The organism is Streptomyces sioyaensis, assembly GCF_004122735.1.
Taxonomy (GTDB): domain Bacteria; phylum Actinomycetota; class Actinomycetes; order Streptomycetales; family Streptomycetaceae; genus Streptomyces; species Streptomyces sioyaensis.
On sequence record NZ_SDIF01000038.1, the window covers coordinates 1 to 57,653 of the forward strand.

At 71.7% G+C, this 57,653-nt stretch carries 49 protein-coding genes and 1 pseudogene; 29 read left to right on the top strand and 21 right to left on the bottom strand.

The window, feature by feature from the left end; translation table 11 throughout:
• Positions 1-5 precede the first annotated feature (5 nt).
• Positions 6-2,477, top strand: a complete 2,472-nt coding sequence (gene glgB, locus EST54_RS15590) for a 1,4-alpha-glucan branching enzyme (protein ID WP_307825418.1) — start codon at positions 6-8, stop codon at positions 2,475-2,477.
• Positions 2,478-2,793: 316 nt separating this feature from the next.
• Here the strand turns inward: glgB and EST54_RS15595 are convergent, their stop codons facing one another.
• Complete coding sequence (locus tag EST54_RS15595; RefSeq protein ID WP_129248228.1) at positions 2,794-4,200, bottom strand: cation:dicarboxylate symporter family transporter; 1,407 nt, start codon at positions 4,198-4,200, stop codon at positions 2,794-2,796.
• A 167-nt stretch (positions 4,201-4,367) separates the two neighbouring features.
• On the opposite strand from EST54_RS15595, the gene EST54_RS15600 reads away from it, so the two are divergent.
• The 8 genes from EST54_RS15600 to EST54_RS15635 all read left to right on the top strand — a co-directional run bounded on the left by EST54_RS15600 (position 4,368) and on the right by EST54_RS15635 (position 14,618).
• Complete coding sequence (locus EST54_RS15600) at positions 4,368-6,140, top strand: sensor histidine kinase (RefSeq protein ID WP_239012723.1); 1,773 nt, start codon at positions 4,368-4,370, stop codon at positions 6,138-6,140.
• A complete protein-coding gene (locus tag EST54_RS15605) occupies positions 6,137-6,817 on the top strand; it encodes a response regulator (protein WP_129248229.1) in 681 nt (226 codons plus the stop codon). Before EST54_RS15600 ends, EST54_RS15605 begins: the two co-directional genes overlap by 4 nt.
• A 63-nt stretch (positions 6,818-6,880) precedes the next feature.
• Positions 6,881-8,245, top strand: a complete 1,365-nt coding sequence (locus EST54_RS15610) for an extracellular solute-binding protein (RefSeq protein ID WP_129248230.1) — start codon at positions 6,881-6,883, stop codon at positions 8,243-8,245.
• Entirely contained in the window at positions 8,242-9,192 is a 951-nt protein-coding gene (locus tag EST54_RS15615) for a carbohydrate ABC transporter permease (RefSeq protein ID WP_372448186.1), read from the top strand. Before EST54_RS15610 ends, EST54_RS15615 begins: the two co-directional genes overlap by 4 nt.
• Before the next feature lie 3 nt (positions 9,193-9,195).
• Positions 9,196-10,059, top strand: a complete 864-nt coding sequence (locus EST54_RS15620) for a carbohydrate ABC transporter permease (protein WP_129248231.1) — start codon at positions 9,196-9,198, stop codon at positions 10,057-10,059.
• 216 nt (positions 10,060-10,275) lie between these two features.
• On the top strand, positions 10,276-10,986 hold the full coding sequence (locus EST54_RS15625) for a helix-turn-helix transcriptional regulator (RefSeq protein ID WP_129248232.1): 711 nt from the start codon (positions 10,276-10,278) through the stop codon (positions 10,984-10,986).
• Between the two features lie 206 nt (positions 10,987-11,192).
• Positions 11,193-11,990 (top strand): ABC transporter ATP-binding protein, encoded by a 798-nt coding sequence (locus EST54_RS15630; RefSeq protein WP_129248233.1) that lies wholly within the window; start codon positions 11,193-11,195, stop codon positions 11,988-11,990.
• A gap of 81 nt (positions 11,991-12,071) precedes the next feature.
• On the top strand, positions 12,072-14,618 hold the full coding sequence (locus EST54_RS15635) for an ABC transporter permease (RefSeq protein WP_129248234.1): 2,547 nt from the start codon (positions 12,072-12,074) through the stop codon (positions 14,616-14,618).
• 92 nt (positions 14,619-14,710) lie between these two features.
• On the opposite strand, the gene EST54_RS15640 is transcribed toward EST54_RS15635, so the two are convergent.
• Complete coding sequence (locus tag EST54_RS15640) at positions 14,711-15,736, bottom strand: ATP-dependent 6-phosphofructokinase (RefSeq protein ID WP_129248235.1); 1,026 nt, start codon at positions 15,734-15,736, stop codon at positions 14,711-14,713.
• 233 nt (positions 15,737-15,969) lie between these two features.
• Between EST54_RS15640 and pta the strand changes: the two genes are divergently transcribed.
• The 3 genes from pta to pyk all read left to right on the top strand — a co-directional run bounded on the left by pta (position 15,970) and on the right by pyk (position 20,823).
• Positions 15,970-18,066: a phosphate acetyltransferase gene (pta, locus tag EST54_RS15645; RefSeq protein WP_129248236.1), complete on the top strand. Its 2,097-nt coding sequence runs from the start codon at positions 15,970-15,972 to the stop codon at positions 18,064-18,066.
• Positions 18,067-18,113: 47 nt separating this feature from the next.
• Entirely contained in the window at positions 18,114-19,334 is a 1,221-nt protein-coding gene (locus tag EST54_RS15650) for an acetate kinase (protein WP_129248237.1), read from the top strand.
• Between the two features lie 61 nt (positions 19,335-19,395).
• Complete coding sequence (pyk, locus tag EST54_RS15655) at positions 19,396-20,823, top strand: pyruvate kinase (RefSeq protein ID WP_129248238.1); 1,428 nt, start codon at positions 19,396-19,398, stop codon at positions 20,821-20,823.
• A gap of 101 nt (positions 20,824-20,924) precedes the next feature.
• Here pyk and EST54_RS15660 read toward each other — a convergent pair whose 3' ends face one another.
• From EST54_RS15660 to EST54_RS15680, 4 genes are all read right to left on the bottom strand, one after another.
• Positions 20,925-22,130: a hypothetical protein gene (locus tag EST54_RS15660; RefSeq protein WP_244942528.1), complete on the bottom strand. Its 1,206-nt coding sequence runs from the start codon at positions 22,128-22,130 to the stop codon at positions 20,925-20,927.
• A gap of 88 nt (positions 22,131-22,218) precedes the next feature.
• Complete coding sequence (locus EST54_RS15665; RefSeq protein WP_129248240.1) at positions 22,219-22,782, bottom strand: DUF6114 domain-containing protein; 564 nt, start codon at positions 22,780-22,782, stop codon at positions 22,219-22,221.
• 121 nt (positions 22,783-22,903) lie between these two features.
• A complete protein-coding gene (locus EST54_RS15670; protein ID WP_093485228.1) occupies positions 22,904-23,521 on the bottom strand; it encodes a DUF6230 family protein in 618 nt (205 codons plus the stop codon).
• Positions 23,522-24,132: 611 nt separating this feature from the next.
• Positions 24,133-25,104: a tetratricopeptide repeat protein gene (locus EST54_RS15680; protein WP_129248241.1), complete on the bottom strand. Its 972-nt coding sequence runs from the start codon at positions 25,102-25,104 to the stop codon at positions 24,133-24,135.
• A gap of 359 nt (positions 25,105-25,463) precedes the next feature.
• Between EST54_RS15680 and EST54_RS15685 the strand changes: the two genes are divergently transcribed.
• The gene (locus EST54_RS15685; protein ID WP_239012725.1) at positions 25,464-26,117 is read left to right on the top strand and encodes a TetR/AcrR family transcriptional regulator; all 654 of its coding nucleotides are present in this window, start codon (positions 25,464-25,466) and stop codon (positions 26,115-26,117) included.
• A gap of 56 nt (positions 26,118-26,173) precedes the next feature.
• Here EST54_RS15685 and EST54_RS15690 read toward each other — a convergent pair whose 3' ends face one another.
• Both EST54_RS15690 and EST54_RS15695 read right to left on the bottom strand, forming a co-directional pair.
• Complete coding sequence (locus EST54_RS15690) at positions 26,174-27,181, bottom strand: SDR family NAD(P)-dependent oxidoreductase (protein ID WP_129248243.1); 1,008 nt, start codon at positions 27,179-27,181, stop codon at positions 26,174-26,176.
• Positions 27,178-28,356 carry a UDP-N-acetylglucosamine--N-acetylmuramyl-(pentapeptide) pyrophosphoryl-undecaprenol N-acetylglucosamine transferase gene (locus EST54_RS15695; protein ID WP_129248244.1) on the bottom strand — a complete coding sequence of 393 codons (1,179 nt, stop codon included), beginning with the start codon at positions 28,354-28,356 and terminating at the stop codon, positions 27,178-27,180. The genes EST54_RS15690 and EST54_RS15695 overlap by 4 nt, the downstream gene beginning before the upstream one ends.
• A gap of 57 nt (positions 28,357-28,413) precedes the next feature.
• Here EST54_RS15695 and EST54_RS15700 point away from each other — a divergent pair, with 57 nt between their 5' ends.
• Together EST54_RS15700 and EST54_RS15705 are read left to right on the top strand one after the other, a co-directional pair.
• Positions 28,414-29,136 (top strand): response regulator transcription factor, encoded by a 723-nt coding sequence (locus EST54_RS15700; RefSeq protein WP_129248245.1) that lies wholly within the window; start codon positions 28,414-28,416, stop codon positions 29,134-29,136.
• Complete coding sequence (locus EST54_RS15705) at positions 29,133-30,536, top strand: sensor histidine kinase (RefSeq protein WP_129248246.1); 1,404 nt, start codon at positions 29,133-29,135, stop codon at positions 30,534-30,536. Before EST54_RS15700 ends, EST54_RS15705 begins: the two co-directional genes overlap by 4 nt.
• 11 nt (positions 30,537-30,547) lie before the next feature.
• Here EST54_RS15705 and EST54_RS15710 read toward each other — a convergent pair whose 3' ends face one another.
• From EST54_RS15710 to EST54_RS15720, 3 genes are all read right to left on the bottom strand, one after another.
• Positions 30,548-30,913 carry a hypothetical protein gene (locus tag EST54_RS15710; protein ID WP_129248247.1) on the bottom strand — a complete coding sequence of 122 codons (366 nt, stop codon included), beginning with the start codon at positions 30,911-30,913 and terminating at the stop codon, positions 30,548-30,550.
• A gap of 35 nt (positions 30,914-30,948) precedes the next feature.
• Complete coding sequence (locus EST54_RS15715) at positions 30,949-32,130, bottom strand: WXG100-like domain-containing protein (RefSeq protein WP_129248248.1); 1,182 nt, start codon at positions 32,128-32,130, stop codon at positions 30,949-30,951.
• 91 nt (positions 32,131-32,221) lie between these two features.
• On the bottom strand, positions 32,222-32,560 hold the full coding sequence (locus EST54_RS15720) for a WXG100 family type VII secretion target (RefSeq protein WP_129248249.1): 339 nt from the start codon (positions 32,558-32,560) through the stop codon (positions 32,222-32,224).
• Between the two features lie 132 nt (positions 32,561-32,692).
• On the opposite strand from EST54_RS15720, the gene EST54_RS15725 reads away from it, so the two are divergent.
• The gene (locus EST54_RS15725) at positions 32,693-33,301 is read left to right on the top strand and encodes a hypothetical protein (RefSeq protein ID WP_129248250.1); all 609 of its coding nucleotides are present in this window, start codon (positions 32,693-32,695) and stop codon (positions 33,299-33,301) included.
• Positions 33,302-33,367: 66 nt separating this feature from the next.
• Here the strand turns inward: EST54_RS15725 and EST54_RS15730 are convergent, their stop codons facing one another.
• From EST54_RS15730 to EST54_RS15745, 4 genes are all read right to left on the bottom strand, one after another.
• Entirely contained in the window at positions 33,368-35,068 is a 1,701-nt protein-coding gene (locus EST54_RS15730) for an acyl-CoA mutase large subunit family protein (protein WP_129248251.1), read from the bottom strand.
• Positions 35,069-35,263: 195 nt separating this feature from the next.
• Positions 35,264-35,596: a DUF3817 domain-containing protein gene (locus tag EST54_RS15735; RefSeq protein WP_129248252.1), complete on the bottom strand. Its 333-nt coding sequence runs from the start codon at positions 35,594-35,596 to the stop codon at positions 35,264-35,266.
• A 63-nt stretch (positions 35,597-35,659) separates the two neighbouring features.
• Entirely contained in the window at positions 35,660-36,169 is a 510-nt protein-coding gene (locus tag EST54_RS15740; protein ID WP_129248253.1) for a MarR family winged helix-turn-helix transcriptional regulator, read from the bottom strand.
• A gap of 32 nt (positions 36,170-36,201) precedes the next feature.
• Positions 36,202-37,569, bottom strand: coding sequence for an MFS transporter (locus EST54_RS15745; protein ID WP_129248254.1), 1,368 nt, complete (start codon positions 37,567-37,569; stop codon positions 36,202-36,204).
• 86 nt (positions 37,570-37,655) lie between these two features.
• On the opposite strand from EST54_RS15745, the gene EST54_RS15750 reads away from it, so the two are divergent.
• Positions 37,656-38,642 (top strand): ArsR/SmtB family transcription factor, encoded by a 987-nt coding sequence (locus tag EST54_RS15750; RefSeq protein ID WP_129248255.1) that lies wholly within the window; start codon positions 37,656-37,658, stop codon positions 38,640-38,642.
• A 7-nt stretch (positions 38,643-38,649) separates the two neighbouring features.
• Here EST54_RS15750 and EST54_RS15755 read toward each other — a convergent pair whose 3' ends face one another.
• On the bottom strand, positions 38,650-38,955 hold the full coding sequence (locus tag EST54_RS15755) for an MTH1187 family thiamine-binding protein (RefSeq protein WP_129248256.1): 306 nt from the start codon (positions 38,953-38,955) through the stop codon (positions 38,650-38,652).
• Positions 38,952-39,302, bottom strand: a complete 351-nt coding sequence (locus EST54_RS15760) for a DUF3817 domain-containing protein (protein ID WP_129248257.1) — start codon at positions 39,300-39,302, stop codon at positions 38,952-38,954. The genes EST54_RS15755 and EST54_RS15760 overlap by 4 nt, the downstream gene beginning before the upstream one ends.
• 255 nt (positions 39,303-39,557) lie before the next feature.
• On the opposite strand from EST54_RS15760, the gene EST54_RS15765 reads away from it, so the two are divergent.
• The 4 genes from EST54_RS15765 to EST54_RS15780 all read left to right on the top strand — a co-directional run bounded on the left by EST54_RS15765 (position 39,558) and on the right by EST54_RS15780 (position 42,210).
• Positions 39,558-40,196 (top strand): AIM24 family protein, encoded by a 639-nt coding sequence (locus tag EST54_RS15765; protein WP_129248258.1) that lies wholly within the window; start codon positions 39,558-39,560, stop codon positions 40,194-40,196.
• Positions 40,196-40,846, top strand: a complete 651-nt coding sequence (locus tag EST54_RS15770; RefSeq protein ID WP_129248259.1) for an AIM24 family protein — start codon at positions 40,196-40,198, stop codon at positions 40,844-40,846. Before EST54_RS15765 ends, EST54_RS15770 begins: the two co-directional genes overlap by 1 nt.
• The gene (locus tag EST54_RS15775) at positions 40,843-41,616 is read left to right on the top strand and encodes an AIM24 family protein (RefSeq protein ID WP_129248260.1); all 774 of its coding nucleotides are present in this window, start codon (positions 40,843-40,845) and stop codon (positions 41,614-41,616) included. The genes EST54_RS15770 and EST54_RS15775 overlap by 4 nt, the downstream gene beginning before the upstream one ends.
• A 117-nt stretch (positions 41,617-41,733) precedes the next feature.
• On the top strand, positions 41,734-42,210 hold the full coding sequence (locus tag EST54_RS15780; RefSeq protein WP_006603059.1) for a MarR family winged helix-turn-helix transcriptional regulator: 477 nt from the start codon (positions 41,734-41,736) through the stop codon (positions 42,208-42,210).
• 94 nt (positions 42,211-42,304) lie between these two features.
• Here the strand turns inward: EST54_RS15780 and EST54_RS15785 are convergent, their stop codons facing one another.
• Positions 42,305-43,711, bottom strand: coding sequence for a sensor histidine kinase (locus EST54_RS15785; RefSeq protein ID WP_129248270.1), 1,407 nt, complete (start codon positions 43,709-43,711; stop codon positions 42,305-42,307).
• A 4-nt stretch (positions 43,712-43,715) separates the two neighbouring features.
• Positions 43,716-44,429 carry a response regulator transcription factor gene (locus tag EST54_RS15790; RefSeq protein WP_129248261.1) on the bottom strand — a complete coding sequence of 238 codons (714 nt, stop codon included), beginning with the start codon at positions 44,427-44,429 and terminating at the stop codon, positions 43,716-43,718.
• Positions 44,430-44,539: 110 nt separating this feature from the next.
• Here EST54_RS15790 and EST54_RS15795 point away from each other — a divergent pair, with 110 nt between their 5' ends.
• Positions 44,540-45,232: a PepSY domain-containing protein gene (locus tag EST54_RS15795; RefSeq protein ID WP_129248262.1), complete on the top strand. Its 693-nt coding sequence runs from the start codon at positions 44,540-44,542 to the stop codon at positions 45,230-45,232.
• Positions 45,233-45,313: 81 nt separating this feature from the next.
• Here EST54_RS15795 and meaB read toward each other — a convergent pair whose 3' ends face one another.
• Together meaB and EST54_RS15805 are read right to left on the bottom strand one after the other, a co-directional pair.
• The gene (gene meaB / locus EST54_RS15800) at positions 45,314-46,282 is read right to left on the bottom strand and encodes a methylmalonyl Co-A mutase-associated GTPase MeaB (RefSeq protein WP_129248263.1); all 969 of its coding nucleotides are present in this window, start codon (positions 46,280-46,282) and stop codon (positions 45,314-45,316) included.
• Between the two features lie 73 nt (positions 46,283-46,355).
• Positions 46,356-47,531 carry an acetyl-CoA C-acetyltransferase gene (locus EST54_RS15805; protein ID WP_129248271.1) on the bottom strand — a complete coding sequence of 392 codons (1,176 nt, stop codon included), beginning with the start codon at positions 47,529-47,531 and terminating at the stop codon, positions 46,356-46,358.
• Between the two features lie 173 nt (positions 47,532-47,704).
• Between EST54_RS15805 and mce the strand changes: the two genes are divergently transcribed.
• From mce to EST54_RS15840, 7 genes and pseudogenes are all read left to right on the top strand, one after another.
• Positions 47,705-48,145: a methylmalonyl-CoA epimerase gene (gene mce / locus EST54_RS15810; protein ID WP_006603065.1), complete on the top strand. Its 441-nt coding sequence runs from the start codon at positions 47,705-47,707 to the stop codon at positions 48,143-48,145.
• Between the two features lie 208 nt (positions 48,146-48,353).
• Positions 48,354-52,604 (top strand): polarized growth protein Scy, encoded by a 4,251-nt coding sequence (gene scy / locus EST54_RS15815; protein ID WP_129248264.1) that lies wholly within the window; start codon positions 48,354-48,356, stop codon positions 52,602-52,604.
• 113 nt (positions 52,605-52,717) lie between these two features.
• Complete coding sequence (locus EST54_RS15820; RefSeq protein ID WP_093485204.1) at positions 52,718-53,656, top strand: coiled-coil domain-containing protein; 939 nt, start codon at positions 52,718-52,720, stop codon at positions 53,654-53,656.
• A gap of 141 nt (positions 53,657-53,797) precedes the next feature.
• On the top strand, positions 53,798-54,835 hold the full coding sequence (locus tag EST54_RS15825) for an ABC transporter ATP-binding protein (RefSeq protein WP_129248265.1): 1,038 nt from the start codon (positions 53,798-53,800) through the stop codon (positions 54,833-54,835).
• A 3-nt stretch (positions 54,836-54,838) separates the two neighbouring features.
• Positions 54,839-55,612: an ABC transporter permease gene (locus EST54_RS15830; protein WP_129248266.1), complete on the top strand. Its 774-nt coding sequence runs from the start codon at positions 54,839-54,841 to the stop codon at positions 55,610-55,612.
• A gap of 163 nt (positions 55,613-55,775) precedes the next feature.
• The gene (locus EST54_RS15835) at positions 55,776-57,059 is read left to right on the top strand and encodes an ABC transporter ATP-binding protein (protein WP_129248267.1); all 1,284 of its coding nucleotides are present in this window, start codon (positions 55,776-55,778) and stop codon (positions 57,057-57,059) included.
• Positions 57,056-57,653 (top strand): annotated as a pseudogene (locus EST54_RS15840) (hypothetical protein); the annotation flags it as partial. The gene EST54_RS15835 and the pseudogene EST54_RS15840, both read left to right, overlap by 4 nt.

Consider the following 57,653-nt stretch of genomic DNA (forward strand, 5'->3'; position numbering starts at 1 on the left):
CTCCCGTGACCGCCCGCCCGCCGTCCCGTCCGCACCCGCCCCACACCGCGCCCGCCCGGGCCGCGGCCGACGACGGCGCGGCGGGGCGGCCCTTCCACCCGGCGCCGCCCCGGCCGCCGGCCGCCGAGAACCTGACGAGCACTCAGGGTGGTGCCGCCGGCGGTGCCCCCGCACCCCGGCCGTCCCTGACCCCTCACGCGCCCGCGGCGCCCGGCCGGACGGAGGGGCTCCCGAGCACCTTCCGTGCGGCCCGTCCGGCGCGGCCGGCGGCCGGCGGGCACGGGGTCCGGGCCGCCGCCCCGCTGTCCGACGAGGACCGCGGCCGGCTGCTGGACGGTGCCCATCACGACCCGCACGGGCTGCTGGGCGCCCACCCCGTACGCGGCGGGCTGCTCATCCGGGTCCTGCGGCCGTGCGCCCAGCGCGTCACCGTCCTGGCGAAGGGGCTGCGCGCCGACCTGCTGCCCGAGGACGACGGGCTGTTCGCGGGGGTGCTGCCGCTGCGGACCGTCCCGGACTACGAGCTGCTGGTCGACTACGGCGACCACACGCCGACCGTGCACGACCCCTACCGCTTCCTGCCCGCGCTCGGCGAGCTGGATCTGCATCTGTTCGGCGAGGGGCGGCACGAGGAGCTGTGGCAGGCCCTCGGCGCGCGGATCATGGACCACCAGGGGGTGACCGGCACCCGCTTCACCCTCTGGGCGCCCAATGCCCGGGGCGTCCGGGTCGTCGGCGACTTCAACTACTGGGACGGCACCGGCCATCCGATGCGGTCGCTGGGCTCCTCGGGCGTCTGGGAGCTCTTCCTTCCGGGCATCGGCGCGGGCGAGCTGTACAAGTTCGAGATCACCCGGCCGGACGGCACGAAGACCGTGCGGGCCGACCCGATGGCCCGGCGGACCGAGTGCCCGCCGGCCACCGCCTCGGTCGTGGAGGCCTCGCAGTACCGCTGGACGGACGGGGACTGGATGACCCGGCGCGGCGAGCGCCCCGTGCACCAGGCACCGTTCTCCGTCTACGAGGTGCATCTCCCGTCCTGGCGACCAGGGTTGACGTACCGTCAGCTGGCCGAGCAGCTCCCCGCGTACGTCAAGGACCTGGGCTTCACCCACGTCGAGCTCATGCCGGTCTGTGAGCATCCGTTCGGCGGTTCCTGGGGCTATCAGGTGACCGGGTTCTACGCGCCGACCGCCCGGATGGGCACCCCGGACGACTTCCGGCAGCTGATCGACGCGCTGCACCGGGCCGGCATCGGAGTCCTGATGGACTGGGTGCCGGCGCACTTCCCCCGGGACGACTGGGCGCTGGCCGCATTCGACGGCCGGCCGCTCTACGAGCACCAGGATCCGGCCCGGGCCGCGCACCCGGACTGGGGCACCCTGGAGTTCGACTACGGCCGCACCGAGGTCCGCAACTTCCTGGTCGCCAACGCGGTGTACTGGTGCGAGGAGTTCCACATCGACGGCCTGCGGGTCGATGCCGTCGCCTCGATGCTCTATCTCGACTACTCGCGCGAGGACGGCGCCTGGACGCCGAACGTCCACGGCGGCCGGGAGGACCTCGACGCGGTCGCCTTCCTCCAGGAGATGAACGCGACGGTCTACCGCCGCTGCCCCGGTGTCGTCACCATCGCCGAGGAGTCCACGGCCTGGGACGGCGTCACCCGCGCCACGCACCACGCCGGGCCCGGCGGCTTCGGCGGGCTGGGCTTCGGCCTGAAGTGGAACATGGGCTGGATGCACGACTCCCTCGGCTATGTCGCCAAGGAGCCGGTGCACCGCAAGTACCACCACGGCGAGATGACCTTCTCCATGATCTACGCCTACTCCGAGAACTATGTGCTGCCGATCTCCCATGACGAGGTGGTGCACGGCAAGCGCGCACTGGTGTCGAAGATGCCCGGTGACTGGTGGCAGCAGCGCGCCAATCACCGGGCCTACCTCGGATTCATGTGGGCCCACCCCGGCAAGCAACTCCTCTTCATGGGGCAGGAGTTCGCCCAGGGCGCGGAGTGGGCGGAGAGCCACGGTCCGGACTGGTGGCTGCTCGACCCCTCCTACGAGGCCGAGGCGGACCACCGGGGCGTCCGCGACCTGGTCCGCGACCTGAACCGCCATTACGCCGCCGCGCCCGCGCTGTGGGAACGCGACACGGACCCGGCCGGCTTCTCCTGGATCGACGGCGAGGCGAGCGAGGACAACGTCTTCTCCTTCCTGCGCTTCGCCGCCGACGGATCCCCCCTGATCTCGGTCACCAACTTCTCCCCCGTCGTACGCCACGCCTACCGGCTCGGCGTCCCCGATCACGTCCCCGCCTGGCGCGAGGTCCTCAACACCGACGACCCGCGCTACGGCGGCAGCGGTGTCACCCATCCCGACCCCCTGAGGGCGGAACCCGTCCCCTGGAACGGCCGCGCCGCGTCCGTCACAGCGGTGCTGCCCCCCTTGGCCACCGTCTGGCTACGACCCCTCTGAGCGCTCATGGGCGGTGCTTGTCCGACCCGTCTCCCGCCGCCGCGGCGCCCCCACCGATCAGATCCGTCCCCCAAGTCGTTATGTCCCATTCCTCCTTGTTCGAGCCCCCACGCCACCGGCCTTCACCGGCCGCGTTTTCCCTGTCCTCCGTATGGTGTCAGGGGGCACTGACAATCGACCGCTACGGATAAAACCGCAGGTCATAGCGGTGCTGGTGGGGACGCGGCGGCGGGCGGCGCGGCCGTGGGACGGCGGCCGCGCACAAGGGGCGGGTGCCGCAGCCGGCACCCGCCCTTCTCCCCTCCTGCGCCCGGAATCAGACCGGGGCGGACGCCTTCTCCGCCCCGCCGTCGCGCGGCCCGACGACGTCCGCGGGACCCGGCCCGGCGGCCGCCTCGTCGGCCAGCGACTTCTCGTCGAACGGCAGCGCTCCGGCCAGCACCTCCGCCACCCGGCCCTGGTCGATCTCCTTGGTCCAGGTGCCGATCAGCACGGTGGCGACCGCGTTCCCCGCGAAGTTGGTCAGGGCGCGCGCCTCGCTCATGAAGCGGTCGATGCCGACGATCAGGCCGACGCCGTCGACCAGTTCGGGGCGGTGCGACTGCAGGCCGCCGGCCAGCGTCGCCAGGCCCGCGCCGGTGACGCCCGCCGCCCCCTTCGAGGCGATGACCATGAACACCAGCAACGAGATCTGCTGGCCCAGCGGCAGCGGCTTGCCCATCGCCTCGGCCACGAACAGCGAGGACATCGTCAGGTAGATGGCGGTGCCGTCGAGGTTGAAGCTGTAGCCGGTGGGGACGGTGATGCCGACCACCGGCTTGCTGACGCCCAGGTGCTCCATCTTCGCGATCAGCCGGGGCAGCGCCGACTCCGAGGAGGAGGTGGACAGGATCAGCAGGAACTCCCGGGCGAGGTACTTCAGCAGCAGGAAGATGTTGATCCCGGCACAGAGCCGGAGCAGCGTGCCGAGCACCACGAGCACGAACAGCAGACAGGTGACGTAGAAGCCGACCATGATGACGGCGAGCGACTTCAGCGCGTCCAGGCCGGTCTCGCCGACCACCGCGGCGATGGCACCGAAGGCACCCACCGGCGCCGCCCACATGATCATGGCCAGCACCCGGAAGACCAGCTTCTGGAGGTGCCCGACCCCGCGCAGCACCGGCTCGCCCGCCGAACCCAGCGCCTGCAGTCCGAAGCCCACCAGCAGCGCCACCAGCAGCGTCTGGAGCACCTCGCCCTGGGTGAAGGCGGAGACCAGCGTGGTGGGGATCATGCCGAGCAGGAACTCCGGCAGCGACTCGCCGCCGCCGGAGGCCTGGGCATGGCCCGCGTGCCGCACGGTCTCGGTCAGATGCAGACCGGAGCCGGGCTCCAGGATGTTGCCGACGACCAGGCCGATGGCCAGCGCGACGGTCGACATCACCATGAAGTAGCCGAGCGCCAGCCCGCCGACCGCGCCGACCTTGGCGGCCTTCCGTACCGAGCCGACGCCCAGCACGATGGTGCAGAAGATGACCGGCGAGATCATCATCTTGATCAGGTTCACGAACCCCGTGCCCAGCGGCTTGAGCTCGACGGCGACACCGGGGGCGGCGAAGCCCACGATGATGCCGAGCAGGACCGCCCCGATCACGGCGAGGTAGAGGAAGTGGGTCCGGTCCCGCCTCGCCGGCGCGGTCTCCTCGGTGGTGCCCCCACGCGGTGGGGTCTGTGCAGCCACGGCTGCCTCCTCAGGTCTTCGGCTGTGCGCTGATCTGCGGCTCTGTCACACAACAAAGTCCCGGTGACTATGCACGCCACTGTGGCGCCCGTCACCCTTACGTTCATTTCGTTCACGCGAAAGTGACCGTGCAGACGGTTTCGCGTTCGCCGTGCAGACTGTTCTGCATGCGACTCCCCCGACCCCGGCCGCCCCGACGGCTGGGGGGTCCCCGCAGCCTCGCCGGGCAGCTCTTCGCGATGCAGGTCGTGCTGGTGGCGGTGGTCGTCATGGGCTGCGCCGTCTTCGCGTACCTCAGCGCCGGCCGGCAGGCGGAGGAGACCGCGCGGCGGCAGGCGACCGCGGCGGCCACCGCCGTCGCCGACTCGCCGGCCGTCGTGGCGGCGGCCCGCAGCGCCCACCCGACGGCCGCGCTCCAGCCGTACAGCGAGCGGCTGCGGCACGACGCGGGCGTCGACTTCGTGGTGGTGATGGCCACGGACGGGACCCGCTGGACGCACCCGGAGCCGTCCGCGATCGGCAAGAAGTACCTGGGGCACATCGGCCCGGCGCTGCGCGGGGAGATCTTCCCCGAGACCCACATGGGGGTGCTCGGACCGTCCGTACGGGTCGTCGCCCCGGTCCGTGACCCGCAACGCGGCGGCCGGATCATCGCGCTGGTCAGCTCCGGGATCACCATCAAGACCATCAGCGCGCAGCTGCGGGACCAGGTGCTGGCGCTGGCCGGGGTGGCGGCCGCGGCGCTGGCGCTCGGCGGGCTGGGCACGTATGTGATCAACGCCCGGCTGCGGCGGCACACCCACGGGATGAACGCCCGGGAGCTCGGCCGGATGCACGACTACCACCAGGCCGCGCTGCACGCCGTCCGCGAGGGACTGCTGATGCTCGACGGGCAGCGCAGGGTCGCCCTGATCAACGACGGCGGGCAGGAGCTGCTGGGGCTGTCCGGCGACGCGGTGGGCCGCCCGGTCACGGAGCTGGGGCTGCCCCCGGCGCTGACCGAGGCGCTGCTGGCGCCCGGCCCGCGGGTCGACGAGCTGCAGCTGACCGGCGAGCGGGTGCTGGTGGTCAACTCCTCGCCGGTCTCCGGCGGTGAGCGGCGCGGCAGCGTGGTCACCCTCCGCGACCACACCGAACTCCAGGCGCTGTCCGGCGAGTTGGACTCGGTACGCGGTTTCACCGAGGCGCTGCGCTCGCAGGCCCACGAGGCCGCCAACCGGCTGCACACCGTGGTGTCGCTGATCGAACTGGGGCGGTCCGAGGAGGCCGTGGAGTTCGCGACCGCGGAGCTGGAGCTGGCGCAGGCCCTGACCGATCAGGTGGTCGGGGCGGTCGCCGAGCCGGTGCTCGCCGCGCTGCTGCTCGGCAAGGCGGCGCAGGCCAACGAGCGCGGCGTCGACCTGGCGCTGACGCCGGACAGCCGGATCGACGACGGCCTGCTGCCGCCCGGGCTGCCGGCCCGTGACCTGGTCACGGTGTTGGGCAACCTCCTGGACAACGCCATCGACGCCGCGGCCCCGCCCCGGGAGCCCGGCGCCGGCGGCCCGCCGCGGGTGGCGGTCACCGCGCGGGCGGCCGACGGCGAGCTGCTGCTGCGGGTGGCGGACAACGGGCCGGGAGTGGGCGCGCAGGCCGCACAGGAGATCTTCCAGCGGGGCTGGAGCACCAAGCAGAGCACGGCGGCGCCCGCCCGGGGCCGCGGCCTGGGCCTGGCCCTGGTGCAGCAGGCGGTACGCCGCAACGGCGGTGCCCTGACGCTGGACCGGGCTCCGGAAGGCGGCGCGCGGTTCACCGTACGGCTGCCGCTGCGGGCGGGGGCGACGGCACCGGTCCTCGCCCCGCGGGGCGACGCCGGGGCGACTGCCGCCGCGGGCGGGAGCGACGGCAGGAACGCGACGGCCGGCCCGCCGCGCGCGGACACGGGAGGAGGCGCCCGGTGACCTCCACCGACATCCGGGTCCTCGTCGTCGAGGACGATCCGGTCGCCGCCGCCGCGCACGCCCTGTACGTCGGGCGGGTGCCCGGTTTCACCGTCTCCGGCACCGTGCACTCCGGCGCCGGCGCCCGCCGCCACCTGGAGACGCACGCCGTCGATCTGCTGCTGCTCGACCTCTATCTGCCCGACGGCCACGGGCTGGCGCTGGTGCGGACGCTGCGCGCGGCCGGGCACACCGCCGACATCATCGCGGTCACCTCCGCCCGCGATCTGACGATGGTGCGCGAGGGCGTCTCGCTCGGCGTGGTGCAGTACGTCCTCAAGCCGTTCACCTTCGCCACCCTGCGCGACCGGCTCACCCGCTATGCCCGCTTCCGCGCCACCACGGGCGAGGCCAGCGGGCAGGACGAGGTGGACCGGGCGCTCGCCGCGCTGCGCGCACCCCAGCCGGCCGCGCTGCCCAAGGGGCTGACCGCGGCCACTCTGCGGGCGGTGACCGATGTGCTGCGAGCCGCCGGCGGCGGTCTGACGGCCACCGAGGCCGCCGCCGACGTGGGGATTTCGCGGATCACCGCGCGCCGCTACCTCGAACATCTCGTGGTGAGCGGCCGGGCCGCCCGCGCCCCCCAGTACGGCCAGGTCGGCCGCCCCGAATTGCGCTATCGCTGGTCGGGGCATTGACCGGCTGTGACCGGTGACTTACTTTCAGCTGGCAGCCCCTCGTGGCCAGTTGGAGGTCGTGCCGTGCGCCCCACCGCCCCGCTGATCCTGCTCGCCGCCGCCGTCGTGGCCGCCGGCACGCTCACCGCCTGCGGCAGCGGGCCGGCCGGCGACCGGAACACCGTCAAGGTCGCCTTCATCAAGGACACCAACAGCAAGGTCACCGTCCGGGACGACTATGTCCGCCTGGTGGCGCGGCAGTTCGAGAAGAGCCACCCCGGCAAGAAGGTCCGGCTGATTCCCATCCAGGCGTCGGAGAACGACTACTACACCAAGATCCAGCAGATGATGCGCTCCCCGCGGACCGCACCGGACCTGGTCTACGAGGACACCTTCCTGGTCAACTCCGACATCACCGCGGGGCTGTTGCGCCCGCTGGACGCGCAACTGCGCGGCTGGAAGGAGTGGCGGCAGTTCGAGCCGGCCGCGAAGGCCGCGGCCCGGGGGCAGGACGGCCACACGTACGGCGTCCCGGACGGTACGGACACCCGCGGGCTGTGGTTCAACAAGAAGATCTTCAAGAGGGCCGGGCTGCCGGCCGACTGGCGGCCCCGGACCTGGGACGAGGTGCTGGACGCGGCCCGGACGGTCAAGCGCAGGGTCCCCGGTGTCATCCCGCTGAACGTCTTCACCGGCAAGGGCGCGGGCGAGGCCGCGGTGATGCAGGGCTTCGAGATGCTGCTGTACGGCACCGGCGAGAACCAGCTCTACGACCCGGACAGCCGGAAGTGGGTCACCGGCACCCGGGGCTTCCGCGACAGCCTGGCCTTCCTCGACACGGTCTACCGGGAGAGACTCGGGCCCGAGGTGTCCGACGCGCTCAGCCCCAACATCCAGACCAGTGTGGCCACCGAGCTGCTGCCCGAGGAGAAGCTCGCCATCGACCTCGACGGTTCGTGGCTGGGCCAGCAGTGGCAGAAGACGGGCGGCGGCAACCCCTGGCCCGCCTGGTCGGCCACGCTCGGCCAGACCCCGTTCCCCACCCAGCACGGCGCCCCGCCCGGCAAGGTCAGCCTGGCCGGCGGCTGGACCTGGTCGGTACCGCGGCAGGCCCGGCAGCCCCAGCTGGCCTGGCAGCTGATCGAGACCTTCCAGTCACGGCAGAACGCCCTCGAATGGTGCGTACGGGGCGCCCAGATCGCGGTGCGCAAGGACGTCGCGGCCGATCCGCGCTATCGGAAGTCCGTGCCCGGCATCGGCTTCTTCACCGGTCTGGTCACGATCAGCCGGTACCGGCCCGCGCTGCCCGACTACCCCAAGGTCGCCGCGGCGATCGGCGAGGCGATGGAGGCGGTCACCGCCGGGGATTCCGCACCGGACAAGGCGGCCCGGGACTACGACGTGTCGCTGCGGTCGCTCGTCGGCGGCCGGACCGTCGCGAAGCCGTGACCGCCGGCGCCGCCGGGTCCGCGGGCGCGACCAGGTCCGCGGGGCCCGCCGGAACCACAGCCACCCCGCGGACACCGCGCCGCACCCCGGCCCGCACCCGTCCGCTGCGCTGGGCCCCGCTCGTCCCGGCCACCGTCCTGCTGCTGCTCTTCCTCGGCGGCCCCCTCGTCTACTGCGTCGGGATCGCCTTCACCGACGCCCAGCTGACCGGCCAGGAGTCCGCGTCCTTCGTCGGCCTGGCCAACTTCCGCCATGCGTTCGGCGACCCGGCGTTCCGCAACGCCGTGGTGCTGACGCTGGTGTTCACCGTGGTCTCGTCGGTCCTCGGGCAGAACACCCTGGGCCTGGCGCTGGCCGGTCTGCTGCGCCGCGCCTCGCGGCCCGTACGGACCCTGACCGGGGCGCTGGTGATCACCGCCTGGGTGCTCCCGGAGATCGTCGCGGGCTTCCTGCTCTACACCTTCTTCGAGCGGCGCGGCACCCTCAACGCCCTGCTCGCCTGGCTCCATCTGCCCGCCCAGAACTGGCTGTTCGGCCTGCCCATCCTCGCGGTGTCCTTCGCCAACGTCTGGCGCGGGACGGCCTTCTCGATGCTGATCTACTCCGCGGCGCTCGCCGGGATCCCCACGGAGATCAGCGAGTCCGCCGAGGTCGACGGGGCGGGCGGGCTGCGGCGGCTGTGGCACATCACGCTGCCGATGATCCGCCGCTCGGTCGGCACCAATCTGATGCTCAACACCCTCCAGACGCTCTCCGTCTTCGGGCTGATCTGGGTGATGACACGGGGCGGACCGGGGGGCCGCAGCCAGACCCTGCCGGTGTTCATGTACGACCAGGCGTTCACGAAGTCCCTGATCGGCTACGGCACCGCGGTGGCGCTGCTGTTGCTGGTGGTGGGGGCGCTGTTCTCGGCCGTCTATCTGCGCCTGCTGCGCGAGGAGGTCTGAGCCGTGCCACTCCCCCGCCGCCCCCACGCGCGGCGCCGCGCGCCGAGCCGGCGGACCCGCCACCGGCCGGCCGCCGACGCCGCCCTGCTGGCCGTCGCGGTGGCGTTCGCGGCGCCCCTGGTCTGGCTGGTGCTGTCCTCGCTGGACGCGCGGGCGACACTGCGGGTGCGGCTGCCGAGGTCCCCGACGCTGGACAACTTCTCGGCGGTCTGGACCGACGAGATCACCTTCACCCCGATGCTCAACAGCCTGCTGATCTGCGGTGGCGCCACCCTGCTCACGGTGGTCTGTGCGGCGCTCGCCGCCTATCCGCTCTCCCGCTTCCACGCGCGCTTCGCCCGCCCGTACCTGCTGACGATTCTGTTCTCCACCTGTCTGCCGATCACGGCGGTCATGGTCCCGGTCTACGCGCTGTTCGTGCGGGTCGATCTGATCGACACCCAATACGGCACCGCACTGTTCCTGGCCGCCGCCCAACTCCCGTTCGCCATCTGGCTGATGAAGAACTTCATGGACTCGGTGCCCAGGGCCCTGGAGGAAGCGGCGTGGACGGACGGCGCCTCCTGGGGGCAGACCCTGCTGCGGGTGATCCTGCCGCTGATGGGGCCCGGCGTCGGCGTCGTGGCGATCTACACCTTCATCATGATGTGGGGCAATTTCTTCGTCCCCTTCATGCTGCTGCTCTCCCCCGAACAACTCCCGGCCTCGGTCAGCATCTTCACCTTCTTCGGCAATTACGGCGCCATCGCCTTCGGTGAACTCGCGGCCTTCTCCGTGCTGTATTCGACGCCGGTCCTCGCGCTCTACCTCCTGATCTCCCGGCGGCTCGGCAGCGGCTTCGCGCTCGGCGGCGCCGTGAAGGGCTGATCGGCGGCGTGACGGACGATCGACGGCGTGACGGACCGATCGGCGCCGCGCAGGGACGGTCGGCTGCGCCGTGAGGGGCCGAGGAGCCCGGCGGCCGGCCGCACCCCGGGCCGGACCCCGGGCCGGGACCAGGAAACCGGCCGACTGGTAGGTTCCTACGACTTTGCGCCTTGGCCATCCGCACCATAGGTGCCCCCGCACCCCCTCACTTACCGTGTGCCGGTGCGTACGCAAGCCGGGGAGCCCCGCCGGCCACCCTTCGACGCCGAGGCCGCCCGCCGGCTCCGCGAGGCCCTCGGCATGACCCCCGCCCATGTCGCGTACGGCATCGCGGCCGCCTACGGAATGCCGCTGTCGCCCGCGACGGTCACGGCCTGGGAGGCGGGCGAGCGCGCCCCCTCGGAGGCCGAACTGACCGCGCTGGCCGGCGCCCTGTGGTGTGCGCCGGGCGAGCTGCTGGGCGCGCCGGGCACCCTGCACGAATACCGGCTGGCGCGGGGCCTCGCCGCCGCGGACCTCGCGCGGCACATCGGCATGGACCCGGCCGCCTACGCGCGCCTGGAGGCCGGCGGCCACTGGCGCGGCACCGCGCGGCAGGCCGCCGCGCTCGCCGGGGCGCTGGCGCTGCCGCTGCCCGCCCTGATCCGCTTCACCGGCCGGGACGCCCTGCTGACCGAGCTGCTGACCAGCGCCGCCACCACCCGCTGGCAGGCCTACGTCCGGCCGGTCGGCAAGGTGGTACCGCTGCCCAGGGAGCGGCTCCGCGAGGTGCTGCAGGAACTGCACGCCGACTACCAGGCGACCATGGCCGCGACGCTCCACTGGGGCGGCGGGGAGCGCGCCGAGGAGTCCGGCAGGGCCGGGCGCGCCTTTCTCGACGGCATCCTGACGGAATTCTGGACACGGGCGGGCACGGCACACGTCTGAGGGCGCGCGCCCCTGAACTCTCCCACCACCCCCGGGTTTTCCCGTCGGCCAGAGGTCGGAGGGCCGTCCGTCCAGAGGATGACGCCGGGGGCGGCGATGGCACTTCCGGCCGGTCCGGCTTTCGGTCCCTGCGGGTGAAGACCGGGTTGACCTGCGCATTCGAGAATGAGGACGTCGAAACATCCGTCCTTTTTCCAGGAGTTCCCGTGTCCCACGCGGCCACCTCTCCGGGTTTCCCCGGTTCCCCCGCTTCCGCCCGCACCGCCGCCGTCGCCGCCCGTGCCACGGACCTGAGCAAGGTCTACGGCCAGGGGGAGACCCGCGTGGTCGCACTGGACTCCGTCTCCGTCGAGTTCGGCCGGGCCCGGTTCACGGCGATCATGGGCCCGTCCGGCTCCGGCAAGTCCACGCTGATGCACTGCATGGCCGGACTGGACCGGATCTCCTCCGGCTCGGCCCGGATCGGCGAGGTCGAGCTGGGGTCGCTGAACGACCGGCAGCTGACGCGGCTGCGCCGGGACAAGGTCGGCTTCATCTTCCAGGCGTTCAACCTGCTGCCGACGCTGAGCGCGCTGGAGAACATCACGCTGCCGATGGACATCGCGGGCCGCAAGCCCGACCGGGAGTGGCTCGACGCGGTGATCGACACCGTCGGCCTCTCGGGGCGGCTCGCCCATCGGCCGGCACAGCTCTCCGGCGGCCAGCAGCAGCGGGTCGCGGTCGCCCGGGCGCTGGCCGCCCGGCCGGAGATCATCTTCGCGGACGAGCCGACCGGCAACCTCGACTCCCGCTCCGGCGCCGAAGTGCTGGGCTTCCTGCGGGAGTCGGTGCGGGCGGCGGACCAGACGGTGGTGATGGTCACCCATGACCCGGTCGCCGCCGCCTACGCGGACCGGGTGGTCTTCCTCGCGGACGGCCGGATCGTCGAGGAGCTCCACGACCCGACCGCGGACGCCGTCCTGGACCGGATGCGGCTGTTCGACTCCAAGGGCCGTACGAGCTGACGCCCGGCACCCCGCACCACCGCGCTCCCCGGCGCGCTGCCCTTCATCCCGAGCCACCGGACCAGGACTGACACCACCACCATGCTGCGAACCGCCCTGCGCAACGTCCTTGCGCACAAAGCCCGATTGATGATGACCGCGCTCGCGGTCCTGCTCGGCGTCGCCTTCGTCGCCGGCACCCTCATCTTCAGCGACACCGTCGGCTCGGCCGTCAAGAAGGCGTCCGAGAAGAACCTCGACGGGGTGGCCGTCTCCGTCCAGGCCGAGGCCGCCGACAGCTCCCCGGACGTCGGCAAGGACCGCAGGCGGACCACCCTTGTCGACGAAAAGCTGGCGGACAAAGTCCGCGCACTGCCCGGCGTGCAGTCCGTACGCAGCAATGTCAAGGGCACGGCCACCGTCGCCGGCCCGGACAATGTGCCGCTCGGCCACGACTGGCAGAACCTCGCCACCAACTTCCAGCCGGACAAGGACGGTCACGACCCCCGCTACCCGCTGCTGAAGGGCCGCGGACCGGCCGCCGGCAACGAGATCGCGCTGGACGAGGCGACCGCGAAGGCGTCCGGCCGCAAGATCGGTGACTCCGTGCGGCTCGCCACCGACGGCCCGGTGCTGACGAAGAAGCTGGTCGGCATCGTCTCCACCGACGACCCGCAGGTCACCGCGGGCGGCAGCCTGACGCTCTTCGACACCGCCACCGCGCAGAAGCTGTTCCTGCACCCCGGCCAGTTCGACGAGCTGGTGATCGCTGCCGCGCCCGGCGCCGATCAGCAGGAACTGACCGCCAAGGTCAGCGAGGTGCTGCCCAAGGACCGCGCCACGGCGACCAGCGGCACCGATCTCGCCGCCGAGCAGTCCAGGATGGTCGCCAGCCAGAACGAGGCCCTGAGCCAGACGCTGCTGACCTTCGCCGGGATCGCGCTGTTCGTCGGCGTCTTCATCATCGCCAACACCTTCACCATGCTGATCTCCCAGCGCAGCCGGGAGATCGCCCTGATGCGCGCGATCGGCGCCTCCCGCCGTCAGGTCGTGCGCTCGGTGCTCGCGGAGGCGGCCCTGCTGGGCCTGATCTCGTCGGCCGTCGGATTCGCGCTGGGCACCGGCCTCGCCGTGGGCCTGCGGGCGGTGCTCGAAGCGAATGGCGCGGGTTTCCCGGACGGACCGGTCGTCATCAGCCCGGCCGCGGTGCTCTCCGCGCTCGGTGTGGGCGTCGTGGTGACCGTACTGGCCGCCTGGCTGCCGTCCCGCAAGGCGGCGAAGATCGCCCCGGTGGAGGCGCTCAACACCGTCGAGGCGCCGCCGGCACTGCGCAGCCTGGTGCTCCGCAACTCCCTCGGCGCGGTCATCACCGGCCTCGGCATCGCGACCATGTGCTACGTCTCCACGCTGAAGGACGCCGACGACCTGCCGATCGCGATGGTGGGCGGCGCGCTGACGCTGACCGGCGTCATCATCCTCGCGCCGATGCTGTCCCGGCCGCTGGTCTCGCTGGCGGGCGTCGTCACCACCCGGCTCTTCGGCATCAGCGGCAAGCTGGCCAAGGAGAACACGCTGCGCAACCCCCGCCGTACGGCGGCGACCGCTTCGGCGCTGATGATCGGCCTCACCCTGATCACCGGTATGACGGTCGTCGGGAACTCGGCCGGGCAGGCCATGGACACGATGACGGCCCAGGGGCTGAAGGCCGACTACAAGATCGGGACCTCCGCCGGTCTGGACCCCGAGCTGTCGCAGAAGGTGGCGGACGTCCCGGGCATCGAGGCGGCGGCTCCGCTGCGCAATACGGGCTTCACGACCCCCAACTCCTCCATGGGCCTGATGGGCACCGACCTCAGCACGATCGGCAAGCTCACCCAACTGGACTTCATCAGCGGTTCGTTGAAGGGCGCCGGAGGCAACGACATCGCGGTCTCCCAGGAGATGGCCAAGATGAAGGGCTGGCACACCGGCGACACCCTGGACGCCACCTTCTACGACAAGAAGAAGGCGAAGCTCAAGATCGTCGGGATCTACGCGGACAACGAGCTGCTCGGCGACTCGATCGGCGCCACCTCGCTGGCGGCGCCGCACCAGCTCGTGCCGATGGTCGAGTCACTGCTGGCGAAGGCCCAGGACGGCCCGTCGGAGGGGCTGGAGAAGCAGATCCGGCACGCCCTCGGCGACAGCCCGCTGCTGAAGGTCCAGGACCACGCCGACCTGCGCAAGGAGAACGCCGCGAGCATCGAGATGGTGCTCAACGTCTCCTACGGGCTGCTGGGCATGGCCGTCATCATCGCGGTGGTGGGCGTTGTCAACACCCTCGCCATGTCGGTCTTCGAGCGGACCCGTGAGATCGGGATGCTGCGGGCGATCGGCCTGGCCCGCAGCGGCATCAAGCAGATGGTCCGGCTGGAGTCGGTGGTCATCGCGCTGTTCGGCGCGGGCCTGGGCATCGCGGTGGGTGTCTTCTGCTCCTGGGCCGTCGGCAACCTGGTCAGCAAGGGCCTGCCCACCTACGAGCTGATGCTGCCCTGGGGCCGGCTCGCGCTGTTCGTACTGATCGCGCTGGTCGTGGGGGTGCTGGCCGCCCTCTGGCCGGCCCGCCGCGCGGCCCGGCTGAACATGCTGGAGGCCATCGGCGCCCAGTGACCGTCTGACCGCCACCCCCCACAAAGGCGGCGCGCCTGTCCCCGGCCGAGGACAGGCGCGCCGCCGCTGTTTTTCCGGGGGAAGACCGGGGGTCAGAAGACCGACTCGGCCTCGTCCATCCGCCACTCGGGCACCGTCTTGAGCTCGGTGACCGCGTCGGCCAGCGGCACCATCGTGATGTCGGTGCCGCGCAGCGCGGTCATCCGGCCGAAGTCGCCGCGGTGCGCGGCCTCGACGGCGTGCCAGCCGAAGCGGGTGGCGAGCACCCGGTCGTAGGCGGTGGGGGTACCGCCGCGCTGGACATGGCCGAGAATGACCGGCCGGGCCTCCTTGCCGAGGCGCTTTTCCAGCTCGTGGGCGAGCGCGTTGCCGATGCCGGAGAACCGCTCGTGGCCGTACTGGTCGATGGCGCCCTTCTTGTACTCCATGCTGCCGGGGGCCGGGTGCGCCCCCTCGGCGACACAGACCACGGCGAACTTCTTGCCCCGGGCAAAGCGCTCCTCGACCATCGTGACCAGGTCGTTGACCTCGAAGCCGCGCTCGGGAAGGCAGATGCCGTGGGCGCCGCCGGCCATGCCGGACTCCAGCGCGATCCAGCCCGCGTGCCGGCCCATCACCTCGACGACCATGACCCGCTGGTGCGACTCCGCGGTGGTCTTGAGGCGGTCGATGGCCTCGGTCGCGACGCCGACGGCGGTGTCGAAGCCGAAGGTGCGGTCGGTGGAGGAGATGTCGTTGTCGATGGTCTTGGGAACGCCGACGACCGGGAGCCCGGCGTCCGACAGCATCCGGGCGGCGGTCAGGGTGCCCTCGCCGCCGATCGGGATGAGGACGTCGATGCCGTAGTCCTTGGAGTGGTCCTTGGCGTCCTCGCAGGCCTGCTGGAGCCGGGCGCGCTCCAGCCGCGAGGAACCGAGGATGGTGCCGCCGCGGGCGAGGATGCCGCTGACCGCTTCGAGGTCGAGCTTGCGGAAGCGGCCGTCGAGCAGGCCCGAGAAGCCGTCCTCGAAGCCGATGACCTCGTCGCCGTGCCCGGTGAGGGCGCGATGGACCACCGACCGGATCACAGCGTTGAGGCCGGGGCAGTCGCCGCCTGCGGTGAGGACTCCGATACGCATCGTGCTGTGTCTCCTGTGCTCGCTGTCGGTTCCGTGTGAGCCGGTCCGATTGTTTCACGGGAGGCCCGGCCCTCCCCGCCCGCCGGACCTCACCCCTACTGTTCCTGCACGGGCTGCACAAGGGAAACTGGGAGAGCGACCTAGCCACACGCGCAGGTATTGTCAAGAGGGGCATGCCCACCATAACGGCTAATTTTTACCTTGCGACCAACGGAATGGATCGGAGAGCACGCGTGACGCGGAGCGTGTACGTGACCGGGATCGACCGCGGCGACGGCCGTCAGGTCATCGAGCTGGGAGTCATGGAGCTCCTGACCCGCCAAGTCGACCGGGTGGGCGTCTTCCGCCCGCTGATCCACGACGACGGACCCGACCGGCTCTTCGACCTGCTGCGGGCGCGCTACCGGCTCACCCAGCCCGCCGACACCGTCCACGGCCTCGGTTACGAGGAGGCCGCCGCCCTCCAGGCCGAGCGCGGCACCGACGAACTGGTCTCCCGGCTCGTCGACCGCTTCCACGCCGTGGCCAGGGAGTACGAGTACGTCCTGGTCCTCGGCTCGGACTACGCGGCCACCAGCCTCCCCGACGAGCTGAACCTCAATGCGCGCCTGGCCAACGAGTTCGGTGCCGCCGTACTGGCCGTCGTCGGCGGTCAGGGCCAGGAGGCCGAGTCGGTGCGCGCCGAGGCCCACAACGCCTACCGCGCCTACCACTCGCTGGGCTGCGACGTCGTCGCCGTGGTCGTCAACCGGGTGGCGCCCGAGCACCGCACGGCCGTCGTCGAGCGGCTCGCCGCCCGCCTCCCCGTGCCCTGCTACGCCCTCCCCGAGGACGGCTCGCTCTCCGCGCCGACCGTCAGCCAGATCGTGCACACCCTCGGCGCCGAGGTGCTGCTCGGCGACGACTCGGGGCTCGCCCGGGACGCCCGGGACTTCGTCTTCGGCGGCGCCATGCTGCCGACCTTCCTCAAGGCGCTCACGCCCGGCTGCCTCGTGGTGACCCCCGGGGACCGGGCGGACCTGGTCATCGGCTCGCTCGCCGCGCACAGCGCCGGTGCCCCGCCGATCGCCGGTGTGCTGCTCACCCTCGACGAGCGGCCCGGCCCGGACATCATGGCGCTGGCGGGCCGGCTCGCCCCCGGCACCCCGGTCGTCTCCGTACCCGGCGGATCCTTCCCGACCGCCGGCGAGCTGTTCGCGATCGAGGGCAAGCTGAACGCCGCCTCGCCGCGCAAGGCGGAGACCGCGCTCGGCCTGTTCGAGCGGCATGTGGACACCGTGGAGCTGACGAACCGGATCTCCGTCGCCCGCTCCGGCCGGGTGACCCCGATGATGTTCGAACACGAGCTGATCGAGCGCTCCCGCTCCGCCCGCCGCCGGGTCGTCCTCCCCGAGGGCGGCGAGGAGCGGGTGCTGCGCGCCGCCGACGTGCTGCTGCGCCGCGACGTGTGCGAGCTGACGCTGCTGGGCGAGGAGGAGGCGATCCGCAAGCGCGCCGCCGACCTGGCCATCGACCTGGCGGACGCGCAGATCATCGATCCGCAGACCTCCCCGCTGCGCGAGCGGTTCGCCGAGCGCTACGCCGCGCTGCGCGCCCACAAGGGCGTCAGCGTCGAGCTGGCCTACGACGTGGTCGCGGACGTCTCCTACTTCGGCACGCTGATGGTCCAGGAGGGTCTGGCCGACGGCATGGTCTCCGGTGCGGTGCACTCCACCGCCGCCACCATCCGCCCCGCCTTCGAGATCATCAAGACCAAGCCGAACGCCCAGATCGTCTCCTCGGTCTTCTTCATGTGCCTGGCCGACCGGGTGCTGGTCTACGGCGACTGCGCGGTCAACCCGGACCCGGACGCCGAGCAGCTGGCGGACATCGCGATCCAGTCGGCCACCACTGCCGCGCAGTTCGGCGTCGAGCCGCGGATCGCGATGCTGTCGTACTCCACCGGCACCTCCGGCTCCGGCGCCGACGTCGACAAGGTCCGCAAGGCCACCGAGATCGTCCGCACGCTGCGCCCCGATCTGCTGGTCGAGGGCCCGATCCAGTACGACGCGGCGGTGGACGCGGCGGTCGCGCGGACCAAGCTGCCCGAGTCCGATGTCGCCGGCAAGGCCACCGTGCTGATCTTCCCGGACCTCAACACCGGCAACAACACCTACAAGGCCGTGCAGCGCTCGGCCGGTGCGGTCGCCGTCGGCCCGGTCCTGCAGGGTCTGCGCAAGCCGGTCAACGACCTCTCGCGCGGCGCTCTGGTGCAGGACATCGTCAACACCGTGGCCATCACCGCCATCCAGGCGCAGGGCGAGCGGCCCGGCGCCGGCCCCGCCGCGTGACCGCGACCCCCCTCCGCCCGCCCCCTCCCCCTCTCGGAGAGCGCTCCATGACTGCCACCGCCACCCGCGTACTCGTCCTCAACTCCGGCTCCTCATCGCTGAAGTACCAGCTGCTCGACATGCACGACGGCGCACGCCTCGCCGCCGGCCTCGTCGAGCGGATCGGCGAGGAGACCTCGCGCCTGGCGCACACCCCGCTGGCCACCGGTGGCGACACCCGCGAGACCGAGGGCCCGATAGCCGACCACACGACGGCGCTGAAGGCCGTCGCCGCGGAGCTGGCCGCCGACGGGCTCGGCCTCGACTCCCCCCAGCTGGCCGCGATCGGGCACCGGGTGGTGCACGGCGGGCTGAAGTTCACCGAGCCGACCGTGATCGACGACGCGGTGCTGACGGAGATCGAGCGGCTGGTGCCGGTCGCGCCGCTGCACAACCCGGCCAACATCACCGGCATCCGGACCGCCCGGGCGCTGCGCCCCGATCTGCCGCAGGTCGCGGTCTTCGACACCGCCTTCCACACCACGATGCCGGAGTACGCGGCCCGTTACGCCATCGACGTGGCGACCGCCGACGCCCACCGCATCCGCCGCTACGGCTTCCACGGCACCTCGCACGCCTACGTCTCCCGCAAGACCGCGGCGCTGCTGGGCAAGGACCCCTCCGAGGTCAACGTCATCGTGCTGCACCTGGGCAACGGCGCCTCCGCCTCGGCAGTGGCCGGCGGCCGCTGCGTGGACACCTCCATGGGCCTGACCCCGCTGGAGGGCCTGGTCATGGGCACCCGCTCCGGTGACATCGACCCGGCGGTGACCTTCCACCTCAAGCGGGTGGCCGGGATGTCGGAGGACGAGGTCGACGAGCTGCTCAACAAGAAGAGCGGGCTGATCGGGCTGTGCGGCGACAACGACATGCGGGAGATCCGGCGCCGGATCGACGCGGGCGGCGAGGACGGGGCGCGCGCCCAGCTCGCCTTCGACATCTACATCCACCGGCTGAAGAAGTACCTCGGCGCGTACACCGCGGTGCTCGGCCGGGTGGACGCGGTGGCCTTCACCGCGGGCGTCGGCGAGAACGCCGCCCCGGTGCGCGCGGCCGCGATCGCCGGTCTGGAGCAGATGGGCATGGCGGTGGACGCGGACCGCAATGCCGTACGGTCCGACGAGCCCCGGCTGATCTCGCCCGAGGGCTCCCGGGTCGCGGTCGCCGTGGTGCCCACCGATGAGGAACTGGAGATCGCCCAGCAGACATACGCCCTGGTCAGCGCCTAGGACTCGGTGTTTCGGCCGACCGATAAATTCCGCTCCTAAACAAACCGATAGGATTCCGCCCATGCGCCGTTCCAAAATCGTCTGCACCCTGGGCCCCGCCGTCGACTCCTACGAGAAGCTGAAGACGCTGATCGAGGCCGGCATGAACGTGGCCCGTTTCAATATGAGCCACGGGACCCAGCCGGAGCACGAGGAGCGGTATCACCGCCTCCGAAAGGCCTGCGAGGAGACCGGCCGCGCGGTCGGCGTGCTGGCCGACCTCCAGGGCCCCAAGATCCGCCTGGAGACCTTCGCCGACGGCCCCGTGGAGCTGGTGCGCGGGGACGAGTTCGTCATCACCACCGAGGACGTCCCCGGCGACAAGACCATCTGCGGCACCACCTACAAGGGCCTGCCCGGCGACGTGTCCAAGGGCGACCCGGTCCTGATCAACGACGGCAACGTCGCGCTCCAGGTCATCGAGGTCGACGGCCCGCGGGTGCGGACCATCGTCATCGAGGGCGGAGTCATCTCCGACCACAAGGGCATCAACCTCCCCGGTGCCGCGGTGAACGTCCCCGCGCTGTCCCAGAAGGACATCGAGGACCTGAAGTTCGCCCTGCGGATGGGCTGCGACATGGTCGCGCTGTCCTTCGTCCGGGACGCCAAGGACGTCCAGGACGTGCACCGCGTCATGGACGAGGTGGGCCGCCGGGTCCCGGTCATCGCCAAGGTCGAGAAGCCGCAGGCGGTGGCCAACATGGAGGAGGTCGTGATGGCCTTCGACGCCGTCATGGTCGCCCGCGGCGACCTGGCGGTGGAGTACCCGCTGGAGAAGGTCCCGATGGTGCAGAAGCGGCTCATCGAGCTGTGCCGCCGCAACGCCAAGCCGGTGATCGTGGCGACCCAGATGATGGAGTCGATGATCACCAACTCCCGGCCGACCCGCGCCGAGGCCTCCGACGTCGCCAACGCCATCCTCGACGGCGCCGACGCGGTGATGCTCTCCGCGGAGTCCTCGGTCGGCCAGTACCCCATCGAGACCGTCAAGACCATGTCGAAGATCGTCGAGGCGGCCGAGCAGGAGCTGCTCTCCAAGGGCCTGCAGCCGCTGGTGCCCGGCAAGAAGCCGCGCACGCAGGGCGGTGCGGTGGCCCGTGCGGCCTGCGAGATGGCCGACTTCCTCGACGGCAAGGCGCTGGTGGCCTTCACCAAGTCCGGTGACACCGCCCGCCGGCTCTCCCGCTACCGCGCGTCCCAGCCGATCCTGGCCTTCACCACCGAAGCCTCCACCCGCAACCAGCTCACGCTGAGCTGGGGCGTCGACAGCTTCGTCGTGCAGCACGTCGACAACACCGACGCGATGGTCGACCTGGTGGACGCCGAGCTGCTCAAGCTCCAGCGCTACAGCAAGGGCGACACCATGCTGATCACCGCCGGTTCGCCCCCCGGCGTTCCCGGCACCACCAACATGGTCCGGGTGCACCACCTCGGCGGCCAGCAGGCCTGAGTCCGGCGCGCGAAAACGGCGGTGGGCCGCCCCCTGGGGGAGGGGGCGGCCCACCGCCGTTTTCTGCGGCTCCCGAACGGGTCGGTGGCCCGGGTCGTTCCTCAGCCGGTCATGAACTGGTGCAGACCCGGGACGTGGAGGTTGCCGCCGAACTGGCCCGCCTGGTCGATCTTCACCTTGGTGAAGTACGCGAACGGGACGTTGAGCGGCGGCGGGTGCTCGGGGTCGAAGACGATCGGGATCAACCCGAAGAGGTTGCCCTGCAGCCGCTCGGTGTACATCGTCACCTTGCCGCCGCGGATCGTGGACGTGGACCCCTGGGACGCCTGGACGTGGTACTTCTTCCCGGACGCCTTGTCATCGACGGTCTGATGCAGATCACCGATGTCGACGCTGTCGGCGGTGAACTTCAGGGCCTGCTTGGTGTGGCCGTTCTGCGTCTGGACGTTGACGACGCCTTCGTAGTTCAGACCGCGCAGGGTGAGCGCGCTGGACTCCAGGTGCCAGGGGTCGTCGGGCAGGGTGACGGGGGTCTGCTCGTCCTTGCCCTTCTGCTTGTTCTCGACGACGCACGGGAAGGACTTCTTGCCGCTGGAGTCCTTGCCGTCGAGGCCGCCGCCGGGCAGGGCGTTGTCCGCCGCACCCACGGCGCCGTGGACGGTGTCGTTGACCGTCTTCGAGCCGTTCTTGAGGCTGTCACCGGCCTTGCCGGCGCCGTCCTTGAGACCGCCGACCGTGTCCGTGACCGGCTTGGTGGCCTTCTCCAGGGCGGACCCGGAGTCGGTGGACGCGGAGTCCTTGGAGGCCGACGGCGAGGGACTCGGCGTGGCCGACGCGGACGTCGAAGGGCTCGGCGAGGCGGCGGAGTCGTCGGACTTGTCGCCGCCCAGCAGACCGCCGAGCGCATCGCCGATGCCGCCGAGCACACCGCCGTCCTTGTTGTCCTCGGAGGGCGAGGGCGACGGGGTCGCCGAACCCGAGGGCTCGCTGCTCTCCTTGGAGGCGGACGGCGCGGGCGCGGGCTTGCTCTCCGCGTCCTTGCCGGCCGACGACGAAGGTGCGGCGGACGGCTCGGCACTGGGCTTGTCGGACGGCTTGGTGCCGCCCTTCGTGCCCGTGTCGTCCTTCGCACCGTCCTTGGCCTTGGCGTCCTTCTGGCCGGCCTTGTCCGGTGCGGTGACGCAAGGACCGTCCTTGAAGGGGCTCTTGGGCGCCGGCTTCGCTATTGCCATCTGGGGCGTCAGCCCCATGCCCATCAGCACCGCGGACGGCATGGCGGCGATGGCTATCGCCTTGCCCGCGGGCACGTGGAGCCGCGTCAGCAAAGGCTTCCTGGGGGCCGCGTGTCGCGGCCCGCCTCTCGCCCCGGCAGCTGCGCTCTCCGCGTGCAGCTCGTCACCCGGCACAGTGCCTCCCGTTCGTTCCGTTGGTCGGGCTGGTTCCTGACAGGTCGTCCAGCCCCTTGCCCAACCCGGGACCGGCGACCGGCGCGGGGTGCGTGGCGACCACGGGTCCGGCAACCGTCCTGGCGGCCGGATCGTCGTCGTCCTCGCTGCGAGCGGCCTTGCCCGGCGCCCAGGAGACACCCAGCGCACCGCCGATCAGCCCCAGAAGGAAGCCGATCAGGAAGGCGCCGAAGTTCGAGACGACCAGGGAGACCAGGGAGAGCAGAATCGCCGCCACCCCCGCGAAGACGCGGGAGGCCGGCTGAAACCACATGGTGAGACCGAGCACGACCAGCAGTACGCCGATGATCAGCGAGCCGGCGCCGGCGGTGGTCGCCATGCGGACGGTCAGGGAACCGATCGTGAGATTCGCGTAAGGGATGTACATGATCGGGATGCCGGCCAGCAGGGTCAGCATTCCGCCCCAGAACGGGCGGTGTCCGCGCCACTCCCGGAACGAAAGCCGCTTGCGGCCGATGGTCTCGATCAGCCGTGGTCGCGTTTCGGCGCTCATGTCGTACAGCTCCTCGGGACTGGCAAATCGGTGGTTCTGTGCTGGAGTGTTCTACTTGGCACTACCCGGCGTACGGGCACGGGGAACGGCATTGCTCCCCCGCGCCCGTACGCTCAGTGCGTCAGTAGCACTCGCTCTTGCCCTTGGCGACGCTCATCTTCAGGCCGCTGAGCTTGAACGTGCCGGCCGTCGTGGCCCAGGCCTGCTGCTTGACGTGGGTCAGCGTGGCCGACTCGGCCTGCTGGGCGAACGAGCCCGGGTCGGCCTTGTCGCCCTTGTGCATCCCCGGGCCCTTGGTCGTCGATCCCGCAGCAACACCGATGTCGATGTTGTTGAAGGTCGCGTCCGCGGACAGCTGGTCGAGGTCGATGTAGAGGTTCTTCGCCTCGACGGGCGTGTCACCGCCACCGGCCGACAGCTTCATCGACACATCGCCGAAGACCGGGACCGGAACGACCACCGACTGGCACAGGTTCCTGATCTTGGCGTTCGAGAACCCCGAGACCGCCACCGGGACCTGCTTGCCGCCCTTCTGGGCGTCAATGGCTCCGTACTGAACAAATCCGGTGCCGTCCAGCCGGTCTGTAGCGACCTTGAACTGCTGTCCGGACACGCTGAACGATGCCGCGAGCGCACCCTGCGAGAGGGCGACACCGATCGCGGCGGTCGCCGCGACGCTCGGCACCATGACGACGGCGAACCGCTTCCATCTGGTCCCGCCACGAGCCAGGGACTCCATGACTTTCCTCCTTCTCGGACGTACATCTCCGGTACCTGCCACCTCCGTTGAGGCGCGGTACCTGGGATGGGAGAAGTGCTACGTCCTCGGGAAGGAGAGCGCCCGTTCTCGGAGGCACATCGTGTTCCGAATACCGGCGATCACCCCCGAGCGACAACCACTGGCCACGCTCTCGCGCAACCTCACTGGACAGGCCCTGCCGGATGGGGCAGAGACCCCCCTGTCCACGGCCGGCGCCACTGCCGCCGACCACTCGGTGGGGACCCAAGTACCCCGCGGCACCAACCGGATGCCGGGCTGCGGGAATGGACCGAGCGTGGCCGATCGTGGTCCATTCACGGCCGCCGCACAAGGGGCTCGTTACTTGCGGGTAACGGCCCGATAAACACGCTTCGACGGACCGAGATCAACTGGACACACACGGTGGTTGCTCACCGCAAGGGGACAAGAGTCAATTGCGGACAGACCGCCGCAAGAGGATGGTTGAGGCTTACTCCAAGTAACAGCGGCCACGTTTACCAAGTTTTGGTAAAACGTGGCCGCTGCGTCGTTTGATCGGTCAACTCGCGGAGGGCGTACTGGTCACAAGCGGGCGAGTCAGAAACAGCGGGTCAGAACAGCACCCGGGCCAGCGCGGTACGGGCCGCCGTCACCCGCGGATCCTCGGCGCCGATGACCTCGAACAGCTCCAGCAGCCGCAGCCGTGCGGCCTCCCGGTCGTCGCCCGCACTCCGCTTCACCGCGTCGACCAGCCGGCCGAAGGCGTCCTCGACATGGCCGCCGACCAGATCGAGGTCCGCGGCACGGATCTGCGCCGGCACGTCGGCCGGATTCTCCGCGGCCTCCTTGCGCACGGCCTGCGGGTCCAGATCCTGGACCCGGCGCAGGAGTTCGGCCTGCGCCAGACCGAGCTTGGCCTCCGGGTTGGCGGGGTCGTCGGAGAGCACGTTCTTGTAGGCCTGGATGGCGCCGCCCAGATCGCCGGAGTCGAGCGCCTGGTTCGCGGCCTCCAGCACGGCGTCGTAGGGACCGGCCGGCACCGGGGCCTCGGCCTGCTCCTGCTCGTCCGCGGCCGACGGCTCGACGGGCGCCCCCACGATGCCGAACTGCTGCTCGGCGGCCTGCACCAGCTGGTCGAGCACCTGGCGGATCTGCGCCTCCGGGGCCGCGCCCTGGAACAGCGGGATCGGCTGGCCCGCCACCACGGCGAACACCGCCGGGATGCCCTGCACCCCGAACTGCTGGAACAGCATCTGGTTGGCGTCGACGTCGATCTTGGCCAGCACGAACTTGCCGGCGTACTCCCCCGCGAGGCGCTCCAGCAGCGGACCCAGCTGCTTGCACGGCTCGCACCACTCGGCCCAGAAGTCGATGACGACCGGGACCTCGGTGGAGCGCTGCAGGACGTCCTGCTGGAACCCCGCTTCGTCGACGTCGAACACCAGGCGGGCACCGCTCGCGGGCGCCTGGCCCGTACGGGCGGCCTCGGCACGTGCCTGCTCCGCCTTCTGCTTCGCTTCCCCGGCCGCCTTCAGCGCGGCGAGGTCGACGACTCCACTCATGGACATATTGCGTGGCTGCATGGGTCCATCCTCCCCCCTGGGCGGTCCGTTCCGAAAAGCGATCCGGAAAGCGATGCGGTCGGCGACGCGGAATCCCCGGTCCGGTATCGCCGCCGGACCTTCCGCAGGGCACCGCATCCGCTCCGTACGCCCCGCCGGAATGCCGGCGCACGTCCTGGATCGCTGCCCGATTCGGCCCCGAGGAGGACCGGTTGCGGCCATGGGTCCCCACCCACAGCCAGTGGCTATCACTCTTTCGCTACGACCCGTAGCGTAACTCGCCGTCGACCCCGCGCCACAACCGGTTTCAGCCCTGCGTGAAGTGATCTCCCTCACGGCGGACGGCGCCCGGCCCCGTACTGCCCGGTATGGTCGCCCGCATGCACGACTCCGCCAGCCCCCGCAAAGGCCGCACGGGCCGCCCGCGCAGCGCCGCGACCGATCACGCGATCCTCAGCGCGACCCGCGCCGCGCTGGTCGATCTGGGCTGGGGACGGCTCACCATGAGCGAGGTGGCGGCCCGCGCCGGGGTCGCCAAGACGACGCTCTACCGCCGCTGGGCCAACAAGAACGAGCTCGTCGTGGACGCCGTGGCGGTCCTCTTCGACGAGCTCGAACTCCCCGACCGGGGCTCGCTGCGCTCCGATATCGAGGGCGTGGTGCTGCAGTTCGGCGCGCTGCTCGCGCGGCCGGAGACCAAGACGGCGCTGATGGCCGTGGTCGCCGAGTCCACCACCGACGAGGCGCTGCGCGAACGGATCCGCTCGGCGATCGTCGACCGCCAGAAGCGGCTGGTCTCGCTCGGCCGCTCCCGCGCCCAGACCCGTGGCGAGCTGCCGCCGGACACCGACGGCGAGGACGGCGCCCGGGCGGCGGCCCGCGCCATGGACCTGATCTTCGATGTGATCGCCGGGGCGATCGTGCACCGCACCCTGGTCAGCGGCGAACCCGTGGACGCCGAGTGGGGCCGCGACTTCACCGCCCTCTTCCTGACCGGGCTGACCGGACTGGCCGGTCCCGACGGCCGGAGCTGACGCACCCGGGGCGGCCCGGTGTCCCCGGGAACACCGGGCCGCCCCGGGTGCGGTGGTCAGACCTGGTAGCGGTCCGCCGCGAAGAGGTGCACGTTCTCGGCCACCCACTCCGAGGTCCACTTCAGGCCCTGCTCCAGGGACACCTCCGGCCGCCACGAAGCCCATTCGCGCGCCCGGGAGTTGTCGGACAGCAGCCGCTCGACCTCACTGCCGGCGGGCCGCAGCCGCTCGGCGTCCACCACCACCTCGGCCTCCCGGCCCGAGGCCGCTATCAGCGCCTCGGCGAGCGCCCCGATGGAGATCTCCCGCCCGGTGCCGAGGTTGACGACCTCGCCCAGCGCCCGGTCGCAGTCGGCCAGCGCCAGGAACCCGGCGGCGGTGTCGGTGACGTAGGTGAAGTCGCGGGTCGGGGTGAGCGAGCCGAGCTTGATCTGCCGGGCGCCGGCGTGGAGTTGGGCCAGGATCGTGGGGATCACGGCCCGTGCGGACTGGCGGGGGCCGTAGGTGTTGAACGGCCGCACCACGGTCACCGGCAGCCCGAACGCGTGCCGGTGCGACAGCGCCATCATGTCCGCGCCGATCTTCGAGGCGGAGTACGGCGACTGCGGCTGCAGCGGGTGGTCCTCACCGATCGGCACGGTCAGTGCGGTCCCGTAGACCTCGCTCGTCGACGTGTGCACCATCCGGCGCACCTCGTACCGCCGGCAGGCCTCCGCGACGTTCTCCGTGCCCACCACGTTCGTCTGCACGTACGCGCCCGGCGAGTCGTAGCTGTACGGGATCCCGATGAGCGCGGCGAGATGGAAGACGGTGTCGCAGCCCGCGACGGCGTCCATCACCCGGCCCGCGTCCCGGACGTCCCCCGCGATCATCTCGACCGGGGAGCCCGGCACCAGATAGCGCGCCAGATTTCCCTTTTCGGCGTACGGCTTGTAGTGGACGAAGGCGCGTACCTGGGCGCCGGCGTCCACCAGCATGTCGACGAGGGCCGAGCCGATGAATCCCTCGGCCCCGGTGACCAGGACCTTGCGGCCGGCCCACTGCTGTGCGGTGTGGTTGCTCATGCGGACTCCTTCAGAGGGGTGGTCGAGTGCAGGGAGGCGGTCGAGTCATGGGGGTGACCGGCCAGTGCCAGCGCCTTGGCGGCGAGCAGGTCGGCGGCCCGGGCATGGGTACCGGGGTCGGCGGCCCGGCCCATCGCGGCGAGCCGGGCGGGGTTGTCGAGCAGCGGGGTGACCAGTGCGTCCAGCCGCCCGTCGGAGGCCTCCGCGTCGGGCAGCAGCAGCGCCGCCCCGGCGTCGGAGAGCACCCGCGCGTTGTGCGTCTGGTGATCGCCCGGTGCGTGCGGATACGGCACGAGGACGGCCGGCATCCCGATCGTGGCCAGCTCGGCGACGGTCGCCGAGCCGGCCCGGCACACCACGAGATCGGCCGCCGCGTACGCCAGATCCATCCGGTCCAGATACGGCACGGCCTCGGCGACCGCCGAGCCGCCGTTCTCCGCCAGCCGGGCGGAGGTCTCCTCCAGGGCCGCGGGCCCGGTCTTGATCAGCAGCCGCAGGTCCCGGCGCCCCCGGTAGCGGCCGGCCAGTCCGATGGCCGCCTCGGTCAGCCGGGCCGCCCCCAGGCTGCCGCCGTTGACCAGCAGCAGCCGGGCCCCGTCCGGGACGCCGAGCGCCCGGCGGGCCGCGGGGCGCAGCGCCGTACGGTCCAGCTCGGCCAGCGGCCCCACCAGTGGCATCCCCACCGTCTCGGCCCGGTCGCCGCCCGCCAGATGCTCCCGGCTGCGGTCGAAGGCGAGGGCGAGGTGCGGGGTGAGCCGGGCGGCGAACTTGTTGGCCCGGCCGGGCACCGCGTTGGACTCGTGGATCAGGCTCGGCAGCCCGGCCATCCGCGCCCCGACGATCACCGGGGCGCTCGGGTAGCCGCCCATACCCACCGCGACCTGGGCCTTTTGTTCCTTGAGGATCGCCCGACACTGGGCGCCCGAGCGAAGCAGCGCGGCCGGCAGCAGATAGCGTCGGGCGCCGAGCGAGGGATCGAAGGGAATCATGTCGACGGTGTGCAGCCGGTATCCGGCCTGCGGGATCAACGCCTTCTCCAGGCCGCGTTCGGTCCCGACGAAGGAGATCACCGCGTCGGGCACGGCCCGGCGGAGGGCGTCCGCGAGGGCGAGACCGGGATAGATGTGGCCGCCGGTGCCGCCCGCACCGATCACGACAGAGAGTGGTGTGCGCATGGCCGCCACGCTCGCGTTACGCCCTAAGAAGCTTCTAAGAGAGGTGTTTGGCAGCCTATGTCCATGCCGCCCACGCCCGGAAACACCCCCGCCGCCAGGATCCTCGTCGTCGATGACGAACCGGAGGTGCGCGCCGCCGTGGAGGACGGCCTCGCCGTGGAGGGCTATGAGGTACGCGGCGCCGCCGACGGACTGGCCGCCCTCTCGGAGGTCGCCTCCTGGCAGCCGGACGCCCTCGTCCTGGACGTGATGATGCCCGTCCTGGACGGACTGGCCGTCTGCCGCCGGCTGCGCGCCCTGGACGACCGCACGCCCATCCTCGTGCTGACCGCGCTGGACTCGGTCAGCGAACGGGTCGACGGCCTCGACGCCGGCGCCGACGACTACCTCGTCAAACCGTTCGCCCTGGACGAGCTGGTCGCCCGGGTCCGCGCGCTGCTGCGCCGCGCCTCGACCACCGCCGTCGAGGACTCCCGCCTCACCTTCGGCGACCTGGTGGTCGACCCGCTGACCCGCAGCGGCCACCGGGGCGACCGCCCCCTGGAGTTCAGCCGCACCGAATGGGCCCTGCTGGAACTGCTGTTGCAGAACCCGGGGCAGGTGCTGCCCCGGGAGGTGATCCTGGAGCGCGTCTGGGGCCGCGACTTCGGCCCGGACTCCAACTCCCTGGCCGTCTACATCGGTTACCTGCGCCGCAAACTGGAGGCCGACGGCGAGCCCCGGCTCGTCCACACCGTGCACGGCATCGGCTACCGCCTCGGCCACGCGGAGGGCGCATGACCGGCACCCGCGGCCTGGGAGCCCGCTGGCGGCGCAGGCGCCCGCTGCGCACCCGGCTGGCGCTGGCGGCCTCCGCCGCGGTGGCACTGGTGGCGGTCGGCGTCTGTGCGGCGGCGTTCGTCGTCATCGACTACCAGATGACCCGCCAGCTCGGCCGGAACCTGGCCCAGGCGGCCACCGAGGCCATCCGCCAGCGCCAGAACTGGGGCCCGACGCCGAGCGACACCCTCTGCCAGTACCCGGCCTCCACCTGCATCCAGATCGTGCCGTCCGACCCCGCCAAGGACCCGCGCAAGCCGTATGTGCTGCCCGTCTCGGACGCCACCCGGAAGGTCGCCGCCGGCCGGCATCCGGCCTTCTACCAGAAGACGTCAGTGGCCGGGCAGCCGGTCCGGATGCTCACCACGCGCCTGGGGAACAGGGACGAGGCCGTGCAGGTCGCCCAGCGCTCCGACTCCGTCGACCGGAGCGTGGAACAGGCCGCCTGGGCGCTGTCCACGGTCGGCGCCGGCGGGGTGCTGCTGGCCGCCGCCCTCGGCTACTGGGTCTCGCGTACCGGCCTGGCCCCGGTCGCCCGGCTCACCGCCACCGCGGAGCGGATCGCCGCCACCCGCGACGCCGGCCACCGCATCGACGTGCCCGCGGAGCCGCTCGCCCGGGAGGACGAGATCACCCGGCTGGCCACCAGCTTCAACACCATGCTCGACGCGCTGGAGCAGTCGGTCACCTCCCAGCGCCGGCTGGTCGCCGACGCCTCCCACGAGCTGCGCACCCCCCTGACGGCGCTCCGCACCAACGCCGAACTCCTTGCCCGCGCCGACCGCCTGACGGATGCTCAGCGCGACCGCGCCTCGGCCGCGCTGGGCCGCCAGCTGCGCGAGGTCACCACGCTCGTCAACGACCTGATCGAACTCGCCCGCGACGAGGAACCCCGGCCGCTGGTCGAACAGGTCCGCCCGGCCGCCCTTCTGGAGCATGCGGTGGCCACCGCCGGCGAGCACTGGCCGGAGATCACCTTCACCACCGGCATCGACCCGGCCGCGGCGGACCGCACGGTCCCCGGAGTGCCGGCCCGCCTCTCCCGGCTGCTGTCCAACCTCCTCGACAACGCCGCCAAGTTCTCCCCGCCGGGCGGCCCGGTGGACGCCGAACTCACCCTCCGCGAAGGGGAGTTGCAGCTGACCGTCCGCGACCACGGCCCCGGCATCGCGCCCGAGGACCTCCCCCATGTCTTCGACCGCTTCTACCGCGCGAAGGCCGCCCGCGCCCTGCCCGGTTCGGGGCTGGGCCTGGCCATGGCCCGGCAGATCGCCCGCGCGCACGGCGCCGAGCTCAGCGCCGAACAGGCGCAGGGCGGCGGGGCGCTGTTCCGGCTGCGGATGCCGGCCGGAGTGGCATAACGGGGACGCCGTCACGCTTCACGAGGCCGGTACGTGGCGCCGACCCCCTCGGCCTCCGCTTCCGCTGCCTTCTCCTCGACCTTCGCCCGGACCGCCTGCCGGTCCTGCGGCGACATCGACCGCCAGCTCTCCCTCATCCCCGCAATGCCGTCGGTGAGCGCCCGGAACCCTGACGGGTCGTCGAGGACGTCCTTGAGCTCCAGGCGGCCGCCGAGCATCTTGCGGGCCACGTCCTGGAGTTCGGAGGGCGCGTCGGCGTTGTCGCGCACGGCGCGCAGGGCGGAGGTGAGGTGCTCGTTCTGCTCCTCGGAGAGGTCCCTCTCCTCGATGGGGTATTCCCGGTCGCCGGGGTGGGTGAAGGCGTTGTTGCCGGTCATGGGGCAGGGCTCCTGTCGGACGGTACGGGTCTGCGTCAGCCGAACGCGTGGCGGACGCGTGCGGCCTCGTCCTGGCCGTCGTTGTCGGTGTCGGTGTTGCTCTCGGCGCGGGACCTGGCAGCTCCGCCCGCGGGGGCAGCGGACGACGAGTTCGAGCCGTCGGAGCCGCCGCTGGAGGACGACGAGCCGCCGGAGCCGCCCTCGGAGGAACCGCCGGAGCCGCCTTCGGAGGAACCGCTGGAGCCGCCCTCGGACGAGCCGCCGGACCCGCCTTCGGACGAGGACGAGGACGACGAGGAACTGGAACCGCCCTCGGAGGAGCTGCCGTCGCCGCCTTCCGACGACGTGCCGTCACCCGAGCCGGCCGGCTCGGGGTCCTTGTAGGTGGCGCCGTAAGCGGTCTTGGCCACCTTGGCGACCTTCTGCTCCCCCTCGTAGGCCTGCGTGAGGCCCTCGCCGACATCGCCCGTCGCCATCTTTCCGAGACCCTGGCCGACCTCGCCCACACCCTTGGCTCCGTCGACGACCTCTGTCCCCTTGTCGACAAAGGGCTTGGCCACGGCCTCACCCGCAGCCCCGAAGGAGAACCCCTTCTGCGCCCCGAAGTGGCCCTTGATCCCCTGCGTGGCGAGGTTCCCGGCGAGCTTCTTGCCGGCGTCGATACCGAGTTCCTTGGCCAGATCGATCGCGATCTCCCTGCCCGACCGCTTCACCTTCTGGGCGATGGCGTCCTTGATGGCCTGGATGATCTGGTCCTTCGCCTTGCTGATGATCTGGCGAACCATGACCCGGGTGGTCGCCGTGGCGGCGGCCGCCCCGGCCTCGGAGGCCCCCAGCGTGACCGGCGCGGCGGCCTGGGCGGCCGCGAACTCGAAGGCCAGCGCGATGAGTTGGGCAATCACCGCGAGCTTCATCACCATGATGATCGTGGCCACGATCTGCAGCACGATGGCAAGCGCCTCGGCGGCCTCGGCGGACTCATCGAGAAAACCGCCTCCGGAGAACTTCTTCCATTTGTTCTCGAATGCCTCGATCGCCTCGCCGGAGTTGGCGCCGCGCACCGTGCTGGCAGCGCCGTCGCCCTGCTGCTGGGCCGAACGAACGGAGGCGGCGAAGTTACTCCAGGCCTCAGCCGCGTCGCGCATCTTGTCCTCGTCGATATTGGGCCATTGGAAGCCCAGTAGATCGAGGACCCAGTCGACCTCGACAGGAAGCATGATGGTGGCCACTATGACTCACTCCCCCGGGAAGCGTATTTTCGTTGTTGTTCTATGGGGTGTTGTGGGGGTCTACCGAGTTGATTCGGCGTCAATTCGCGAACTTGGGGCGGTTCGCCGCGAACTTGGCAAGGTGATCGTGCTGGTCCTGCTCGGTGGTGGCGTAATGCCCACCCGTCGCCTCGAGTTTCTCCCCGATCGTGGAGAGACCTTCACCAAGGGTGGGCATCGACTTCACGAGACCTGCACTCACCGGCGCATAGACGTCCATGAAATACTTGATCAAATCGTCGTCGCCCCAGTCTTCAGCCTCTTTGAGCGTGGCCGCCAACTTCTTTGCGGCACCGCTGAAATCAGAGCCAATACCATTGAAGACTCCGCCCTGCGACGTCAGGACGGCCGGATCCACGTCGTATCCGGAGCCTGCCATGGGTCCCCCTTATTCTCGGCTGCATCAGGAATCCGCCGAAGCGTGTGCCGTACGGTAGCCGATGTCTGTGCCTGCCGGAGTCCCGGCCGATGACCATGAAAGGGAATTCCCTCAATGTCCAACTCTCCGCAGATGTCTGGGAAGACACCTTTGAAGACGCTATGCGGGCACCTTTTCTTCCTCGCTGTCGCTCTGGTGTTCTTCACCGTCTTCTTCGTCAAAGGGCTGACCTCGGCGGGCCTCACGGGCACGCACGGAATCTTCACGGTCAAGGAATGCGTCCGGGAAAGCACAAGCCACCGCTCCACGGCCTCGCAGTATTACGACTGCAACGGCACGTTCCGCTCGGACGACGGGAAGACCGTGGACAACAAGGCGTCCTTGGGCAACCTCGACACCGGGTACGACCCGGGCTTCGAACTCGCGGTCCAGGGGCACGGCGACAGCACCGTTCTCAGCGCCCTGTCCGCCGCGACCTACACCGTCGCCGGTCGCGGAGCAGCCATAGGAAACTTCGCCACCGGCTTCGGCGGTCTCCTCTTCATCGTCCCCGTGTTGCTCTTCTCCTGGCTCACGCGCTTCGATGCCACCACTCGCACGATCGCCCAGCAGTGGGCGGCGTGGCGGGCGACCGCCGGCACCCGAACCCGCAAGATCGTGCTCGGCGCCGCCGCGGCGGCCCTCTTCGGCGCCTTCGTCATCAGCCCGGCCCTCGGCTTCGCCCTCACTGCCGGCAGCTGAGACGTGCGGGCGGGGCCGTCAGCGCGACGGCCCCGCCCGCATGAGCAGAGCCAGAACCCGGCCGGCTCAGAACCCGGCCGGCTCCGTATAGATCCCCCACTCGTCCCGCAGCACTCCGCAGATCTCGCCGAGCGTCGCCTCGGCCCGTACGGCCTCCAGCATCGGCTCGATCATGTTGCCGCCGTTGCGGGCGGCGGTGAGCATGTCCTCCAGTGCGGCCCGCACCTGGGCGTCGTCGCGGGCCGCCTTGCGCTCGGCGAGCACCCGCACCTGCTCGCGCTCGACCTCGTGGCTGACCCGCAGGATCTCCAGATCGCCGGTGACCGAGCCGTGGTGGCAGTTGACGCCGACGACCTTCTTGTCGCCCTTCTCCAGCGCCTGCTGGTACCGGAAGGCGGACTCGGCGATCTCGCCGGTGAACCAGCCGTCCTCGATGCCGCGCAGGATGCCGGAGGTCATCGGGCCGATCGGGTGCTCGCCGGTCGGGACCGCCCGCCGGCCGCGCTCCTTGATCTGCTCGAAGATCTTCTCGGCGTCCGCCTCGATCCGGTCGGTCAGCGACTCGATGAACCACGAACCGCCCAGCGGGTCGGCGACATTGGCGACGCCGGTCTCCTCCATCAGCACCTGCTGGGTGCGCAGCGCGATCTCCGCGGCCTGCTCGCTCGGCAGCGCCAGGGTCTCGTCCAGGGCGTTGGTGTGCAGCGAGTTGGTGCCGCCGAGCACGGCCGCCAGGGCCTCGACGGCGGTGCGTACGACGTTGTTGTACGGCTGCTGGGCGGTCAGCGAGACGCCGGCGGTCTGGGTGTGGAAGCGCAGCCACTGCGCCTTCTCGCTCGTCGCGCCGTACACGTCGCGCATCCAGCGGGCCCAGATCCTGCGCGCCGCCCGGAACTTGGCGATCTCCTCGAAGAAGTCGAGATGCGCGTCGAAGAAGAAGGACAGGCCGGGGGCGAAGGTGTTGACGTCCAGTCCGCGGGAGAGGCCCAGCTCCACATAGCCGAAGCCGTCGGCCAGCGTGTACGCCAGCTCCTGCGCGGCCGTCGCGCCCGCCTCGCGGATGTGGTAGCCGGAGACCGAGAGCGGCTTGTACGCGGGAATGCCGTGCGCACAGTGCTCCATCAGGTCGCCGATCAGCCGCAGATGCGGCTCGGGCTGGAAGAGCCACTCCTTCTGCGCGATGTACTCCTTGAAGATGTCCGTCTGGAGCGTGCCGTTGAGGACGGCCGGGTCGACGCCCTGGCGCTCGGCGGCGACGAGGTACATGCAGAAGACCGGGACGGCCGGGCCGGAGATCGTCATCGAGGTCGTGACGTCACCGAGCGGGATGTCCTTGAAGAGGACCTCCATGTCGGCGGCGGAGTCGATGGCGACGCCGCAGTGGCCGACCTCGCCGAGCGAACGCGGGTCGTCGGAGTCCCGCCCCATCAGGGTCGGCATGTCGAAGGCCACGGAGAGGCCGCCGCCACCGGCCTTCAGGATCATCTTGTAGCGCTCGTTGGTCTGCTCGGCGTTGCCGAAGCCGGCGAACTGGCGGATCGTCCAGGTCCGCCCGCGGTAGCCGGTCGCGTAGAGCCCCCGCGTGAAGGGGTACTCGCCCGGCCACCCGATCCGCTCGAACCCCTCGACCGCGTCCCCCGGCCGGGGCCCGTACGCCGGCTCGACGGGATCGCCCGAGAGCGTGGTGAAGTCCGCGTCCCGCTTACGGGCGGAGTCGTACCGAGCCTGCCAGCGGCGGCGGCCCTCATCGATCGCATCAGCGTCCATACCTTCGAATTTACTAGGACGTCCTAGTAATTGTCGACGGGAGCGGGCCCCTGAGTCGCCACACGGGTCACTTTTGTCACTTTCCGTAACTGGACGCACACGACACAACGCGCCCGTCCTCGAAGGGCAGGCGCGTGAGAAGGGGCGGGCCCGCCGGCAGAAGGGGCGGGCCGCCGTCAAACGGGGCGGTCCCCGTCAGGCCTTCACCGGCTCCGGCGTCCGGTCGGCGAGCAGCGGCTCGACCTCGCGGACCACCGTGCGCTCGACGAAGAACGCGGCGGTGGGGATCGTCCCGGCGACCAGCACCCACAGCAGCTTGCCGAACGGCCACTTGGCCTTGGAGCCCAGGTCGAAGGCGAAGATCAGGTACACGATGTAGAGCACGCCGTGGATCTGGGAGACGACCAGGGTGAGGTCCTTCCCCATCCCGAAGCCGTACTTGAACACCATGCAGGTGCAGAGCACCAGCAGCATCACGGCGGTGATGTAGGCCATCGCCCGGTAGCGGGTCAGGACGCTTCGCTTCATGCCCCGAGCGTAACCACCGGTTCCGGGGCGATCTTCGCCGCCCCCCGGGGAACGGGAGGCGGGTCACTCGTCCTTGAAGTCGGCCGCCGCCACCCGCAGCGGCCGCAGCAGCGCGAAGATCTCCGCGCACTCCTCGGCGTCGTACGTCCCGAGCCCGAAGTCCATCGCCATCAGCTCGCGGGTCGCCGCGTCGCACACCTCACGGCCCTTTTCGGTGATGGTGGCGAGCGTGCCCCGTCCGTCGTTCGGGTTGGGCCGCTTGGCGACGAGACCGGACTTCACCAGGCGGTCGACAGTGTTGGTCACCGAGGTCGGGTGCACCATGAGCCGCTCACCGATCTTGGACATCGGCAGCTCACCGGCCTTGGAGAAGGTCAGCAGCACCAGCGCCTCGTACCGGGCGAAGGTCAGTCCGTACGGCTTGACCACCGCGTCCACCTCGGACAGCAGGATCTGATGGGCGCGCATGATCGAGGTGATGGCGGCCATCGACGGCACGGCACCCCATCGCTGCCGCCACAGTTCGTCGGCGCGCGCGATGGGATCGAAGGCAAGGCTGAGCGGCTTCGGCACGCGTCCGACCCTACCGGGCGGCCACATCGTGGTCAGGCGCGTCTCATTTTCGGTCCCGGCCGCCGACCCCGGCCACCCCCGCGCACCGGCCCGGCGGACGCCCGGTCCGGCCCCGGCGCCGTACGCCGTACCTCGGAGATCACCGCCAGTACGCAGACCGCCCCCAGCACCCCCGCGGCCGGCATCACGACCCGCAGGGGCGCCCACTGCGCGGCCACCCCGGCCAGCCCCATCGCGAGCCCCATCACGGTCATCCGCCCCGCCTGCATCACCGTCATCGCCTGGCCCAGCAGCTCCTCGGGGACCGCGGCGACGAACCAGCGGTCGACGCCGAAGTTGTACGAGATCCCGGTGCCGGTCAGCACCAGCAGCAGCACCGCCCAGCCGAGCGAGGGCCGCGCAGCGAACCCGAGCGAGGGCAGGACGGCGAAGACGCCCATGGGGAAGGTCAGCCGGGCCCGGGCCCGCGGCCCGAGGAACGCGCCCACCAGGCTCTCCGCGACCACCGCACCGATCGGCATGCTGCACAGCAGCAGCCCCGTCCCGGCCGGTCCCACCCCCAGCAGGCCGGAGTAGGGGACCAACAGCGCCTCCGGGACGACGACGAACGCCGGCGGCAGCCACGTCAGCAGCAGCAGCGCCCGCACCCGGCGGTCGGCCAGCAGCCGCCGGACACCGCCCAGCGAGGCCCCCACCAGCGCACCGCGCCCTGTGCCCCCGCGGGCCGGCCGCGCCCGGGTCCCCACCCGCAGCAGCAGGGCCGAGGCGAGGAACGTGCCCGCGGTGAGCGCGAGCACCGCCCGCGGGGACACCGCGGCGAGCAGCAGCCCGCCCGCCGCGAACCCGGCGAGCTGTGCGCCCTGGTTCACCAGGCGGATCACCGAGCGCCCCAGCACGAACAGCTCCCCCTCGCCGAGGGTCTCGCCCAGCGTCGCGGCCCGGGTGCCGGCGAAGACCGGCGCGATGGCGGCGAGCACACAGCGCAGCGCCAGCAGGACCGCGACGGGTGTGCCCGGCAGCACCATCCCGGCCGCCGCCAGGGCACACAGCAGATCGCAGCCGACCAGCACCCGCCGGGCCGGACAGCGGTCGGCGACCGCCGACAGCAGCGTCCCGCCGACGGCGTACGGCAGCAGCCCCAGCGCAAAGGTCAGTGCGCTGAGCAGCGGCGACGCGGTGATCCTGAAGACCAGCACGGACAGCGCGAGCTCGCAGACGACCACGCCGAGCGAGGACAGCAGATGGGCGGCGAAGACGTAGCGGAATTCGTGGACGGCGAAGACGGCGCGGTACCCGGCCGAACGGGCCTCGTCGGCGCGCGGAGCTCGGTCCGCAGCTCGGCCGCCGTCAGGGCAGGCGGGGGTGTGGCCCGACGGCGCGGGCCCGGAGGGCGAAGGCATGGCCGCAGCCTGCCGGAGCCCGCCCGCGCCCCGTACTCTTTCGGCTCCAGCCGAATCCTGGGTCGGGGAGGGGAGCGAGCCCGGTCATGCCGGTGAACCTGCACTTCGGCGCCGACGACTTCCTCCGCGTCCGCTTCGCCGTCTCCCCGCTGTGCGAGACCCACGAGGCGGTACGCACCCTGCGCCGCACCGATCGGCACGGCTATCACGCCCCGTGGCTGCGCCGGATGCGCCGGACCCTGGCCGGCCTGGACCTGACACCGCTGTGGCTCTTCATGCCGTCGTCGCCCCCGGGCTACACCCCCGACTTCTTGGGCCGCCCGCCGGAGGCCCCGATGGCGGGCTTCGACGAGGAGCTGGCCCGGCTGCGGGCCACCGATCCGGCCCTGGCCCGCGCCGAGATGGCCAAGTCGCTGGCGGGCCGGCCGGATGCCGCGCGCTCGGCGCGCGGCCGGGCCGCGCTGGCGGATCCGGCACGGGCGGTCCGAGAGCTGGCGGATGTCACCGAACGGGCCTGGCGGGCGCTGCTCGCCCCGGACTGGCCCCGGCTGCGGGCGCTGCTGGAGGCCGAGATCGCCTACCGGTCACGCCAGTTGGCGGACGGCGGACTGCGGCGGCTGTTCGCCGATCTGCATCCGCGGCTGTCCTGGTCGGGTGAGACCCTCACCGTCCGCACCCGTACCGACTTCGTCCAGATGCAGGACCTGGACGGCCGCGGGGTCCTGCTGCTGCCCAGCGTCTTCGTCTGGCCGGACGTGGTCAGCGGGTTCGACCCGCCGTGGCAGCCCACCGTCATCTACCCGGCGCGCGGCATCGGCGGGCTGTGGACCGAGCCGGAGACCGGCCCGGCGCTGGCGCGGCTGCTGGGAGCGAACCGCGCGGCCGTACTGGCCGCCCTCGACACGCCCGCTACCACGACGGACCTGGCCCACCGCCTCGGACTGGCGGCGTCCTCCGTCTCGGGGCATCTGGCCGTGCTGCGCGACGCCGGGCTGCTGACCGCGCGCCGGGACGGACACCGGGTGCACTACGAGCGCACGCCGCTGGGGATCACGCTGGCGGCGGGCGGCTGAGCGCGGGTCAGGGGGCGTCGCCGTCGGCGAGGTACCGCTCCACGGTCGCCACCTTCGACGTCAGGCCGTCCGTGACACCGGGCCGGATATCGGCCTTGAGCACCAGCGAGACCCGCGCGGAGCGGGCCTCGACGGCCGCGACCGCGCGCTTGACGACGTCCATGACCTCGTCCCATTCCCCCTCGACGGAGGTGAACATCGCGTCCGTACGGTGCGGCAGACCGGACTCGCGGACGACCCGGACCGCGTCGGCGACGTACTCACCGACGTCCTCGCCGACGCCCAGCGGGCTCACGGAGAAGGCGACGATCATGCGTTCAGCACCCCTTCCTTGCGGGCGCGGGCCGCGATCACGCCGGCCTCCTCCTCACGCTTGAGGACCCGGTCCCCGTAGAGGCCGCCGAACGGGACGATCGCCAGTACGAAGAAGAAGGCGACGCGCTTGACGGGCCACTTGGTGCGGTTCCACACGTCCAGCAGCAGCACGACGTAGGTGATGAAGAGCAGGCCGTGGATCATGCCGAGCGGCATCACCAGGGAGTCGTAGTCGAAGGCCAGGCGGAAGCCGGTGCCGAAGATCAGCAGCGCCGGGAAGGAGATGGCCTCCGGGACGGAGGCCAGGCGCAGTCGGTGCAGGGCGGCAGCGGTCTTGATGTCCACGGGAACCTCGTTCGGGTGGCAGATGGGCGGTCGGCGCGCAGCGCCGTCTTGTGGGGGTGGAGGTCGGGCGACGGGCGGGCGCATTGCTTGTGCAAGAGTTCACAAGCTTCGCCCCATTGTTACAGCCGCCCCGGCGATCACTGCGCCGGGGGGCCGTGGCCACCGGCACCCCCGACGCGCACCGCCCGGAGATCAGGGCGAAGTCAGGGTCACGGGGCCTGCCGCGGGCGGCCGGCGCCGACTACCGTCTGACGCGTGGCTCAGTTTCGGCTCCAGGGGAGCAAGGTGCTCGCCGTCGACATGACGGGCGACGCCGTCAAGGCGAAAAACGGTGTGATGGTCGCGTACGACGGCCAGATGTCGTTCAAGAAGATGACCGGCGGCGGCGAGGGCCTGCGCGGCATGGTCACCCGGCGGCTCACGGGTGAGCAGATGGCCGTGATGGAGGTGAAGGGCCACGGCACCTGCTACTTCGCGGACCGCGCCAGCGAGATCAACCTCGTCCGGCTCCAGGGCGAGAAGCTGTACGTCGAGGCCGACAACCTCCTGTGCACGGAAGCCGCGCTGCGTACCGGCACGACCTTCACCGGCCTGCGCGGCGCCTCCCAGGGCCACGGCCTGTTCACCACCACCGTCGAGGGCAGCGGCCAGGCGGCGATCATCTCCGACGGACCCGCGGTGGTGCTGCGGGTCACCAAGCAGTCCCCCCTCCAGGTCGACCCGGGCGCGTATGTCGCCCACACCGGCGACCTGCGGCAGCACTTCCAGTCCGGGGTCAATTTCCGCACCTTCCTCGGGGAAGGCTCCGGCGAGGCCTTCCAGATCCGCTTCGAGGGCGAGGGTCTGGTCTACGTCCAGCCCAGCGAGCGCAACACCGTGGGCGGTGAGGTCTGATGCCGTTCACGGCGCTCAACTCCCGCATGGTGGAGGCCCGGATCGGTCCGGGCCAGCGGCTCTTCAGCCAGCGCGGCGCGATGCTCGCCTACCGCGGCGAGGTCTCCTTCACCCCGAACATCCAGGGCGGCCAGGGCGGTGTCGGCTCCATGATCGGCCGCCGGATCGCCGGCGAGGCCACCCCCCTGATGACCGTCGAGGGCACCGGGACCGTCATGTTCGGGCACGGCGGCCATCACGTCCATGTCGTCGACCTGACCGGCGAGACGCTCTACGTCGAGGCCGACCGGCTGCTGGCCTTCGACGGCTCGCTGCACCAGGGCACGATGTTCATGGGCTCCCAGGGCGGGGTGATGGGCATGGTGCGCGGCCAGGTCACCGGCCAGGGCCTGTTCACCACGACCCTCAAGGGCGTCGGCTCGGTCGCGGTGATGGCGCACGGCGGCGTCATCGAACTGCCGATCACCCCCCAGCGCCCGGTCCATGTCGACCCGCAGGCCTATGTCGCCCACCGCGGCGACGTCCGCAACAAACTGTCCACGGCGCTCGGCTGGCGCGACATGGTCGGCCGCGGCTCGGGCGAGGCCTTCCAGCTGGAGCTGTCGGGCCAGGGCACCGTCTACGTCCAGGCCTCGGAGGAAAAGCTTTGACCGGTCCCGTCATCCACGACGTCTCCTCGCTCCCCTCCGACGACAACGTCCACGCCTACGCCTTCAGCGTCGAGCTGAACGGCCAGTGGTTCCTGCAGAAGGGGAAGATGATCGCCTACTACGGGCAGATCGACTTCCACGGCATCGGACACGGCCGCCTGGACCGTCTGATCGCCGGCAGTTTCCATTCGCCACTGCACGCCGCGGACTGGGTCGTCGCCGAGGGCCGCGGAAAAATGCTGCTGGCGGACCGTGCCTTCGATGTGAATTCCTTCGATCTGGAGGACGGCAATCTGACGATTCGCTCGGGCAACCTGCTCGCATTTCAGCCATCTCTGTCGCTGAAGCAGTCCATCATCCCGGGCTTTCTCACCCTCATCGGTACGGGCAAGTTCGTGGCCGCGTCCAACGGACCGGTGGTCTTCATGGAGCCGCCGATCCGGGTCGACCCCCAGGCGCTCGTCGGCTGGGCGGACTGCCCGTCCCCGTGCCACCACTACGACCATCAGTACCTGCGCGGATTCCTGGGCGGGCTGCGGGCGCACACCGGGATCGGCGGGGCGTCCGGCGAGGAGCACCAATTCGAGTTCGTCGGCGCCGGCACGGTGCTGCTGCAGTCGACGGAGCAGCTGATGCCGGAACTGGCAACCGGGGCAGTACCCACCGAAGCGGGCGTTCCGGGCGCGGGCGGACACGTCCCGCAAAGTGGCTCACAACTGCCCCAGCTGCCCGGCAACCTCGGGAGCCTCCAGCGCCGTTTCGGCCTGTGAGCGGTACTCTGCGGACGGTGACCTCGAACGTCTGACCAACACCCGGCCCCCCGCCGGTCGAGTCGCCACCCCCACCCATTTAATTCAGTATTCAACATTTACGGGTAGAATTCCTCCATGACGACCGACAGCGACACCCCCTGGCTGACCGACCAGGAGCAGCGTGCCTGGCGCACTCATCTGGACGTCAGCAGACTGCTGATGCACCAACTCGAGCGCGATCTGCAACCGTTCGGCCTGACGAACAACGACTACGAGATCCTGGTCAACCTTTCCGAGGCCGAGGACCGCCGGCTCCGGATGAGCGACCTGGCCGCCAGCACCCTGCAGTCCAAGAGCCGTCTCTCCCACCAGATCACCCGGATGGAGAACGCCGGGCTGGTGCGCCGCGAGAGTTGCGAGTCGGACCGCCGTGGCCTCTACGCCGTGCTCACCGAGGAAGGCTGGGACACCATGCGCCGGGTCGCCCCCCACCACGTCGCATCGGTCCGCAAGCACTTCATCGACCTGTTCTCGGCCGAGGACCTCCAAGCGCTGCGCGCCTCGCTCACCCCCGTGGCCGAACACCTCCGCACGGAGCGCGGCGGCGTCTGACCGGCCGGACTCGGCCCCCTGAGCGGCCGGGCCCCGGCTCCCCGAGCGGCCGGGCCCCGGCTCCCCGAGCGGGCCGGGGCCCGGCCGGCCGGGCTCAGCCGGCCACCGGCAGCCGCATCTCGAACACCGACCCCGTGCGCACGGCCAGCGAGCCGCCGTGCCGCACCGCGACATCGCGCGCGATGGCCAGCCCCAGCCCCGCCCCGCCGTCGTCCCGGGCCCGTGCGTCGTCGAGCCGCACGAACCGCTCGAAGATCCGCTCCCGCTCGCTCTCCGGCACCCCGGGCCCGTCGTCCTCGACCCGCAGCGCCAGCTCCTCCCCCTCGCGCACCACGGCCACCCGTACGGACCCGTCGGCATGCCGCTGCGCATTGTCCAGCAGATTCCCCAGCACCCGCGCCAACTGACCGCGCGACCCTGCCACTTCCCCGCTCGCCAGCTCCCCGATCCGCACCGGAACCCGGTCCGCGACCCGCTGCGAGGTCTCCTCGCGCACCATCGCGGCCAGCTCGACGCGGGTGTCCGCCGGCCGCTCCCCCGCGTCCAGCCGGGCCAGCAGCAGCAGATCCGCCGCCAGCCGCTGCAGCCGCACGGTGTCCACCACCGCACCCGGCACATCCAGCAATTCCGGATGCGCCACCGCCACTTCGAGCTGGGTGCGCAGGCTCGCGATCGGGCTGCGCAGCTCGTGCGAGGCATCGGCGACGAACCGCCGCTGCCGCTCCACGGACAGCTCCAGCGCCGCCAGCGTCTCGTTGGTGGTCCGCGCCAGCCGGCCGATCTCGTCCCGCGACGACGGCACCGGCACCCGCCGGCTCAGATCCGTACTCGCCGTGATCGCGGCCATCTCCCCGCGGATCCCCTCCACCGGCCGCAGCGCCCGCCGGGTGACCAGCCAGGTCACCCCCGCCACCACCACGAGCAGCAGCGGCAGCCCGATCAGCATGGCGTCGCGCACCGACGCGACGGCGTCCTCCTCCGGCGCCAGCGCCGACCCCGCCCGCACCGTCGCCTGCGCACCCCGGCTGTCCTTGGCCTCGACCGCCGCGAACCGGTAGCCGGCCACCTTCCCCCCGACGTCGGCGCTCCCGTCCCGGAGGTCGACATCGTCATCGATCTCCCCGGGCCTGAGCCGCGGCCCGTCGTCGTCGCCGTCCTCGTCGTCCGCCGACCGCCCCGGCCCGGAGCCCGGCGCCCCCTGCCCCGCGCCCACGGGCTTCCCGTCCACGGCCCGCACGTCCTCACCGACGGCCAGCACCCGCCCGTCGTCGCCGGTGACCACCACCGGACGGTCCTCACCGTCCGGCAGGTCCAGCTTGCCGTACGGCGTCCCCGTCGCGATCTGGCCGGCCACGTCCCGCGCCGCGACCTCGGCCTGCAGCCCCGCCTGGTTCTGCAGATGGCCGCGCAGCACCAGCAGCACGGCCGTCCCCGCGGCGACCAGCGCCAGGGCCACCACCACCGTCGCGCCCGCCGCCGCCCTGGCCCGTACGGAGCCCAGCGCCCTACCCATCGGCCACCAGCCGGTATCCCGCGCCGCGCACCGTCACGATGTGGCCGGCGCCGAGCTTGCGCCGCAACGCACTCACATACACCTCGATGATGTTGACATCGCCTTCATAGGCGAAGTCCCAGACATGCTCCAGAATCTCCGCCTTGGAGACCACCTCGCCCGCCCGCAGCGCCAACTGCTCCAGCACGGCGAACTCCTTCGCCGTCAGCACCACGCCGTCGCCGTCCCGCTCGACCCGCCGCGCCCCCTGGTCGACGGCCAGCGACCCCACCCGCAGCACCGGCTCGGCACTCCGGCCGCGCCGGCGCAGCAGCGCCTTCACCCGCGCCACCAGCACCACGTACGAGAACGGCTTGGTCAGATAGTCGTCGGCGCCGGTGTCCAGGCCCTCGGCCTCGTCGTACTCGCCGTCCTTGGCGGTCAGCATCAGGACCGGCATCTCGTGACCGGCGGCGCGCAGCGCCCCGCACACCCGGTAGCCGTTCATCCCCGGGAGCATGATGTCGAGCACGAGCAGGTCGTAGCCGCCCTCGCCCGCCCGTTGCAGCCCTTCCAGACCGTCGTGCACCACGTCGACCGCGTACCCCTCGGCCATCAGGCCCTTGGCCAACGACAGGGCCAGCCGCTTCTCGTCCTCGACGATCAGGAGCCGGAACGGGCGGCGTGCGGCGCCGGGATGGGCGTGGCGCGATACGGGCGGGTGCATGCGCCCACCCTGCCATCCGGAACCTGAAGGCCCCTTCAGGCTGCTTCAGCTCCCCTTCAGCTTCGATCCGTCACGGTGTGGGCACAGTCGATCGCAAGGGGAGAAACCACATGAAGCGCCACCTCATCATCGCCACCGCCGCCGCGGCCGCCCTCATCGCGGGCGGCACGGTGACCGCCGTCGCGGCCACCAGCGACAGCGGCTCCGGCGGCGCGCAGGCCGCGGCACAGCAGACCGCCCACACGGCACCGTCCGGCCCGGGCACCGCCCAGGTGCAGGACGGCCGGTCGAGCATCCGCATGGCGGACGGCAACGACGGCCAGGGGGACATCCGCGAGGCGAAGGCCGCCAAGGTGACCGCACCGGACGCCGCGGCCGCCGCCCTCAAGGCCGTCCCCGGCACCGTGACCGGCCTCGACCTGGACGCGGACCGCCCCGGCCTGGTCTGGGACGCGGAGGTACTCGGCAAGGACGGCAAGCAGCACGAGGTCACCCTCGACGCCGGCACCGCGCGGGTGCTGAACCAGCACCTCGACCGCGGGGACGACGACGACCGCGGCCCGCAGCGCGCCGCCCTCACGAACGCCCGGACGACCGCGGCGGAGGCCGCCCGTTCCGCGGCCCCGCGCGGCACGGTGACCTCCGTCGAGCTGGACGACGACCACGGTCCGAAGCCCGCCTGGGAGGTCGAGACGATCACCAAGGACGGCAAGGAGCACACCTTCCTGGCCGACCCGCAGTCGGGCAAGCTGACCGCGGCACCGGCGCAGGACGCCGACGACAACGACGGCTCGGACGACTGACCCCGGGCTCCCCGGCCAGGCCCCCGTCCCCGTTCGCGGTGGACGGGGGTCGCGCCGTTTCGGCCGCCACGCGCCCGGCGCTCAGCCCCCGTTGTCCCCGTTGGTCAGCCCATCGACCAACTCATCCGCCGCCCGGTACGGATCCGTCTCGCCGGAGACGATGCGCTCGGCCAGCGCATCCAGCCGCTTGTCCCCCCGCAGATCGCCGATCCGCTCCCGCAGTGCCGTGACGGCGATCGTCTCGACCTCGTGGGCCGCGCGGGCACGGCGCCGCTCGGCCAGGACGCCCCGCTCCTCCATCCAGGCCCGGTGCTTCTCCAGCGCCTCGACGACCTCGTCCACGCCCTCGCCGCGCGCCGCGACGGTCTTGACGATCGGCGGCCGCCAGTCGCCGGGCGCACGGGATTCGCCCAGTCCCAGCATGTGGTTGAGCTCGCGGGCGGTGGCGTCGGCGCCGTCCCGGTCCGCCTTGTTGACCACGTAGACGTCGCCGATCTCCAGGATTCCGGCCTTGGCCGCCTGGATGCCGTCGCCCATGCCGGGCGCGAGCAGCACCACGCTCGTGTCGGCCTGCGAGGCGATCTCCACCTCGGACTGGCCGACGCCGACCGTCTCGACGAGGACCACGTCACAGCCCGCCGCGTCCAGCACGCGGATCGCCTGCGGTGCGGCCCAGGCGAGCCCGCCGAGATGGCCTCGGGTGGCCATCGAACGGATGTAGACGCCGGGATCGGAGGCGTGCTCGCTCATCCGTACCCGGTCGCCGAGCAACGCGCCCCCGGAGAACGGCGAGGACGGATCGACGGCGAGCACCCCGACCCGCTTGCCGGTCCTGCGATAGGCCGACACCAGCGCGGAGGTGGTGGTGGACTTCCCCACGCCGGGCGAGCCGGTCAGCCCGACCACGTACGCGTTGCCGGTGAGCGGCGCCAGGGCCGCCATCACCTCGCGCAGCTCCGGCGACGCCCCCTCCACGAGGGAGATCAGCCGGGCCACGGCCCTGGGCCGGCCCTGCCGTGCCTGTTCCACCAGCTGGGGGACGTCCACCATCGCCGCTCGGCTCCTTCGGCTCGCTCGTACGCGGTTCGGGCACTCGTACGCGCGGGGCGTACGAGCTCGTCGGTTACTTACCCGGAACGCGGATGATCAGCGCGTCACCCTGGCCGCCGCCACCGCACAGTGCGGCAGCACCCACGCCACCGCCGCGGCGGCGCAGCTCCAGCGCGAGATGCAGCACGATGCGGGCGCCGGACATACCGATCGGGTGACCCAGCGCAATCGCGCCGCCGTTGACATTCACCTTTTCCGGCGACACTCCGAGGTCCTTCACCGACTGCACGGCGACGGCCGCGAACGCCTCGTTGATCTCGATCAGGTCAAGATCACCGACGGCGAGGCCGTCCTTGGCCAGCGCGTGATTGATGGCGTTGGAGGGCTGGGACTGGAGGGAGTTGTCGGGGCCGGCGACGTTGCCGTGGGCGCCGATCTCCGCAATCCACTCCAGGCCGAGCTCCTCGGCCTTGGCCTTGCTCATGACGACGACCGCGGCGGCGCCGTCGGAGATCTGCGAGGAGCTGCCGGCGGTGATCGTGCCGTCCTTGGCGAAGGCCGGGCGCAGCTTGCCGAGCGACTCGGCGGTGGTCTCGCCGCGGATGCCCTCGTCCTTGCTGAAGACGACCGGCTCGCCCTTGCGCTGCGGGATCTCCACGGGGGTGATCTCGGCCTCGAAGAGCCCGTTCTTCTGGGCGGCGGCGGCCCGCTGGTGGGAGCGCGCGGCGACCTCGTCCTGCTCCGGTCGGGCGATACCCAAACGGGTGTTGTGCTTCTCGGTCGACTCGCCCATGGCGATGCCTTCGAAGGCGTCCGTGAGGCCGTCGTGCGCCATCGCGTCGAGCATCTCGACGGCGCCGTACTTGTAGCCCTCGCGGGACTTCGGAAGCAGGTGCGGGGCGTTGCTCATGGACTCCTGGCCGCCGGCGACGACGACGTCGAACTCACCGGCGCGGATGAGCTGGTCGGCCAGGGCGATGGCGTCCAGGCCGGAGAGGCAGACCTTGTTGATGGTCAGGGCGGGGACACTCATCGGGATACCGGCCTTGACGGCCGCCTGACGTGCCGGGATCTGCCCTGCCCCGGCCTGCAGGACCTGGCCCATGATCACGTACTGCACCTGATCGCCGCCGATGCCCGCCCGGTCCAGTGCCGCCTTGATGGCGACGCCGCCCAGATCCGCGCCGGAGAAGGTCCGCAGGGATCCCAGGAGCCGGCCCATGGGGGTGCGCGCTCCCGCCACGATCACTGAGGTGCTGCCGTTGGTGCCGTTCGTTGCAGACATGCGGTGCGGCCTTCCTTTGCAGGGAAGTTAACGAGGGTTCCCGTCAATGTACTGAGCAGTACGCCCGGGGTCACCGGGAAGCAGGTGTGATCGCGCGCACGTTGCGTAACCAGCCATGCGAGGGGTGCACTGGAGCCATGCTGACGCGAATCGACCACATCGGGATCGCCTGTTTCGACCTCGACAAGACTGTCGAGTTCTACCGTGCCACGTACGGCTTCGAGGTGTTCCACTCCGAGGTCAACGAGGAGCAGGGAGTCCGGGAAGCCATGCTCAAGATCAATGAGACCTCGGACGGCGGTGCCTCGTATCTCCAGCTTCTGGAGCCCACCCGCGAGGACTCCGCGGTGGGCAAGTGGCTTGCCAAGAACGGCGAGGGAGTCCATCACATCGCCTTCGGCACCGCGGACGTGGACGGCGACTCCGAGGCCATCCGCGGCAAGGGCGTCCGGGTCCTGTACGACGAGCCCAGGACGGGTTCGATGGGGTCGCGGATCACCTTCCTGCACCCCAAGGACTGCCACGGCGTGCTGACCGAACTTGTCACCGCGGCGCCCCCCGCGGCGGAAGAGCACTGACCTTTGCCTTCCCCGGCCGGTAGAGTGCAGCTTCGGCCGGGGTAAGGGAGTGGGGCTCGGTCCATACCCTGCCGATGATCTGACACCATTTCTTCGGAAGGGTCAGCTCCGAGGGGCGCGAGTCCGTACGACGTGACGTGTACGGGACGAGCGCTGCAGAATCCGGAGACGGCCGCCACCATGACCAGGGGACGGATGGGACCGCGCAGTGCGGGGCAACGACCGCTACGAGGCTGACGACCACCTCTCGCAGTTCGAGGCCGAGATGGAGCGGCTGAAGAGCGAGCGGGACAAGGCGGTCCAGCACGCCGACGACCTCGGCTATCAGGTCGAGGTGCTGCGCGCCAAGCTCCATGAGGCGCGCCGCAACCTCGCGACGCGCCCTGCCTACGACAACGTCAGCCATCAGGCCGAACAGCTGCTGCGCAATGCGCAGATCCAGGCCGACCAGCTGCGTTCGGACGCCGAGCGGGAGGTCCGCGAGGCACGGGCACAGACCCAGCGGCTGCTCCAGGAGCAGGCCGAGCGGCAGTCCCGGCTGGAGGCCGAGCTGCACGCCGAGGCGGTCGGCCGCCGCCAGCGGCTCGACGAGGAGCTCAACGAACGCCGGCAGACCGTCGAATCACACGTCAACGAGAACGTCGCCTGGGCCGAACAGCTGCGCGCCCGTACAGAGTCGCAGGCCCGCCGGCTGATGGAGGAGTCCCGGGCGGAGGCCGAGCAGGCGCTCGCAGCCGCGCGGGCCGAGGCCCAGCGTCTGACCGAACGCGCCCGTGAGCGGCTCGGCGCCGAGGCGGAGCAGGCCCGCGCCGAAGCGGAATCCATCCTGCGCCGGGCGCGTACGGACGCCGAGCGGCTGCTGAACGCCGCCTCCAGCCAGGCCCAGGAGGCCACCGACCAGGCCGAGCAGCTGCGTACCAGCGTCGGCAGCGAGTCGGAGGAGGCGCGCCGGCAGGCCGCGGAGCTGACCCGCACCGCCGAGACCCGCATCCAGGAGGCCGACACGGCGCTGCGCGAGGCGCGTGCCGAGGCGGAGAAGCTGGTCGAGGAGGCGCAGCAGGCCGCCTCCAAGCGGCTGTCGGCGGTCGAGTCGGACAACGAGCAGCGCACCCGTACGGCCAAGGCGGAGATCGCCCGGCTGGTCGGGGAGGCCACCAAGGAGGCCGAGGCGCTCAAAGCCGAGGCCGAGCAGCTGCGGGCCGACGCCGCCACGGAGGCCGAACGGCTGATCGCCGAGGCGCAGGACAGCGCCCGGTCCCAGGCGGCCGAGGACTCCGCGGCGCAGCTGGCGAAGGCCGCGCGCACCGCCGAGGAGGTGCTGACCAAGGCGTCGGAGGACGCCAAGGCCACCACCAAGGCGGCGGCGGAGGAGGCCGAACGGCTGCGCAGGGAGGCCGAGTCCGAGGCGGACCGGCTGCGGGAAGAGGCGCACGACACCGTCGCGCAGCTCAAGGGCGCGGCGAAGGACGACACCAAGGAGTACCGCGCCAAGACCGTCGAACTCCAGGAGGAGGCGCGGCGGCTGCGCGGGGAGGCCGAGCAGCTGCGGGCGGACGCGGTCGCCGAGGGCGAGCGGATCCGCAGCGAGGCCCGCCGGGAGGCGGTCCAGCAGATCGAGGAGGCGGCCGGGTCCGCCGAGGAGCTGCTGGGCAAGGCCAAGAACGATGCCGAGGAGACCCGTTCGGGCGCCGTCGCGGAGAGCGAGCGGGTGCGGACGGAGGCCATCGAACGGGCCACGGCGCTGCGCCGGCAGGCCGAGGAAGCCCTGCAGCGGGCCCGCTCGGAGGCCGAGGAGCTGCTCACCGAGGGCGCCCAGGCCGCGGAGATGGTCACCACCGAGGCGGAGGAGTCCGCCGCACGGCTGCGGGCCGAGGCCGAGCAGGCCGCGCAGGAGCGGCGTGCCGAGGCGCAGGCCGAGCTGGACCGGCTGCGCACCGAGGCGGAGGAGAAGGTCACCGCCGCCGAGCAGCAGCAGCGCGACGCCCGCGCGGAGGCCGAGGGGCTGCGCCGGGAGACCCAGGAGGAGGCCGCCCGCCTCAAGGCGGAGTCCGCGGAGCGGCGCCGGATGCTGGAGCAGCAGGCCGAGGAGGAGGCCGAGCGGCTGCGCACGGAGGCCGCCGCGGACGCGGCGGCGGCGCGTGCCGAGGCCGAATCGGCGGCGGCAGGGCTGCGCGGCGAGGCGACGGCCGAGGCGGAGCGGCTGAAGGCGGAGGCGCAGGAGACCGCGGACCGGGTGCGTGCGGAGGCGGCGACGGCCGCGGAGCGCACGGGCACCGAGGCGGCGCAGGCGCTGGCCGCGGCCCAGGAGGAGGCCGCGCGGCGGCGCCGGGAGGCCGAGCAGCTGCTGGGCGAGGCCCGCGAGGAGGCCCACCAGGAGCGCACCGCGGCGCGCGAGCAGAGCGAGGAGCTGCTGGCGGCGGCCCGTACCCGGGTCGGCGAGGCGCAGGAGGAGGCCGAGCGGCTGGTCGAGGACGCCGACCGGCGGGCCGGCGAGCTGATGGCGGCGGCCGAGCAGACCGCGCAGCAGGTGCGGGACTCGGTCGCGGGGCTGCACGAGCAGGCCGGTGAGGAGATCGCCGGGCTGCGTTCGGCGGCCGAGCACGCCGCGGAGCGTACGAAGGCCGAGGCGCAGGACGAGGCGGACCGGCTCCGCAAGGAGGCCTCCGAGGAGCGCGAGCGCGCCTCGGAGGACGCCGTACGCATCCGCCAGGAGGCGCAGGAGGCACGGGACGACGCGAAGTCCCTGGCGGAGCGGGCGGTTTCCGAGGCCATCGAGGAGGCCGAGGGGCTGCGCGCCGAGGCGGCCGGGGTCCTCGACGAGGCCCGCCGGGACGCCAACACGGCGCGCACCGAGGCCGCCGAGCAGGCCGACCGGCTGATGTCGGAGGCGAACGCGCAGGCCGAGAAGCTGGTCGCGGACGCCACCGCGAAGGCCCAGCAGCTGCGCACGGACGCCTCGGACGCGCTGGCGTCCGGCGAGCAGGACGCGGCGCGGGCCCGTGCGGAGGCACGGGACGACGCGAACCGGATGCGTTCGGACGCCGCGGAGCAGGCCGACCGGCTGATCACCGAGGCCCGTACGGAAGCCGAACGGATCGTCACCGAGGCCACCGAGCTGACGTCTTCGGCGCAGGACGACGCCGACCGCATCGTCCAGGAGGCCCAGGAGGCCGCCGACCGGCTGCGTACGGAGGGCGAGCAGCAGGCGCAGGCGCTGGTGTCGGAGGCGACGCAGACGGCGGAGCGGCTGCGCACCGAGGCCGCCGAGGCGCTGGAGAACGCCCGGCTGGACGCGGAGCGCACCGGCGACCAGGCGCGCGAGGCGGCGAACAAGACGCGTTCGGACGCCGCGGAGCAGGCCGACCAGCTGATGTCGGAGGCCGCGACCGAGGCGGAGCGGCTGCGCACCGAGGCGGCGGAAACGACCGCGGACGCCGAGCGGGACGCGGACCGTACCCGGGCCGATGCCCGGGAGCTGGCGGACCGGATGGTCGCGACGGCCACCGCGGAGGCGGACCGGCTGCGGGCGGAGGCGGCCGAGACGGTCACCGCCGCGCAGGAGCACGCCAACCGCACCCGCAACGAGTCCGCGAAGCTCAAGGAGGACGCCGAAGCGGCGGCCGAGCGGACCCGGACCGAGGCCCAGGAGGAGGCGGACCGGCTGCTGGACGAGGCGCGCAAGGACGCTTCCCGGCGCCGCGGGGACGCCGCCGAGCAGGCGGACCAGCTCGTCGCCCGGGCCCAGGAGGAGGCGCTCAAGGCGGCCACCGCCGCCGAGGAGCAGGCCGACACGATGGTCGGGGCAGCCCGCAAGGAGGCCGAGCGGCTCGTCGCGGAGGCGACCTCCGACGGCAACGAGCGGGTCGAGAAGGCCCGTACGGACGCGAACACCCTGCTGGAGGAGGCCCGCCGGGACGCCACCGGCATCCGCGAGCGCGCCGAGGAGCTGCGCCAGCGGATCGAGTCCGAGGTCGAGGAGCTGCACGAGCGGGCCCGCCGGGAGTCGGCGGAGACGATGAAGAACGCCGGCGAGCGGGTCGACAAGCTCATCGCGCAGGCCACCGCCCAGCAGGTGGAGGCCGAGGAGAAGGCCGACCGGATGGTCGCGGACGCCAACAGCGAGGCGAGCAAGGTCCGGATCTCGGCGGTGAAGAAGGCCGAGGGTCTGATCAAGGAGGCCGAGAACAAGAAGGCCGAGGCGGTGCGCGACGCGGAGCGGATGCGCCGCGAGGCCGAGGGGGAGGCCACCCGGATCGTGGACGAGGGCAAGCGGGAGCTGGAGGTTCTGGTGCGCCGGCGCGAGGACATCAACGCCGAAATCTCCCGCGTCCAGGATGTCCTGGAGGCCCTGGAATCGTTCGAGACGCCCGGCGGAAACGGGGAGGGCAAGGGCGGTGGTGTGAAGGCAGCCGCCGGAGCGGGGGCAACTCGTTCGAGTGGCAAGCAGTCTGAAGGGTAGCCACTCAAATGAGGGGTCATTCTCCAGATCAAACGGGCAATGACTCGATGACACGCCGTTGTGACCCCTAGGATTCTCCTTATCACCTCACCGGTCTCTTCGACAGGAACCCCATGAGCGACACTTCCTCCCCCTTCGGCTTCGAGCTCGTGCGGCGTGGGTACGACCGCGGTCAGGTGGATGACCGCATTACGAAGCTCGTCGCGGACCGCGACAGCGCGCTGGCCCGCATCACGTCGCTGGAAAAGCGGATCGAGGAGCTGCACCTCGAAACGCAGAACGCCCAGGCGCAGGTCAATGACGCCGAACCGTCCTACGCGGGCCTGGGTGCACGCGTGGAAAAGATCCTCCGTCTCGCCGAGGAAGAGGCGAAGGATCTGCGCGAGGAGGCCCGCCGGGCCGCCGAGCAGCACCGTGAGCTGGCCGAGTCGGCCGCCCAGCAGGTCCGCAACGACGCGGAGGCGTTCGCCGCCGAGCGCAAGTCGAAGGCGGAGGACGAGGGCGCCCGGATCGTCGAGAAGGCCAAGGGCGAGGCGTCCACGCTGCGCGCCGAGGCGCAGAAGGACGCGCAGTCCAAGCGCGAGGAGGCGGACTCCCTCTTCGAGGAGACCCGCGCCAAGGCCGCCCAGGCCGCCGCGGACTTCGAGACCAACCTCGCCAAGCGCCGTGAGCAGTCCGAGCGCGACCTTGCCTCGCGTCAGGCCAAGGCCGAGAAGCGGCTCGCGGAGATCGAGCACCGCGCCGAGCAGCTCCGCCTGGAGGCCGAGAAGCTGCGCACGGACGCGGAGCGCCGGGCCCGCCAGACGGTGGAGACCGCGCAGCGCCAGGCCGAGGACATCGTGGCGGACGCCAACGCCAAGGCGGACCGTATCCGCAGCGAATCCGAGCGCGAGCTGGCGGCGCTGACCAACCGCCGCGACTCGATCAACGCGCAGCTGACCAACGTCCGCGAAATGCTCGCGACGCTGACCGGTGCGGCGGTGGCCGCGGCCGGTGCCCCCGGCGACGAGGAGACCGTCACCCGCGGCGTCCCCGCCCAGCAGACCCGCTGACTGACCAGCAGTATCGGCCCGCTGCTTCCCACGCCCCCGTACCGCCCGTGTGGTGGTCCGGGGGCGTGATGCGTACCGGGGGTCAGCCGGGTGGCCGCGCTCCGGTGGCAGGGGCTCCGGGGCGCGCTTAGGGTCCCGTACATGATCGAGCTCGAGGGGCTGACCAAGCATTACGGCGACAAGGTCGCCGTGGACGACCTCACTCTGACGGTGCGGCCCGGCATCGTCACCGGCTTCCTCGGCCCCAACGGCGCGGGCAAGTCGACCACCATGCGGATGATGCTCGACCTGGACAATCCGACGGCGGGGACGGTCCGGATCGACGGCAAGCACTACCGGCAGCTGCAGGATCCGCTGACGTACATCGGGGCGCTGCTGGAGGCGAAGTCGGTGCACGGCGGCCGCAGCGCCGCCAACCATCTGCTGTGTCTCGCACAGAGCAACGGCATTCCGCGCAGCCGGGTCACCGAGGTGCTGGACACCGTGGGGCTGAGCGGGGTCGCCAAGAAGCGGTCGAAGGGGTTCTCGCTCGGGATGAGCCAGCGGCTGGGCATCGCCGCGGCGCTGCTGGGCGATCCGCAGGTACTCCTCTTCGACGAGCCGGTCAACGGCCTCGACCCCGAGGGCATCCACTGGATCCGCAACCTGATGAAGAACCTCGCGGCCCAGGGCCGGACCGTGTTCGTCTCCTCGCATCTGATGAGTGAGATGGCACTGACCGCCGAGCATCTGATCGTGATCGGGCAGGGGCGGCTGATGGCCGACACCTCGATGCGGGAGTTCATCCAGCAGAACTCGCGGTCGTACGTCCGGGTGCGGTCCCCGGAGCGGGAGAAGCTGCTGGATCTGCTGCACTCCGAGGGCATCGACGCGGTGGCGGCCGGCAACGGCTCGCTGGAGGTCGACGGGGTGCCCGCCGACCGGCTGGGCGAGCTGGCCGCGGCGCATCAGCTGGTGCTGCACGAGCTGAGCCCCCAGCAGGCATCGCTGGAAGAGGCGTTCATGCAGCTGACGGCGGATTCGGTGGAGTATCACGCCCGCGACGGCGAGCCGGTGCCGGCACAGGCGGGCTCCCCGCCGGGTGGCCGGGCCCCGGGAGCCCCGCAGCCGGCCGGGGCGCGCCCCGGCGAGGCGCAGCCGACCGGCTGGGGTGCCGACTGGCAGAAGAAGAGGAGCTGACGGATGGCGGCGCTCGGGCAGGTCATTCGGTCGGAGTGGACCAAGATCAGGTCGGTGCGGTCCACGGTGTGGACGCTGGGCATCGCCGCGGTGCTCACCATCGCGCTGGGCATGCTGATCTGCATCCTGACCAACCACGACTTCCAGTCCATGCCGGCCAGGGAGCGGCTGTCGTTCGACGCCACCAACATCAGCTTCTCCGGGATGGGGCTGGGCCAGCTCGCGATGATCGTCTTCGGCGTGCTGGTGGTCTCCAACGAGTACAGCACCGGCATGATCCGTGCCTCGCTGGCGGCCGTTCCGCAGCGCGGCACCTTTCTGTTCTGCAAGCTGCTGGTGGCCACCGCGCTGGTCTTCGTCGTCGGCCTGGCGACCAGCTTCGTGGCCTTCTTCGCGGGACAGGCGATGCTGGGTGATCTGCGCGCGCACCTCGGCGATCCGGGGGTGCTGCGCGCGGTGTTCGGCGGCGGGCTCTACATGACGCTGATCGCGCTGTTCTCGATGGCGGTGGCCGTGATGCTGCGCAGCCCGATGCTGTCGCTGGGCATCCTGATGCCGTTCTTCTTCCTGATCTCGAACATCCTCGGCAACGTCTCGGCGACCCGGAAGGTCGGCCGCTATCTGCCGGACCAGGCGGGCTCGAAGATCATGCAGGTGGTCACGCCCGCCAACAGCGATGTGCCGTACGGGCCGTGGGGCGGCCTCGGCATCATGATCGCCTGGACGGTGGCGGCGCTGCTCGGCGGCTACGTCCTGCTGAAGCGGCGGGACGCGTAGGGCTGTCCGACGGGTCCAGGCCCCACACCGGCCCGCCGGCCTCTCCACCGGAGGCGGCGCGCCCCGGTCCGATTGACGGGAACCGTCAATGTACGGATAGCCTCCTAACCCTCACGGGGGTACGAGGGCGCCTCTGCCCCGACCATCTCGCGAGGGGCGGAGAATGATCGAGGCAGTCGGCCTGACGAAGCGCTACGGCGCCAAGACGGCCGTGTACAACCTGTCGTTCCAGGTACGGCCGGGCACGGTGACCGGCTTCCTGGGGCCCAACGGCTCCGGCAAGTCGACGACGATGCGCATGATTCTGGGCCTGGACTCACCGACCTCGGGGCACGCGACCATCGCCGGCCGTCCCTACCGCCAGCTGCCCAACGCCCCGCGCCAGGTGGGCGCGCTGCTCGATGCCAAGGCCGTGCACGGCGGGCGCAGCGCGCGCCAGCATCTGCTCTCGCTCGCCCAGCTGTCGGGCATCCCGGCCCGCCGGGTCGACGAGGTGCTCGGCGTGGTCGGTCTCCAGGACGTCGCGGGGCGGCGTTCCAACGGCTTCTCGCTCGGGATGGGCCAGCGGCTGGGCATCGCCGCCGCGTTGCTCGGCGATCCGCAGGTACTCCTCTTCGACGAGCCGGTCAACGGCCTCGACCCCGAGGGCATCCTGTGGGTGCGCAATCTGATGAAGCAGCTGGCGTCCGAGGGCCGTACGGTCTTCGTCTCCTCGCACCTGATGAGCGAAATGGCGCTGACCGCCGAGCACTTGATCGTGATCGGCCGTGGCCAGCTGCTGGCGAACATGTCGGTCAAGGAGTTCATCTCGGCCAACTCCGCCGATTTCGCCCGGGTGCGTACCCCGGACACCGAGCCGGAGCAGCGCGAGAAGCTGACCGCCGCGCTCGGTGAGGCGGGCGGGCAGATCACCCCCGAGCCGGACGGCGCCCTGCGGGTGACCGGGCTGCCGCTCCCCCGCATCAGCGACCTCGCGCACGCGGCCGAGGTCCGGCTGTGGGAGCTGTCGCCGCACCAGGCGTCCCTGGAGGAGGCGTACATGCGGATGACGCAGGGCGCCGTGGACTACCGCTCGACGGCCGACGCGCGGGCCGGGCTGCAGGAGGCCCCCGCCGGGTACGCCCCGCAGGGTCCCGTGCCGCAGGGGTATGCGGGTGGCCCCGGCCACCCGGCCGGTCAGCCCGGCGTCCCGGGCCAGGTCCCGGCGGGCGTCCCGGGCCAGGGGCAGCCGAATCCGTACGCCCAGCAGGCGCCCGGCGCCGTTCCGGGACCGGGCCATCCGCCGCCCGCGCCGGCTCAGGGTCACCCGTACGGGGCACCCGAGTCGTACGGCGCGCCTCACCCGTACGGGCACCAGCCCGCCGCGCCGATGCCGCCCGCGACCCCGGTCGCACCGCCCGCCGCCCCCGCCGACCAGCCCACGCCGCACCACGAGGACGCCCGATGACCAGCCCTCAGCAGCCGCAGCCCCAGCCGCAGCCTGAGCGCGGACCCGACGACACCGGCGCCCAGCAGCCGCTGCCGGCCGCGCCGCCGATGCCGCCCCCCGCGCCGCAACCGCCGCAGGGCCGGCCGCCCCAGGCGCCGCCCGCCGCACCGGAGCAGCCGGGACAGCAGCACGGACAGCAGCCGGCGCCGCAGCAGCCCGGTCAGCAGCCCCCGCCCGCCGGGGAAGCGGGCACGATGATGCTCCAGGCCCAGCAGCCCACCGGCCGGCCGCCGCTCGCCAAGGAGGCGGGCACGATGACGCTCCAGGCCCAGCAGGCGCCCGGGCAGCCCGCACCGCCCGCGCCGGCGCGGGAAGCCGGCACGATGATGCTCCAGCCCCAGCAGCCCGCCGAGCCGCAGCCGCTCGCGGCACACGGACCGGGCAGGAACGCGGGCACGATGATGCTCCAGGCCCAGGGCCAGCCGCAGGGCCAGCCCCAGGCACAGCCGCCGGCCCCGGCCCCGTCCCAGCAGCACCCTCAGCACCACCCGCAGGCCCAGCAGCCCCTCACAGTCCGTGGCCGCGCCCTCGGACAGCGGCTCCACCGGGGGC

Coding starts and splice junctions, on each gene's coding strand:
- EST54_RS15635 (WP_129248234.1), top strand. CDS start 12,072: ATGCTGCGAACCGCCCTGCGCAACGTCCTTGCGCACAAAGCCCGATTG.
- EST54_RS15735 (WP_129248252.1), bottom strand. CDS start 35,596: ATGAAGCGAAGCGTCCTGACCCGCTACCGGGCGATGGCCTACATCACC.
- EST54_RS15695 (WP_129248244.1), bottom strand. CDS start 28,356: ATGCGCACACCACTCTCTGTCGTGATCGGTGCGGGCGGCACCGGCGGC.
- EST54_RS15650 (WP_129248237.1), top strand. CDS start 18,114: ATGACTGCCACCGCCACCCGCGTACTCGTCCTCAACTCCGGCTCCTCA.
- EST54_RS15690 (WP_129248243.1), bottom strand. CDS start 27,181: ATGAGCAACCACACCGCACAGCAGTGGGCCGGCCGCAAGGTCCTGGTC.
- EST54_RS15795 (WP_129248262.1), top strand. CDS start 44,540: ATGAAGCGCCACCTCATCATCGCCACCGCCGCCGCGGCCGCCCTCATC.
- EST54_RS15725 (WP_129248250.1), top strand. CDS start 32,693: ATGTCTGGGAAGACACCTTTGAAGACGCTATGCGGGCACCTTTTCTTC.
- EST54_RS15680 (WP_129248241.1), bottom strand. CDS start 25,104: ATGCAGCCACGCAATATGTCCATGAGTGGAGTCGTCGACCTCGCCGCG.
- EST54_RS15750 (WP_129248255.1), top strand. CDS start 37,656: ATGCCGGTGAACCTGCACTTCGGCGCCGACGACTTCCTCCGCGTCCGC.
- EST54_RS15820 (WP_093485204.1), top strand. CDS start 52,718: ATGAGCGACACTTCCTCCCCCTTCGGCTTCGAGCTCGTGCGGCGTGGG.
- EST54_RS15825 (WP_129248265.1), top strand. CDS start 53,798: ATGATCGAGCTCGAGGGGCTGACCAAGCATTACGGCGACAAGGTCGCC.
- EST54_RS15745 (WP_129248254.1), bottom strand. CDS start 37,569: ATGCCTTCGCCCTCCGGGCCCGCGCCGTCGGGCCACACCCCCGCCTGC.
- EST54_RS15830 (WP_129248266.1), top strand. CDS start 54,839: ATGGCGGCGCTCGGGCAGGTCATTCGGTCGGAGTGGACCAAGATCAGG.
- EST54_RS15670 (WP_093485228.1), bottom strand. CDS start 23,521: ATGGAGTCCCTGGCTCGTGGCGGGACCAGATGGAAGCGGTTCGCCGTC.
- EST54_RS15705 (WP_129248246.1), top strand. CDS start 29,133: ATGACCGGCACCCGCGGCCTGGGAGCCCGCTGGCGGCGCAGGCGCCCG.
- meaB (WP_129248263.1), bottom strand. CDS start 46,282: ATGGTGGACGTCCCCCAGCTGGTGGAACAGGCACGGCAGGGCCGGCCC.
- mce (WP_006603065.1), top strand. CDS start 47,705: ATGCTGACGCGAATCGACCACATCGGGATCGCCTGTTTCGACCTCGAC.
- EST54_RS15640 (WP_129248235.1), bottom strand. CDS start 15,736: ATGCGTATCGGAGTCCTCACCGCAGGCGGCGACTGCCCCGGCCTCAAC.
- EST54_RS15700 (WP_129248245.1), top strand. CDS start 28,414: ATGTCCATGCCGCCCACGCCCGGAAACACCCCCGCCGCCAGGATCCTC.
- EST54_RS15790 (WP_129248261.1), bottom strand. CDS start 44,429: ATGCACCCGCCCGTATCGCGCCACGCCCATCCCGGCGCCGCACGCCGC.
- EST54_RS15835 (WP_129248267.1), top strand. CDS start 55,776: ATGATCGAGGCAGTCGGCCTGACGAAGCGCTACGGCGCCAAGACGGCC.
- EST54_RS15665 (WP_129248240.1), bottom strand. CDS start 22,782: ATGAGCGCCGAAACGCGACCACGGCTGATCGAGACCATCGGCCGCAAG.
- EST54_RS15755 (WP_129248256.1), bottom strand. CDS start 38,955: ATGATCGTCGCCTTCTCCGTGAGCCCGCTGGGCGTCGGCGAGGACGTC.
- EST54_RS15710 (WP_129248247.1), bottom strand. CDS start 30,913: ATGACCGGCAACAACGCCTTCACCCACCCCGGCGACCGGGAATACCCC.
- EST54_RS15715 (WP_129248248.1), bottom strand. CDS start 32,130: ATGCTTCCTGTCGAGGTCGACTGGGTCCTCGATCTACTGGGCTTCCAA.
- EST54_RS15730 (WP_129248251.1), bottom strand. CDS start 35,068: ATGGACGCTGATGCGATCGATGAGGGCCGCCGCCGCTGGCAGGCTCGG.
- EST54_RS15600 (WP_239012723.1), top strand. CDS start 4,368: ATGCGACTCCCCCGACCCCGGCCGCCCCGACGGCTGGGGGGTCCCCGC.
- EST54_RS15770 (WP_129248259.1), top strand. CDS start 40,196: ATGCCGTTCACGGCGCTCAACTCCCGCATGGTGGAGGCCCGGATCGGT.
- EST54_RS15720 (WP_129248249.1), bottom strand. CDS start 32,560: ATGGCAGGCTCCGGATACGACGTGGATCCGGCCGTCCTGACGTCGCAG.
- EST54_RS15780 (WP_006603059.1), top strand. CDS start 41,734: ATGACGACCGACAGCGACACCCCCTGGCTGACCGACCAGGAGCAGCGT.
- pyk (WP_129248238.1), top strand. CDS start 19,396: ATGCGCCGTTCCAAAATCGTCTGCACCCTGGGCCCCGCCGTCGACTCC.
- EST54_RS15685 (WP_239012725.1), top strand. CDS start 25,464: ATGCACGACTCCGCCAGCCCCCGCAAAGGCCGCACGGGCCGCCCGCGC.